The organism is Rhodoferax sp. U2-2l (assembly GCF_020594515.1).
Taxonomy (GTDB): domain Bacteria; phylum Pseudomonadota; class Gammaproteobacteria; order Burkholderiales; family Burkholderiaceae_C; genus Rhodoferax.
In genome coordinates this window covers 172,202-229,872 of record NZ_JAJCTH010000002.1, presented here as the reverse complement: position 1 = coordinate 229,872, position 57,671 = coordinate 172,202, and the positions used below count along the sequence as shown (strand labels likewise).

Genomic DNA, 57,671 nt, shown 5'->3' with positions numbered 1-57,671 from the left:
ACCAGGTCCTCATTGAGCCCGAGCGTTCGCGCCACCGAGCGTCCCAACTGCGCCACCTCCAGCGAATGTGTCAGACGGGTGCGAAACAGGTCACCCTCATGGTTCAAAAACACCTGGGTTTTGTACACCAGCCGCCTGAAAGCCGTGCTGTGCACGATGCGGTCGCGGTCACGCTGGTACTCGGTGCGGGTCGGCGCGGGCGCTTGCGCAAACCGCCGTCCACGCGACTTGGCCGGATCACACGCATAAGGAGCCAACGGCATGTTCATGGATGACATCGACCTTCAGCCGGCCTGACCAAAAACCTGGCGCTTGCTTTCACGTGACAGGCAGGGGCTGCTTGGCGGTCAGGACAGTTGACCTGACATTCATTGGCTGTCACGTCAGTTCGCGCAACAGGCATCAATCACCTGCCGCACCACCGCATCGGGTGCGCTGCGCACCACCGCCGAGCCGGGCTTGTCGATCAGCACAAACTTGATCTCGCCCGCCTCCGCCTTCTTGTCCACCCGCATCAATTCAAGGTAACGCCCGGCGTTGTCGTCACCCGACAGCACCGGCGCCTTGACCGGCAACCCTGCCTTGGCGATCAAGGTGGTGAGCCGGTGTACAAAAAAAGCATCCACCAGCCCCAGGCGCGCCGACAACTGCGCCGCCATCACCATGCCGCAGCCCACGGCTTCGCCATGCAGCCAGACGCCATACCCCAGCCCCGCCTCAATGGCGTGGCCAAAGGTGTGGCCAAAGTTCAAAATGGCGCGCAAGCCGGACTCCCGCTCGTCCTGCCCCACCACCCAGGCCTTGATCTCGCAACTGCGTTTGACGATATGCCCCAGCGCAGCCGGCTCACGCGCCAGGATGGCATCCAGATTGGCCTCGATCCAGGCCAAAAAGTCCATATCGGCTATCGGCCCGTATTTGATGACCTCGGCCAGCCCAGCACTGAGTTCGCGCGGCGGCAGTGACTGCAACGTGTCCAAATCACACACCACCTTGAGCGGCTGGTAAAACGCGCCGATCATGTTTTTGCCCAGCGGGTGGTTGATGGCGGTCTTGCCGCCCACTGATGAGTCCACCTGCGCCAGCAAGGTGGTGGGCACCTGCACAAATGGCACGCCGCGCATGTAGCTGGCTGCCGCAAACCCAGTCATGTCACCCACCACACCGCCGCCCAAGGCAAACAGGGTGGTTTTGCGGTCACACCCATGGCGCAGCAACGCGTCAAAAATCAGGTTCAGGCTCTCCCAGGTTTTGAACTCTTCCCCGTCGGGCAGCACCACCGTGTGCACCTGGCTGTATTGCGGCGCGAGGGCCTTTTGCAGCCGTTCGGCATACAGCGGCCCCACGGTGGTGTTGGTGACAATCAGCGCCGCGCCTGCCTTGGGCAACTGGGCGTAGCTCAAGGGGTTGTCAAACAGCGAGCCGCGGATCGCGATGGGGTAGCTGCGGTCGGCCAGGTCAATGGTGACGGTTTGGAGGTCTGAGGCTTTCATGCCGCAGAGTTTAGAGGCTTTCACGACGCCGCTGCCGCGCCGTCCATATCAAGCTGCATCAGGATCATGTTGACCAGACTGGCCACCGAGGGCCTCCCAGTATCCACCTGAAAGTGGGCGGTTTCCCGATACAGCGGGTCGCGCTGGGTGTGCAGATCACGCAGGCGTCCCAATGGGTCAGCCACCTGCAGCAGCGGCCGATTTTTATCGTGCCGCAAGCGGCGAAACAGATCGTCCGGAGAAGAGTTCAGGTACACCACCCTGGTGCGGCCGTGCAGATGGGCCCGGTTCTCTGGCCTGAGCACCGCGCCACCACCCGTGGACAGCACGCCCTCCTTCGATTGGGTCAGCTCATCAATGACGCTGGTTTCAATGTCACGAAAGCGCTGCTCCCCTTCCCGCTCAAAAAACTCACGGATCGAGCAGCCCAACTGCTGCTCGATGACCGTGTCCGAGTCGAGAAAAGGCACCCGCAGGCGCCGGGAGAGTTGGCGGCCGACCGTGGTTTTACCGGAGCCAGGCAGGCCGATGAGACTGATGGTCAATTTGGAACAGCGTCTTCAAGTCGGGCGCCACGGCTTAACGCGCCAATTTATCCTGCAAGACCCTGGGGGTGATGAAGACCAACATTTCTCGCTTTTCAGAAGAGCGGGCTGTGCGTTTGAACAGATTACCGACGGCTGGCAAGTCACCAAGGAATGGCACCTTGTCGACCGTATCTATGGTGTCTTCGGTAAAAATACCTCCCACAACCACCGTTCCGCCGTTTTCTACCAACACCTGCGTCTTGATGTGTTTGGTGTCAATCGCATAACCCGCATCGGTATTGATGCCACGGGTGTCCTTGTTGACATCCAGATCAAGAATGATCCCGCCTTCTGGTGTGATCTGCGGCGTCACCTCCAGTTTCAGACTCGCTTTGCGGAAGGCGATCGAGGTGGCACCGCTGGAAGAAGCCACTTGGTAGGGAAACTCGGTGCCTTGTTCAATCAGGGCTTTGATCTGGTCTGCCGTGATCACACGCGGGCTTGAAATCACCTTGCCTTTGCCATCTGCTTCGAGCGCTGAAATTTCAAGGTTCAGGAACCGCGTGGCAGTGGAATTAAAAATAGAAAACGCAACGGCAGCCCCACCCGCCACTGGAAAATTCACGAAATTACCAGGAATGGTACCGGCAGTGCCTGCGGCGTAAGACGAACCTATCGTCATGCCACCGCCTGGGTTGTTCACGGCCGCACTCCCATTAGCGATATTTCCCCCCAGCCTAACCCCCAAAGACTTGCCAAACGTGTCGGAGGCTTCAACGATCCGCGCCTCGATCATGACCTGGCGCACCGGAATGTCGATCTTCGCGATCAGGGCCTGGATCTCTTCCAGCTTGACCGGAATATCGGTCACGAACAACTGGTTGGTGCGTGTCTCGAAAATCACGCTACCACGCGGCGACAGGATGCGGGTGGACTGTGCCGTGGCACCGCCAGCACTGCTCTGTGACTGGCCGTTAAGCCCCTTGGCCACTTCTTCCGCCTTGGTGTAATTCAACTGGTACGACTGTGTGCGCAATGGCTCCAAGCTCTGCAGCGCAGCTGCAGACTCCATGTCCAGCTTTTCCTTGGCATTGATTTCGTCTTTCGGCGCAATCCACAACACATTGCCAGTCTTGCGCATGCCCAGGCCTTTGGCCTGCAGGATGATGTCCAGCGCCTGGTCCCAAGGCACATCCTGCAACCTGAGCGTGACCGCGCCGGTGACAGAGTCCGAGGTGATCACGTTGAAGTTGGTGAAGTCTGCAATCACCTGCAACAGTGAACGAACCTCGATGTTCTGGAAATTGAGCGACAGTTTCTGCCCGCTGTAACCCGGGCCTTGGGTCAATTTGGTGGGGTCGACCTTGATGGGTTTGACCTCCACCACAAATTGCGAATTGCTCTGGTAGGCACTGTGCACCCACTGGCCTTGTGGCTCGATCACCATCCGAACCCGGTCACCACTCTGGGAGGTGGTGATGGTTTTGACGGGTGTACCAAAATCAGCCACATCCAGGCGCCGACGCAGACCTTCCGGCAAGGTGGTCTTCATGAAGTCAACCACCAGCGTCTGCCCTTGCTGGCGGATGTCCACACCGACCTGGTCGTTGGGCAGCGCCACAATGATCCGACCCGAGGCTTCGTCGCCACGGCGGAAGTCCACATCGCGCAGCGGCATCGCATCACGGTTCAAATTCTCGGCAAACACTTTGGGAGCTTCAGTCGGCATGTCATTGGCCACCGGGTCCAAGGAAACATACAACGACTTGCCGTCCATCTGCGTCTTGTAGGCCGTGTATTGCTTCAGATTCAGAACCACACGCGTGCGATCACCCGCCTGAACCACGCTGACCGACCTCAGGTTGCCCTGGTTGATGTCCACAGTGGAGCGCCCCATGGCGCTGACCACGCCGGCAAAATCGAGCGCAATACGCGCTGGCGACTGGATGGAAAAGCCGGTAGGCAGCGCAGGCAGCACCTCGCTCAAATCAATCCTGACGATCTCGGAGCCGCCTTGCAACGAGCCAGTGACAGCCTGAATCGCCGGTTGCGCCTGTGCGGTTGCGGCGGCAAATATCAAACCTGCAAGCAGCCAAACCCGACGGCCAAGCGTACCTAAAAAACCATTGTGTTGGGTTGTCATTTTGACCTCTCCTGCAACTGCAATGACGCAGTGCGTTCTATCCACTCACCGGCTGCGTCCTGGACAATTTCGCGCAGGGTTATTTCCGTCTCAACGATCTTGGTTATGCGGCCATAGTTTTGTCCCAAATGATCTCCCAGACGCACCTGATACAACAATTTGCCCACGGTCACCAAAGCGACCGGTTGCCCCGCCCGGACCAGACTGCCCACCAGCGCCATCGTATCGAGCGGGAATTCCTCCAGTGGCTCCTTGCGGCGGGCCAATTCAGGCTCCAGAAGCGCGGCATTGGATGATGCTTGTGCTGCGTCATTCTTCAGTGCCAGCGTCAGCTTCTTGATGCTGAACGGCTCAAATTCGGTCACTTCAGTGTAATTTTCAGGCTTGAATTGTTTGGGCTCTGACAGGGGCGTGACCTTGGGAAAGGTCTGACTCTTTTGCTGAGCCATCCAGTCACGCAGCTCACTCTCGGACTCAGAGGTGCAGCCGACCAACAAGGTCAGCGGCAGCAAGGCGACGACCATCCAGCGAGCACACCTCATTTGTTGGCCCCTTTTGGCGCCGCTTGGCGCTGCGCGCTGATTTCCTGCGCATCCAGATAGCGGAACGTCTTGGCCACCGCATCCATGCCCAGCGCACCGTCTTTGCCCGGAAGGATGGACAGGTTGTTGAGCGTCACGATCCGGGACAAATTGGAGATATCGGCCGCAAACGCACCCATGTCGTGGTAACGCCCGGTCACGCGCACCGCGATCGGCAACTCTGCGTAATACTCCCGGACCACGACCTGGCCCGGCCTGAACAGGTCAAACTGCAAGCTTCGACCAATGCCGGCCTGGTTGATGTCGGACAACAAGGCGTCCATCTCGGCCTTGCTGGGGAGTTGTTTCTCAAGCTGCGTCACATACTGCTGCACCTGCTCGCGTTGTTTTTTCAGGGCCTCCAGGTTCACCGCTTTGGCCAGCTTGACCTTGTATTCGTCACGCAGCTTGATCTCTTGCTCCTGCTCGACGACCAGTTCATCTTTGACGTCAGTGAGCCACACAAACCACAACAACACGACCACGGCCACCGCAATCCCGGCAAACAAGGTGTAGCGTGGCAACTGCGGCCAATTGGAGGGGTCTTTGCTGTCCAGATTGCGAAACTGGGCCGAAGCCTCATCAAACCAGGACTTGACGTCGACAGAAACAGTAGGAGACTTTGCCATAGTTCGCGCCGTTACTTTGCCGCAGGCGACGTGCTGGCCACCACGGCGTTGGCAGCCGAAGCGCTGGCGGCTGCCGCGGGTGGATTGCCGCCCACCTCACCAGCCCGCAGCAGTTTGACATTGATCTTGAAATTGGCCACACGGCGCTGATCGCGGGGTGTCACATTCACGGAGCCGGCCACAATTTCAACCAATTCAGGCCGCGTGAGCCACATGGATTGGGTACTGAGGTTGCGCAGCAGCTCGGATACACGTTCGTTGGATTGCGCAACACCCTGCAACGCCACGCTCTGGCCGTCTTGACGCATGCTGTTGATGTAAACACCTTCAGGTAACTGTCGCACCAATTCAGTGAGCAAGTGAACGGGCATGTTGCGGTCGGCCTGCAAGTCTTCCACCGCTTGCTGGCGCGCCCGCAACGCGGCAATCTCTGACTCCAAACCCGCGATTTCCTTGATCTGATTGTCAAAGTTGGTAATTTCTGCCCTCAGAATCTGGTTTTTGTCCTGTTGACTCGACATCTCGTTCAGGTACCACAGATAAATCAGGCCCGCCATCACAACGCCGATCAGGGCCGACAGCCCCAAACCCACATTGAACATGTCCTTGCGGCGCTTGCGAGCGGCTTCCCGATGGGGAAGTAGATTGATCAGTATCACTGCAGAAATCTCCGCAAAGCCAGGCCGCAGGAGGTCAGGTAGGACGGCGCCTCCCGCTCCATTTTGTTGAGCCGGATATGGGGCGACATCTCCATGCCTTCAAATGGGTTGACGATGCTGCACGCAAAACCCGTCTGCTGGGTCACAGCTTCGGTGAGACCGGGCAGCGCGGCCGACCCGCCAGCCAGCATCACCATGTCCACCTTGTTGTGGGTGGTGCTGGTAAAAAAGAACTGCAGCGCCCGCCCAACCTCTTGCACCAGACTCTCAATGAACGGTTGCAGCACCACGCTGCGGTAGTCATCCGGCAACTCGCCGGTTCGCTTTTTGGTTTCCGCCTCTTCCTGCGAAAAACCATATTGGCGGATGATCATCTGGGTGAGTTGCGCACCACCAAACGCCTGGTCGCGGTCATACAACAACTCGTCGTTGCGGATGACTTGCATGCTGGTGGTCATGGCACCCACCTCAAAGAGTGCCACGATGCTGCCCACGCCTTTGCCGGGCAAGTGGGCAATCAGCCGACTGGTGGCCAGGCGGGAGGCGTAAGACTCCACATCGACGATCACGGGATTGAGGCCCGCAGCCTCGGCCAGGCCCTGGATGTCTTGCACTTTCTCGCGCCTTGATGCGGCGATCAATACCTCGACATCGCCGGATGCGTTGGCGCTGGGGCCGACAATGCAAAAGTCGAGGCTCACCTCGTCCAGCGGGAAAGGGATGTACTGGTTGGCCTCTGTCTCGACCTGGAGCTCCAACTCCTGGTCAGACAGACCACCTGGAAGAATGATTTTTTTGGTGATAACCGCTGAGGGTGGCAGCGCCATCGCCACGTTTTTGGTTTTGGTGCCACTTTTTTTGATCAGCCGACGCACCGCGTCAGCCACTTCGTCGAACTTCTCGATGTTGCCGTCGGTAATCCAGCCACGCTCCAGCGGCACGATGGCACAGTTTTCCAAAACCAATCGTCCTGCAGAGTCTTGACCCAGCTCGACCAGCTTGACGCTTGACGAACTGACATCCAGGCCCAGCATGGCGGCAGGTTGACGACTGAATAACGAGCCCAGAGAAAGCAACATGGCGCCCTAATTGGTATGAATAAAATCGCGCTTGTCTTGAGAATTCACTTCAATGCTATCAGTAAGAACATTGTTCATCAAAGATATTTCAACTTTTTTCTGTCTTCACACGTTGCCAAAATGTCGACGATTCGTCCTGCTGTAGACTCAAATGGCTACAGGGTGGGCGGGAAGATCGCCCTTACGTCTCCCGAAATTTTCCCTTTGCTTTACTGGGTTTGCGCCGAATCCCGCCTTTTAAATGTCTGATAAAACCCCGCTCGAATCCTCCGGGACGCCTCAACCGGCTGGCCGGTTGCCGCGCCCTCGCCTGCACTGGGCCATCAAATTCCCGTTGGTTCTGCTGGGCTTGCTGCTGGCCGGAATCACGGCGGTGGTGATGGTGGTTGCCATCGCCATGGCCATGGCCTACCCCAATTTGCCTGATGTTTCGGCACTCTCAGACTACCGTCCCAAATTGCCCTTGCGGGTCTTTTCAGCCGAAGGGGTTCTGATTGGTGAGTTTGGTGAAGAACGGCGCCAGTTGACGCCCATCGGTGACATCCCCCAGGTCATGAAGGATGCGGTGCTGGCCATTGAAGATGCCCGGTTTTACCAGCACAGCGGCGTGGATTACATCGGCGTGGCACGGGCGGCCCTGGCCAACTTGGGCCAGATCAAGAGCCAGGGCGCATCGACCATCACCATGCAGGTCGCCCGCAATGTGTATCTGTCCTCTGAAAAAACCTACACCCGCAAGATCTATGAGATGTTGCTGACCTTCAAGATGGAACATTTGCTCAGCAAAGACCAGATTCTTGAAATTTACATGAACCAGATTTTCCTGGGTAACCGGGCTTACGGCTTTGCCGCCGCCGCTGAGGCCTACTTCGGCAAGCCGTTGCAAAACGTGACCGTGGCAGAGGCGGCCATGCTGGCCGGGTTGCCCAAGGCACCGTCGGCCTACAACCCAATCCACAACCCCAAGCGGGCCAAATCACGCCAGCTCTACATCATTGACCGCATGTTGCAGAACGGATTCATCACACCGCAACAGGCCCAAACCGCCAAACTAGAAGAAGTCAGAATCAAACAGGGGGCGGACACGGTGCCAGTGCACGCCGAGTTCTTCACCGAGATGGTGCGCCAACTGATCTACGCGCAATATGGCGACTCGACCTACACACGGGGCCTGAACGTCTACACCACATTGCGCGCCTCCGACCAAATGGCGGCCTACCAGGCGTTGCGCCGGGGCATCATGGCCTACGAACGTCGCCAGGTCTACCGCGGCCCCGAGAAGTTCATCGACTTGCCCAATGAGTCGGCGGCTCTGGAGGATGCGATCGACGATGTGCTGCTGGAACACCCCGACAACGGGGACGTGTTGTCCGCGGTGGTGCTGGATGCCAATCCCAAGATGATCAAGGCGCTGCGCCAAAACGGCGATGTCCTCGAGATCACCGGCGAGGGCCTCACACCGGCCCGGTCGGGCCTGTCAGACAAGGCGCCGGCCAACATCAAAATCCGCCGCGGCGCCGTGATCCGCGTTGTCCAGACGCCCAAACTCACGTGGGAGATCACCCAGCTGCCAGAAGTCGAAGGTGCCTTTGTCGCGATCGATCCCCGCACGGGTGCCATCCGGGCGCTGGTGGGCGGCTTTGACTTTGAGAAAAACAAGTTCAACCACGTCACCCAGGCCTGGCGGCAACCGGGCTCCAGTTTCAAGCCTTTCATTTACTCGGCGGCGCTTGAAAACGGCGTGACGCCAGCCACCATCGTCAACGATGGCCCGCTTTTTTTCAGCGCCGGCGTGACCGGTGGCCAACCCTGGGAACCGAAAAACTACGACGGCAAGTTTGAGGGCCCGATGACGCTACGGCGGGGTTTGGCCAAGTCCAAAAACATGGTCTCCATCCGTGTGCTGCAGGTGGTGGGCGCCCAAAACGCGCAGCAATGGGTCACGCGCTTTGGTTTTGAGGCGGTCAAGCACCCGGCCTATCTGACGATGGCCTTGGGTGCGGGTTCAGTCACCCCCATGCAGATGGCCACCGGTTACTCGGTGTTTGCCAACGGCGGTTACCACATCAACCCCTGGGCGGTGTCAAAAATCACCGATCAAAAAGGCAGGGTGCTGACGCAAATGACCGCCCCCGTGCTGGATGAATCCTTGCGCGCCATTGACGCGCGCAACGCTTTTGTCATGGACAGCCTGCTGCAGGAGGTCACCCGGTCGGGCACTGCAGCCTCGGCACAAGGCAAGCTCAAGCGCCCGGACCTTTATGGCAAAACCGGCACCACCAATGATTCGATGGATGCCTGGTTTGCCGGTTTTCAGCCCACCTTGGCAGCCGTCACATGGATCGGCTACGACACACCCCGCAAGCTCGGCAGCCGCGAGACCGGTGGCGGACTAAGCCTGCCGGTGTGGATCGAGTTCATGTCCAGCGCGCTCAAGGACGTTCCGGTGACTGAGATCCCGGTGCCGGAGGGCGTCGTCAACATGGATGGCGAGTGGTTCTACAACGAATACACTCGTGCAACGGGCATCGCCACCTTGGGTGTCGACAGCAACAGCGCGTCACCCGACTCGCCGCAGGTTATCCCGATGCCTGTGGCGGACGAGAAAAAGCAAATCCTCGACTTGTTCAAAAACTAGTCGGCAGCAAACACCAGCGGGCTGCCGGATTGCTCGCTGGCAAAACGCGTCAACGAAGCAAAAAACTCGCCCTGGCCTTTGGTATCCAGCCATTGCTTGCCATCAAATTGATAGTGAAATCCGCCGCACTTGGCGGCCAGCCAGATTTCCTGCAGCGGCTTTTGCAGGTTGATGACAATCTGGCTGTGGTTGGCAAACACCAGCGTCACCATGCCCCCGGTACGCTGGTTGTCGATGTCCACGCTGGTGTCATCATTGATGCGGTCACAGCTGGTTTCCACAGCCTTGAGCACACGCTCCGCATGGTCCAAAAATTCAGTGTCGGTCATTACAATTTCACCATCATGTTGTTCAAAAAAAACCGGGCACGCCCTTTGGCCCTTGCCGCTGTGGCGGTCACCCTGGCGGCCTGCGGCCAGACCGGGCCACTCTATCTTCCCACACCCCCGGCGGGTGTGCACCGGGCGACGCTGCCCGAATCGTTGATGCCCGGGTCACTGAGGACAACAGCGCCTGGCGCCCAAGCCACGCCAGCGCCAGCCCAGGCAGCCAGTCAGCCCCCGGCCGCGCGCTGACACAGACCCGGGCCACGTTGAGTCACGTTGCACAGGGACGAAAAAAAGGCCCCAATCGGGGCCGATCTTGATGGGGGCTGGTTCTGATCAGCGCCCCAACCACACTCACTTCAGGCTGGCAACGTATTCAGCGACGGCCTTGATTTCGCGGTCGTTGAGTTTGACCGCCACGCCGGTCATCTGGAGATTGTTGTTGCGCTCACCGCTACGGAACGTGGTCAACTGGGTCACCACATAGTTGACTTGCTGGCCAATCAGACGCGGGTACTGGGCAGGGATACCGGCACCGGTCGGGCCATGGCAACCAGCGCAGGCGGGAATATTGCGCTCCATCACGCCACCGAGGTAAATGCGTTTGCCCTGGGCGATCAGGTCCTGATCAGCGGCTGTGCCTGGGGCGGATTTTTTGGTCGTCACCCAGTAAGCAATATTGCGCATATCTTCGTCGCCCAACATCGACGAGAATCCCAGCATGATGGCGTTTTGGCGCTTGCCGCTCTTGAATTCCTGCAATTGCTTGACCAGGTACTCCGGGTGTTGTTGGGCCAGTTTGGGGTAATCAGGAATCAGCGAATTGCCGTCTGGTCCATGGCATGCAGCACACACTGCTGCAAAACTTGCTTCGCCTTTGGCCAGGTCGGGTTTGGCCGCAGCAGCGTCTGCCGCAAAGCTGGCGACAGACGAAACAGTCAGCGACACAGCGATCCAAATGGTGGAGATAAGCTTCATGGTGTTTCCGGTCAAGTCAAAAGATAAAAATCCATGTGATTCTACAATGGGGCGATTCCACCAAACTGACCGCATGACCACTCCATCCAGCCCAGCCCACGTTGCGCAGGGCAGCCTCCCGCCCCCTCTTCGTCCCCCCATCACGTCGCAAGAAGCCTTGGGCTGGTTGCACACCGCCAAGTTCCTCACCACCGCGCCCCAGCTGCACTTTTTGCCGCCCCTGAGCGTGCCTGAAATCGCTTTTGTGGGCCGCTCCAACGCCGGCAAATCCACCTGCATCAACACCCTGACGCAGCAAAAGCAGCTGGCGTTTGCCTCCAAGAAACCCGGGCGCACCCAACACATCAACCTGTTTTCGCTGGGCAAACAAGGCGTGACGGATGCGGTACTGGCCGATTTGCCCGGCTACGGCTACGCGGCGGTGCCCAAACAGGACAAGATCCGCTGGCAGCAGGTGATGGCCAATTACCTGGTGACGCGCGAAAACCTCAAGGCTATCGTGCTCATGTGCGACCCGCGCCACGGCCTGACCGAACTCGATGAAATTTTGCTGGACGTGGTGCGGCCTCGGGTAGCAGAGGGGCTGAAGTTTCTGGTGGTGCTGACCAAGGCCGACAAGTTGACCCGCTCCGAGCAGACCAAGGCCCTGTCGATCATGAAACTGCAGGCCGGTGGCGGCGAAGTGCGGCTGTTCTCGGCCACAAAACGCCAGGGCATTGAGGACGTGGCCACGTTGTTGTGGCAATGGGCCCATCCTGACACGGCCAGCGGCCCGGCCACGACGTCGCCCCTGGCGCCGCCAGCATCACCTGCCTGATATCAGACACCATCGCCCTCAAGCGCGATGGGATCGAGGGCGCCGGGCTCACCGGCTACATGGACCGGTAAACGTCGGCCTCGCCCGACGGGCGATCCTTGAAACGTTTGTGCACCCAGTAGTATTGGTCCGGCATGCTGTCGATATAGGTCTGCAAGGTGGCATTCATGCGCGCGGTGTCTGCCAGCAGGTCATCTGTTGGAAAGTCTGACCAGGCAGGCATCACCTCGACCGCGTAACCTTGCGGCGTCAGCCGGGTGACCACCGACACCACCTTGGCACGCCCGAGCCGGGCAAATCGCGACAGGCTGGGCACGGTGGCGGTGCTCACACCGTAAAAGGGTACAAACACCGACTCTTGAACACCGAAGTTCATGTCGGGCAACAGGTACAACGGGTCACCCGCGCGCAGCGCCGCCACGATGGTTTTGACACCGTCGGCGCGGCCGAACAGCCGCCCGGAGCCAAAACGCTGGCGCCCCGCCAGGATCCAGGCATCCATCACCTTGTTCGCCTGGTCGGTGTAGATGGTGGTGAAGTGGCGCGGCAACTGCTGGGTCAGGGCCGTCCAGCCCGCATCCAGACCGACAAAATGCGGCGCAAAAATCACCACCGGGTCGGGCCCCTCCAACTCATGCACGGCGCCGCACAAGGCCAGACGCTGACGCACGACCTCGGGTGCGCCATGCCACAACCAACCCCGATCCAGCCAGGCCTGGGCGAAATGGACAAACACGCGGCGGGTGCGCCAGCGAATGTCAGCCTCGGACAACTGGGGGAAACACAATCGCAGATTGGTGCGCACCACCCGCCTGCGCGGCACCACCACCACATACAACAACCAGCCCAGCACAGCGCCGAACGCACGTACCCAACCTAGCGGCAAATAGGCCATGGCGCGCATCAACAGCAGGCTAAAACGACTCAGCACGGCGGTAGCTCCATGGGGATCACGTCAAACGGTGGCATGGTCAGTGTGCGCGGCATCGCGCGGATTTTTGTAACGGGCATAACCCCACAAATACTGGCCGGGGCACTGCAGGATCAGGTCTTGCATGGCCTGGTTCACGGCGGCGGCGGCAGCTGTCACGTCCGCAGGCAACGCCGCCGCCATCGGCTGCACATGCACCCGGTAACCCCGCCCCCCGCCCAGACGCTCGCCCCAGGCCAGCAGCACCGCCGCACCGGTCTGCTGCACCAGCCGCACCGACAGCGTCATGGTGTAGGCGTCACGGCCAAAAAAAGGCGCCATCACCCCCATGCCCAGCGGTGGCACCTGATCGGGCAACAGACCCACCGATTCACCACGCTTGAGCGCCTTGATCATCTGTTTGACCCCTGACAAGGTGGTGGGCGCCGTGAGCAGCCCGGAGCGTTGGCGCGCCGCCCCCACAAGCTTGCGCAGCCAGGCTTGCCGCGGCGGTCTGAACAACACGGTGATCGGCTGGGCGTCCTGGCCAAATCGTTGCGCATAAGCCTGTGCGCAAATTTCAAAGCAGCCCAGATGCGGCGTCAAAAAAACAATGCCACGGCGCTGCGCCAGCGCCTGCGCCACATGTTCGGCCCCGGTCCATTGCACGGGCACCGCCCGACCCAGCCACAGCCGAGGCAGCTCAGTGACCAGTTGGCCACTCTGCCCCACAGCCCCGAGCCAGGCCTGGGCTGGCAGCCCGGCCTGATGGGCATTGGCCAGAAACCGGCGCCGGTACACGCCAGACGCCAGCCACACCACCCAGCCCAGAACCCAGCCCAGCCCATGCAGCAGGCCCAGCGGCAACGCGGACAGAAACTTGAAAAAAACGGGCATGGCGTGGGATAAACTATCGACGTCGCTGAGTTACGGAACTACTTGCAGGGCGACACACACAAGCAGCCACCCCACTCGGGTCGCCATTGTGCCTTGTCAAAACATTGACAAATCTGCTAAAGCGTTCGCCGGAAGCTCCCAAAGCCAAAAGCAACGCGAAAGGGTTGTTAACTTTTACTTAGGAGCTTTTTTCTATGGCGAACGACTTTCTCTTCACGTCTGAATCTGTTTCTGAAGGCCACCCCGACAAGGTGGCGGACCAGATTTCCGACGCCATTCTGGATGCGATCTTCAAACAAGACCCGCGCAGCCGTGTGGCCGCTGAAACCCTGACCAACACCGGTCTGGTGGTGCTGGCCGGCGAGATCACCACCAACGCGCATGTCGACTACATCCAAGTGGCACGTGACACCATCAAACGCATTGGTTACGACAACACCGAGTACGGCATTGATTACAAAGGCTGTGCGGTGCTGGTGGCTTACGACAAACAAAGCAACGACATCGCCCAGGGTGTGGACCACGCCTCGGATGATCATCTGAACACCGGCGCGGGCGACCAGGGCCTGATGTTTGGTTACGCCTGCAACGAAACCCCTGAGCTGATGCCTGCGCCGATTTATTACGCGCACCGCCTGGTGGAGCGCCAGGCGCAGCTGCGCAAGGACGGTCGCCTGCCGTTTCTGCGTCCCGATGCCAAGAGCCAGGTGACCATGCGTTACGTGGACGGCAAGCCGCACAGCATCGACACCGTGGTGCTCTCCAGCCAGCACAGCCCTGAAATGAGTCTGGGCCACAAGATGACGGACGCTTTTTACGAAGCCATTCGCGAAGAAATCATCAAGCCGGTGTTGCCCAAGGAATGGCTGACCGCTGATACCAAGTACCTGATCAACCCCACCGGTCGGTTTGTGATCGGTGGTCCGCAAGGTGACTGCGGCCTGACCGGGCGCAAGATCATTGTGGACACCTACGGCGGCGCCTGCCCGCACGGCGGCGGCGCCTTCAGCGGCAAAGACCCCAGCAAGGTGGACCGCTCGGCCGCCTACGCGGCACGTTATGTGGCCAAAAACGTGGTGGCAGCCGGGCTGGCGCGCCAGTGCCAGGTGCAGGTGGCCTACGCCATTGGTGTGGCCAAGCCGATGAATGTGACCGTCTACACCGAAGGCACCGGCGTGATCCCGGATGAGCAGATCGCCGCGCTGGTGAACCTGCACTTTGATCTGCGCCCCAAAGGCATCGTGCAGATGCTCGATTTGCTGCGCCCGATCTACGAAAAGACCGCTTCTTACGGCCACTTCGGCCGCGAAGAGCCCGAGTTCACCTGGGAGCGCACCGACAAAGCGGATGCGCTGCGTCAGGCAGCGGGGCTCTGAGCCCAAAGGCGTCAGCCTGGGTCGCTTGGCACCGCAGGTACCAAGCCGACCTGCTGCGTGACGCCGCCGGGCTCTTATCTGAAACTGAACGCGGGGACGTGTCATCCCGGACTTGACCCGGGATCCATGGCCCAGCGGCCCTGAATGGCGGGTCGTGGCCCGCCATGACAGTCATCTTTTTTGCGTCAAGGTGGCCCTGCTGCCTTGGGAATCAACATGCAGCGCACCATCTTTACCACCCCCATCGTCAACGCGCTGTTTCGCTGGCTGTCGGTGGCCTACCTCAGGTTGGCGGGCTGGAAAGTGCTGGGCAGCCTGCCACCCGAGGCTAGTCGCAGTGTGTTCATCGCCGCACCCCACACCAGCAACTGGGATCTGCCCTACACGCTGATGGTGGCTTTTGTGCTGCGCCTGAACGTCCATTGGATGGGCAAGGCCAGCATCTTTCGCTTTCCGTTTGGCCGTCTGATGCGTTGGCTGGGCGGCATCGCCGTGGACCGCTCCAAATCCAACAACTTGGTGGCCGCTTCGGCCAGCGCCATCACGCAAGCCTCGGGTGCACTGCAACTCATCGTGCCGCCCGAGGGCACACGCAGCAAAGTCCGTTACTGGAAAACCGGCTTCTATCACATCGCCCAAACGGCTCAGGTGCCCATCGTGATGGCCTACATGGACTACACCCGCAAGATCAGCGGGCTGGGCCCGGTGTTTTACCCCACCGGTGATCTGGAAGCCGACATGCGCACCATCAAAGCGTTTTACGCGCCGTTCAAAGGCAAAAACTCGGAACAGTTCGAGGCAGGCTAAACCGTCAACCTGCGCTGCTGCCAGGCTGCAGAGGTGTGTGGGCTGGGTTCAATGAAAATCCCGGCTGGTGGTGGCCAGCTCACCCAGCAGCGGCGTCAGGTCTCGCAGAAAGCCAGCCACCACGTGACAGACCTGGCCGCCACTGGCGTCGTCGCGCTGCCAGGTGCCGTGCACGGCCAGCAGCTGGGCATGCAGCAGTTCGCTGCGCTGGCGCTCTTTCAGGGCTTTCCAGACGATCACGTTGACCGTGCCGGTTTCATCCTCCAGCGTAACAAAGGTCACGCCCCGGGCGGTGCCGGGGCTTTGCCGCAGGGTGACCAAGCCGCAGGCGCGCACCAGCCTGCCGTGGGGTTGCGCACGCAGTTGGGCCGCGTTGGATAACTTGAGTTTTGATAGCTTCTCCCGAAGCAGTGACAAAGGATGAGCGCGTAAGGTGAGCCCCAGTGCGGCGTAGTCAAAGCGCACCTCCTCGCCTTCTGCGGCCGCGGGAAACGGCAGCGCGTCTTCGTTGAATCGGGCTTCTTGCAGCAGTTCGGGCGCACGGTGCGAGGCGCTGGCGTCCCACACTTGCTGGCGGCGGTGGCCGCTCAGCCGGTGCAGGGCGTCCGCACTGGCCAGGGCTTTCAGGTCGCCCGCATCCAGTGCGGCGCGCAGGGCCAGGTCTTCGGTGCTGGTGAACGGGCGTTGCTGCCGGGCGGCAACGATGCGCTGGGCGGCGGATTCGCTCAGGCCGCTGATCAGACGCAGGCCCAGGCGCACGGCGGGGTGGCCCGGCCTGCCATGGCGGACCTGATCCGCCCTCCATGGATCCCGGATCAAGTCCGGGATGACGGCCAACTGCCCCGGACTCCCCAGGTCCGCCATGGCATCCTGAAAAGCTGGCTGTACGCCAGGCCCCATCTCCAGCGTGCAATCCCAATCGCTGTGCGCCACGTCCACCGGCAACACCGTGACCCCATGGCGCTGGGCATCCTGCACCAGTTGCGACGGGCCGTAAAAACCCATCGGCTGGCTGTTGAGCAGTGCCGCCAGAAAACAGGCGGGCTCGTGGCGCTTGAGCCAGCAGCTCACCCACACCAGCAGGGCAAAGCTGGCGGCGTGGCTCTCGGGAAAACCATATTCGCCAAACCCCTCGATCTGCTTGAACAGCTGTTCGGCAAACTCGGCCGTGTAGCCGTTTTTCAGCATGCCGCCCACCAGCCGGTCGTGGTGTTTATGTACGCCACCCTTGCGCTTCCAGGCCGCCATGGAACGGCGCAGCTCATCCGCCTCGCCCGGGCTGAAGTCGGCAGCGGCCATGGCCACCTGCATCACCTGCTCTTGGAAAATCGGCACACCCAGCGTGCGCTGCAACGCCTCTTGCAACGCCGGGCTGGCGTAACTGACCGCCTCGGGGCAAGCGCGTGCTTTCAAGTAAGGATGCACCATGCCGCCCTGGATCGGCCCGGGGCGCACGATGGCCACTTCCACCACCAGGTCGTAAAAACAGCGCGGCCTCAATCGCGGCAGCATGCTCATCTGCGCCCGGCTCTCGATCTGAAACACCCCCACGGTGTCGGCGGCGCAGATCATGTCAAAGGTGTCGGGGTCGTCTGCTGGAATGTCCTGCATCTCCAGGCGTCTACCGCGCCAGGCACTGACCAAATCCAGGCAGCGGCGGATGGCGCTGAGCATGCCCAGGGCCAGCACGTCCACCTTCAAGAGGCCCAGCGCGTCCAGATCGTCCTTGTCCCACTGGATGATGCTGCGCTCGGGCATGGCGGCGTTTTCCACCGGCACCAAGCGGGTGAGCGGCCCGCGCGTGAGCACAAAGCCGCCGGGGTGCTGGCTCAGGTGCCGGGTGAACCCCAGCAGCTGGCGGCTCAAGTCCAGCCACTGCGCCAGCAGCGTTGGGTGCGGTGGCACAAAGTCGCCCCCCAAGCGCGCCAGCGCGGCCTGCAAGCGCCCTGCCAGCAGCTCGCGGCTGTACATGCCGGGGTGCTCTTTGGCCATGGCGGTGATCAGCGCCTCGTCAATGCCCAGCGCGCGCCCCACATCCCGCAAGGCGCTGCGCGGGCGGTAGCTGATGGCCACCGCGGTGAGTGCGGCGCGGTCGCGGCCATATTTGGCGTAGATGTACTGGATGACTTCTTCTCGCCTCTGGTGCTCAAAGTCCACATCGATATCAGGCGGTTCGTCGCGCTCGCGGCTGATGAAGCGTTCAAACAACAGGCTCATGCGCGACGGGTCGACCTCGGTGATGCCCAGGCAATAACACACCGCCGAATTGGCCGCCGACCCCCTGCCCTGGCACAAAATGCCCCGGCGCCGGGCAAAAGCCACGATGTCGTACACGGTCAAGAAATACATCTCGTAAGCCAGCTCGGCGATCAGCGCCAGCTCATGGTCCAGCTGCTCACCCACGGCATCGGGCACACCCTGCGGGTAGCGCCGCGCCGCACCTTCCAGGGTGACATGGCGCAGCGTTTGCGCCGGTGTCTGACCGGGTAACACCGCCTCCTGCGGGTATTGGTAACGCAGTTCGTCCAGGCTGAAGTGGCAGCGCGACGCGACGGTGAGCGTGTTTTCCAGCAAGCCGGGCGGGTAAATTTGCGCCAGACGTGCACGGGACCGCAGGTGCGCCTCGGCATTGGGCTGCAGCGCCAGGCCGCACGCGGCCACGGGCCGCCCCAGGCGCACGGCGGTCAACACATCCTGCAGCGGTTTGCGCGACCGCACATGCATCAGCACCCCGCCCGTGGCCACCAGCGGGATGGCCGTATGCTGCGAGAGCTGGGTGAGCTTGTGCAGCGTCAACGCATCTTGCGCGTGCAGCAGCTGCGGGACGCCCAGCCAGAGATGGTTGCCAAACAAGCCGCTGGCGCTGCGGCACACAGCATGCGCAGCCTCCCAAGGCATCGCCGTTGGCAACACCAGAATCACCTCGCAGCCCTGCAAGCTGGCCCAACCCGGGTCCGGCCAGGTCACGTGGTATTGGCCCTTGGGCGCGCTGCGCCGGGCCAGTGTGATGAACTCACACAGATCACCCCAGGCGGCCAGGTCGCGTGGCAAGGCGAGGAGGCAAAAGGTCAGCGGATCAGCCCGCTGCAAGCCCCCCCAAGGCACGGCAAATTCTGCCCCTGGCAGCAGTTTTAACCCGAGTTTTTTGGCCTCGGTATGCGCCCGCACCAGCCCTGCGACCGAGCAGTCGTCGGTGATGGCCAGCGCCGCATAACCCAGCGCGTGGGCACGTTGCACCAGCTCTTCGGGCTGAGATGCGCCCACGCCAAAACTGAAGTTGCTGCGGCAATGCAGCTCGGCGTAGTCGCAGTTGGGTGGCGGGGTCAACACAAAACAGCCTCACAATACTGGTTATAAAAACAGTATTGTGAGGCTGTTTGGATCAGCCTGTTGCGCAAAACCAGTCACAACCTGGTGCGCATGGCGCACCAACCGGCACCCTGTTCACGTCTGCCACCTTTTGTGACGCCAGACGGCGCACGGGCCTTGGTCAAGCCGACTTCTTGTTGTTTTGCAGGTCGTACCAGACCGCCAGCAGCAAGACCATGGCCTTGACCACCAGCTGGTATTCGGCCCCCATGTTCATGAGCGACATGCCGTTGTTGATCACGCCCATCACCAGGCCACCAATGACCGAGCCGATGATGGTGCCCACACCGCCGGTGGCGCTGGCGCCACCAATGAACACGGAAGAGATGGCGTCCAGCTCAAACATGTTGCCCGCCTGCGGCATGGCCTGATTCATGTAGGCGGTGAAGATCATGCCGGAAATGGCGGCCATGACCCCCATGATGACAAACACATAAAACTCGACCCGCTCGGCGTTGATGCCCGAGAGTTTGGCCGACTTGGCGTTGCCCCCAATCGCATAAATGCTGCGGCCAAACACGGTGTTGTTCATCATGAAGGTGAAGGCAATCACCAGCAAACCGATGATGACGATCACATTCGGAATGCCACGGTCCAGCGAGAACTTGTAAAACAGCCAGAAGATGATGGCGCTGATGAAGACGTTCTTGACGATGAACAGCGACATCGGCAGCACCTCAAAACCCAGCCGCGAGCGGGTTCGGCGGTTCTGGATATCCATCACCACCATGATCAGCAGGAACACCACCCCCACCACCAGGGCCAGCACTTTGCCGTCCATGAAGCTTGGCTCAATGAAGCCGCTGGCCACTTTTTTGAAGTTGTCATCCATCAGACCCACCGGCTTGATGCTGGTGAGCACATAGGTCAAGCCGCGAAAGCCCAGCATGCCTGCCAGCGTGACAATGAACGCGGGAACCTTCAGGTAGGCCACCCAATACCCCTGAAAGGCGCCGATCGCTGCCCCCGCCAACATACAGGCGGCCAGCGACAGCAGCATGCTGCCGTTGGTGGCGTTGTAGACGATGGCTGCCATGGCCCCGGTGAAGGCCACCGTGGCCCCCACCGACAAATCGATCTTGCCGGTGATGATGACCAGCACCATGCCGATGGCCAGCACCAGGATGTAGCTGTTCTGGATCACCAGATTGGTGATGTTGCGCGGGGTGAAGTTGACAAAATCTGTCATGAACCCGAAGGCCGTGAAGATGAGCAGCAAAACCATGTACATCGAGAAATGTTTCTGGTTATGTTTGATGATTTTGAACATGATGGGTTTCGCTTGAATGATTTTTATGGGCGCCTGACGAGTCACCGATGGGTTTAAGCCACCGCCAGTTTCATGATGGCTTCCTGGCTGGCTTCAGAGGTTTTGAGTTCCCCCTTGATGCGGCCTTTGTCCATCACATAGACGCGGTCGGTCATGCCCAGCACTTCCGGCAACTCCGATGAAATCATGATGATGCTGTTGCCCTTGGCCACAAAGTCATTCATGATTTTGTAGATTTCGTTTTTGGCGCCCACATCAATGCCACGGGTGGGCTCGTCGATGATCAGCAGCTTGGGCTGCGCCATCAGGCACCTGGCCAGCACCACTTTTTGCTGGTTGCCGCCGCTCAGGTTACCCACAATCTGGTCGATGTTGGGGGTTTTGATGCGCAGCGCGGTGCGGTATTTTTCACTCTCTTCAATTTCTTTGTATTTGTCGATCAGGCTGAACTTGGACAAGCGCGGCAGCGACGAATAGGTGCTGTTGTTCTTGATGGTCTGGATCAGGATCAAGCCCAGATCCTTGCGGTCTTCCGAGACATAAATCATCTGGTGGGCGATGGCTTCCTTGGCGCTCTTGAACGCCACCACCTGCCCGTCAAACCAGATCTCACCTTCCACATTCGGACTCAGGGAGCGGCCAAAAACGGTCAGCATCAGCTCGGTGCGCCCCGATCCCACCAGACCCGCCAGGCCCACAATCTCGCCCCGGCGCACTTCCATCGAGGCATTGTTGATGATGACGCGGTCACTGAACACGGCGTGTTTGACCGTGAGGTTGGTCAGCTTGAGCAGGGGTTCACCAATCTGCGGCACACGGGCCGGGTACATGGAGGTCAGCTCCCGCCCGACCATACATTTCACGATGTAGTTGATGTCCACCTTGTGGGTTGCCAAATCCACCCGCTCCACCGTCTGGCCGTCGCGGATGATGGTGATTTCATCGGCAATCGCCATCACTTCGTTGAGCTTGTGGGAGATCATGATGATCGTCACACCCTGCTCTTTCAGGCTCAAGAGCAGTTTCAGCAAATTGCTGCTGTCGTCTTCGTTCAAGGAGGAGGTTGGCTCGTCCAGGATCAGCAGCTTGGCGTTTTTGGACAGCGCTTTGCCAATTTCCAGCAACTGCTGCTTGGCCACCGAGAGTTTGTTGACGGGTGTGGCCAAGTCCTCGTGCACACCCACCTTTTCCATCACCGCCTTGGCGTCGATGTAGGTTTGCTCCCAATCGATCAGAAACCCTTTTTTGCGCTCGTTGCCGAGGAACAGGTTCTCGTAAATGGACAGATAAGGTGACAGTGCCAGCTCCTGGTGGATGATGACAATGCCTTCGTTTTCACTTTCCTTGAGGGTTTTGAACTTGCATTCCTTACCCTCGTAGATGACCTGGCCCTCGTAGCTCCCGTACGGGTACACGCCGCTGAGAACCTTCATCATGGTCGATTTGCCAGCGCCGTTTTCACCCACGATGAAGTGGATCTTGGCCCGTGTCACCTGCATGTCCACACAATCCAGCGCCACCACCGGCCCGAAGGTTTTGCGCATGCCTTTGATGTCTAAGATCTTGTCCATGGTTGTCTTTGTTGGGTCAAGCCGATGACAGGCAGGTGCAACGCACGTTCACCCGTCGCTGGCCCCTGTCAAACGATCTTCTTCACAAACGCATCACCCGTTGTCATCCTGGGCCGCAGGAAGTCACCACAAAACATGAAAGAACGCCGTCATGGCGGGCCACGGCCCACCATGACACAGCCGCTCTTTCACGTTCACCGGCTCAAGGCCTATTTGGTGCCCTTGGCCACCGCGTCGGCGGTGTAGAAGCCGCTGTCAATCAGCTCTTTGGTCAGGTTGTCTTTGGTCACGGCCACGGGTTCCAGCAGGAACGAGGTCACGACTTTCTTACCCGTGTTGTAAGTGGTGGTGTCGGTACGGGCCTTCACGGTCAGCGCGGGTGCGGTTCCCTTGATGATGCTGTCCACGGCTTCGGCCGTCCCCTTGGCCAGCACACGGGTGTCCTTGAACACGGTCATGGTCTGTTTGCCTTCCATGATCCACTTGGCTGACAACAATTCGCCGTCCTGGCCGGTGATGATCGGCAGGGTCTTGTACTTGCCATCTTGTTCCAGGGCGCCAATGATCGAGCGCGCCAGCGTGTCGTTGGGTGCCAGCACGGCATCAAGCTTGACCGCTTTGCAGGCGCCTGAGAGCAGGGTTTCCATGCGTGCCTTGGCCTTGTCTGCCGCCCAGCCTTCGGTGGTGATCTTGGACCAGGTGTCGTCCGCTGAGTTGGTGGGCGCCGGCCCGCAAATCTTCAGGGCGCCGCTGGTCACATAGGGTTTGAGGACATCCATCGCGCCGTCAAAGAAGAAACGCGCATTGTTGTCAGTGGGTGAACCAGCAAACAAGGTGATGTTTTTGCCCTTGGCCGTGTCGAGCGCCAAGGCAGCCTTGATGGCCTCACCTTGCAATTGACCGACCTTGAAATTGTCGAAGGTCAGGTAGTAATCATAGGCATCGGTGCCCGTGATCAGACGGTCATAAGAGATGACCGGGACGCCAGCGGCTTTGGCGGACTCGACGGCCTGGGCGGCCGCTTCCGTCACCGAGCCGACCACAATGGCCTTGGCACCTTTGGTGACCATGTCTTCAATCTGCTTGTTTTGCTTGGACTGATCCGCATCGGCAAAGGCCACATCCACCTTGTAGCCCATGGCTTCCAGGTCTTTTTTCATGTACTCGGCGTCACCCACCCAACGCTCAACGTGCGTCTCGGGGATGGCCAAACCCACCAGGATCGCGGGCGCCGGAGCCGCCGCGGGCGCTGCCGGAGCGGCCACAGGGGCCTCTTCCTTTTTGCCGCAGGCACTCAGGCCCAAGGCAGCAGCGATCAAGGTCAAGGTGAAAACACTTCGTCTCATTTGAATCTCCTGTTAAAAAAATTTAGCCCATCCTCACATCCCGGACCAGCCAGCATTTGGCACAGTCACCGAAGAACACAGCACGCGTCAAACGAATCGGTTGACCCAGTTTTCCAGGTACTCTTGCTGGCCGGAGACCGGCAACACATCGCGGTTGTCCTGCAACACCTGGTCGGCCAAGGCATCCAGGCTGGTCTTACCCGCCAGCACGTCTTGCGCCCAGGGCTGGCTCCAACCGGCGTAACGCTTGGCCACCACCTCGGCCAACTGGCCGTCCTGAATCATTTTCTCGGCCGCCAGCAGCGCCCGGGCACACACGTCCATGCCGCCGATGTGGCCATAAAACAGGTCCGCCGGGTCCAGCGACTGACGGCGCACCTTGGCGTCGAAGTTGCAGCCGCCGGTCTTGAAGCCGCCAGCCTGCATGATGAGGTAGAGCGTTTGCGCCAGATCGGGCACGTTGTTGGGGAACTGGTCGGTGTCCCAGCCCAACTGCGGGTCACCGCGGTTCATGTCCAGGCTGCCAAAAATGCCCAGCGCCAGCGCGGTGGCCACTTCATGCTCGAAGCTGTGGCCAGCCAGCGTGGCATGGTTGGCTTCGATGTTGACCTGCACTTCTTTCTCCAGACCGGCGCGAACCAGCAGGCCATACACCGTGGCGGTGTCAAAGTCGTACTGGTGTTTGGACGGTTCACGGGGTTTGGGCTCGATCAGGATGGCGCCTTTGAAACCAATCTTGTGTTTGTGCTCGACCACCATGTTCAGAAAACGGGCCATCTGGTCAAACTCATGCGCCATATGGGTGTTGAGCAAGGTCTCGTAGCCTTCACGGCCACCCCACAACACGTAGTTTTCGCCCCCCAGCTGGAGCGTGGCGTTCATCGCGTCGCGCACCTGGGCGGCTGACATGGCAAACACTTCAGGGTTGGGGTTGGTCGCCGCGCCCGCCATGAAACGCCGGTGGCTGAACAGATTGGCCGTACCCCAGAGCAATTTCATGCCGGTGCGCTCCTGGTGCTGCGCCAGCTTGTCGACCATGTGCAGGAAGTTGTTGCGGCTTTCCCGCGGGGTGTCGCCCTCGGGCGCCACATCGCGGTCGTGGAAGCAGTAGTACGGTGCGCCCAGCTTGCTGAAAAAGTCAAACGACTCTTCGGCTTTTTTCTCGGCCAGCTGCAGCGGGGAAGCGCCTTCAAACCAAGTGCGCTCGAACGTGCTGCCACCAAACGGGTCGGAGCCGGTTGAGCAGAAGCTGTGCCAGTAACACACAGCAAAGCGCAGCTGCTCCTTCATGGTTTTGCCCAGCACCATCTGCTCGGGGTTGTAGTGGCGAAACGCCAGCGGGTTCTTGCTGTCTGCACCTTCAAAACGAATCGGTGCAATGTCTTTGAAATAGGTTGCCAAGTCAGTTCTCCAGAAATTTGACCATTGGGCCGACGCCGTGAGGTGGTGCCGGGCCATTTTTTCACCAGGGCGCCTATCTTTCAAAAATAGCCGCATCATTCGGTTTTAGTTCGAATGGTGAATTAATTCTATTTTTTTGACCCATGATAAATATAGGGGTAAACCCTGATGACCAGCTGTTGACACAAGCGCTCCCGACCCAGCACCCGCATCACCTCGGGCAAGAATTCACCCATTTTTCACACACCGCCCCACGCCAGAAACATTAAACCGATATTCAGCGTTTGACCAAGCTAAATTTTGGGATTTCAGGGTAAACCCTGCCATCTAAAATGACCGATACGAAGAAAATAGTTCATCATGACAACTAATTGGTTCAACAGGAACCCGCAAACATCTGTCGCCCCGCTCTTGCAGCCTCACGTTGCAGCAGGTGGTTCATGAAAACCACCGGCGATCAAACCCTCGTCAAACGGATCAATCGCAGCGTGCTGTTGCGACTGCTGCGCGTGCAGCCGGGCTTGTCACGGGCACAACTGGCGCAAGAAAGCGGGCTGACCAAGTCCACCGTCAGCGCACTGGTGCGTGAGCTCATTGATGAAGCCTGGCTGACCGAGAGCGACACCGTCAACGCCAAGGGCGCCGGGCGCCCCTCCACCCCGCTGCAGATCGATGGCCGCACGCGCGCCCTGGTAGGGGTTGAGGTGGCAGTGGACAAACTGCGGGTGGCCTGCGTCAGCCTGGTTGGCAAAATTCTCTGGTCAAGCGAAGAGCCGATGCTTGACCAGCAGCCAGCCCAGGTGTGCCAACAGATTGCCAGCCTGGTGGCCCGCGCGCATGACCTGTTGCTGTCATGGGGTCTGCAGCTGACCGGCCTGGGCGTGGGGCTGCCGGGTGCGTTTGATGAGACCACCGGCAAAGTGCATTTCGCCTCCAACCTGGGCTGGTGGAACGTGGACTTTCTGCCGCTCTTCACGCAAGCCATGGCCCAGGTTCACTTGCCGCCAATGCCGGTGTATGTGCAAAACGAGGCCGACACCGCCGCCTTGAGTGAATATGAATTTGTCGAAGGCCCGGTGAGTGACTCGCTGATTTTTGTCACCTGCGACATCGGGGTCGGCGCGGGCATTGTGCTCAACGACCGCTTGTTCACCGGCCAATACGGGGGGGCAGGCGAAATCGGACACGGCATCCTGCAAATCGACGGCCCCTTGTGTTCTTGCGGTCGCCGCGGCTGTGCCGAAACCTTTTTTGGCGCACGCGCCCTGGCGAGACTCGCCGACCCCGTCAGCGGCGGCAAGTACCTGGGCGTGGTGCTGGCCAACCTCTGGACCACGTTTGACCCCAGTGTGTTGATTGTGGGCGGCCCCTCGTGTGACAAATACCCGGGCCTGATCACCCGGGCCGAGGTCACCCTCAAAACCTACGCCGACAGCGCCCGCATGCCGGCGCCGCCGGTGCGGGCGGCGCGTTATGGCTTGCTGGCCTCAGCCGTGGGCGCGGCGGCGCTGGTGTTGCACCGCCAGCTGCGGCCATTGCACACACCCACGGCGTACGCCATCAACCCGGTCTCGGTCGCCTCTGACCTCAACGTCTCATCGCAACCTCCAGGAGAGTAGTCCATGTTTCTCGGTATCGATATCGGCACATCAGAAGTCAAGGCCGTGCTGCTTGACACCGCCCACCGCGTCATCGGCTCGGCAGGCTCAGTGCTCAGCGTGTCGCGCCCGCACCCGGGCCACAGTGAGCAAAACCCGCACGACTGGTGGACCGCCACCCAGGCCGCGCTGGCCGAACTGCGCCAAACCCATCCCGCTGAATACGCCGCCGTGTCGGCCATCGGCCTGTCGGGTCAGATGCATGGCGCGGTGTTGCTGGACGCGCAGGACCGTGTTTTGCGGCCCGCCATTTTGTGGAACGACACCCGGTGCGCCCAAGAGTGTGTGGAGATGATGGCCGAGTTGCCGGAGCTCGCCCAACTCGGCGGCAGCCTGGCCATGCCCGGCTTCACCGCCCCCAAATTGCGCTGGGTGGCAAACCATGAACCCGAGGTGTTCCAACAGGTCGCCAAGGTGCTGTTGCCCAAGGATTACGTGCGCCTGATGCTGACCGGCGACTACGTCACCGACATGTCCGACGCCAGCGGCACCCTCTGGCTGGATGTGCAACAACGTGCCTGGTCTGACAAACTGCTGGCCCTCACCGGCTTCACGCAGTCACATATGCCGCGCCTGGTGGAAGGCAGCCAGGCCAGCGGCACCCTCACAAACGAGGTCGCCCAGCTGCTGGGTCTGTCCAAAAACGTGTTAGTGGCCGGTGGCGCGGGCGACAACGCCGCCAGCGCGGTCGGCATGGGGGCCGTCCAGGCCGGGCAAGGCTTTTTGTCATTGGGCACCAGCGGCGTGTTGTTTGTGGTGACCCCGTCTTACCAGCCCAACGCAGCCAGCGCCACCCATGCGTTCTGCCACGCGATGCCGGGGCAATGGCACCAGATGAGTGTGATGTTGTCGGCCGCGAGCGCCCTGCAGTGGGTCACCCACTTGCTGGGCGTGGCCAACGAAGGCGCGCTGGCCCACCAGGCCGCCGCGCTGACGCTGGCCGAGCGCGCCGCCTCACCGCTGTTTTTGCCCTACCTGGCCGGTGAACGCACACCGCACAACGACGCCCATGTGCGTGGCAGTTTCCATGGCCTGAACTTCGAGACCGACGCTGCCCGGCTGGGGTATTCGGTGATCGAAGGGGTGAGCTTCGGCCTGAACGACGGCCTGGCCGCCCTCAAGGCCGCTGGCAGCACGGTGCAACGCCTGTCGCTGGTGGGCGGCGGCTCGCGCAGCGCCATGTGGGCGCAACAACTGGCGTCCCTCCTCAACATCGAGATCGTCACCCACGCCAGCTCCACCGTGGGCGGCGCCCTGGGTGCCGCGCGCCTGGGCTGGCTGGCCACCGGTGCCGACCCACAGGCCGTGTGCCTGACACCCGCTGTGGAAACGCTCTACATTCCTGACCCCGCTGAACAAGCGGTGTTGATGCCGCGTTATGCGCAGTTCAGGGCCTTGTACGCCAGGTGACCGTCAAGACCCCAAACTTGGTGGCCAGAGAAGCCAGCCCTCGCGCAGCAAAGGCTGGCTTGCTACCCTGAATTCAGGCAGAACGCGTCCCGGGGAAAGCATGACAGTTGACATGCGAGCATTGTTTGGTAAGAGCGATGCCGCTTGCCGGCTCAGGCCAGCTCTCAAGCAAACACCCCCTGCAGATACCACGCAGCTGACGCCTGCACCGGATCGGCACCCGCCAGCCGTTCACGGTAAATCCACAGCAGCACCGCGCCAGGGGTGCGCGCCACAAAGTAGTCGCGCAAGGCAGCGGGGCTGCGGGTTGGCCGGGCCGGGCCAGCGCCATCAGCCAGCCCCTTGCCGACGCGTTGCACGCTGGCCGCGTTAACAAGCAGCGCACTGCCCGCCTGCCCGGCAGACCACCACCCCGCCTCCAGCCGCTGCGGCCCGGCCAGCAAGGTCAGTGGGCCTTGGTAGTGCGGCTGCGCCTGGTGCACGGCCAGTGGCAGCGGTTCAGCCAGCAGCCAGGTGGGGTACAGGGCGCTGGCCCAGCCGGTGAACGGCTGATGCAGGGCGTCCGCGGTCTTGCTGCTTTTTTGACCACCAGCCTTGAAAGGCAAGGCGCTCACAGCGCTAGGTTCAGCAGCCCCTTTCTGAACCCGCCTGGGGCCTGCCACAGCCGCCCGCCAGACCTGCATCTGCTCGGGCCGGTGGTCTGCCTGCGGCTGCAGGCGCAGCACGTTGCTGGCACCCAGCCGGGCGCTCAGGCGCTCCAGCAGATGCGCCAGACTATCACCCTGAGGCTGGTCGTTCAGCAACAGACTGGCGCTAGCGCCTTGGCGTGGCTGGGTTTCCAGCGACCGCAAACGCAGCGACAGGGCTGGCGCCGCCAACGTCACTTGGCCCAGCCGCTCGGCCAACAGGCGCTGCAGGTGGTTGATGTCCGCACTGGCCTGGGCCGTGCGCAACACCAGTTCACCCTGTGTGGCGGTGTGGCGGCGGGCATCCATCACCCAACCCAGCGCCACCGCCAGCACCCCCAACTGGCGCAATTGCAGCCACACCTGCAATTGCGCCAGCAGGCGGCGCGCGCCAAACAGCAGGGCGGCGGCACTTTCCACCGGGCTGGGCAGCTCAAGCGCAGCCTCAAACACCGCAGGCAGGGTCAGCCAGGGGTAGACATCCGGGCGACTGCCGTAGGCCTGATCCAGCGCATCCACCAGCGCTGCACCAAAACGCCGCGCCACCCCCGCACGCGGCAACGCCCGCAGCTGCCCCCAGCGGGTGCAGCCCAGCCGCGCCAGCGTGTCCAGATGCGGCTGCGCCGCCAGCAAGCTGCTCAAGGGCAAATCATCGGGCGGGGTGGGCGGTTGAGACGCTGTGAGGGCTCGCGCCATCGCTATCAAAGAGGTACGCCCATGCCCATAGCGGATCGACATCAAAGGCTTGTTGGCGCTGTCAATATGGCGCAAAAGGGCGTCCTGACCACCCCACAGCCGGGCGCTGGCAGACACCTCCAGCAGCACCGCGCTTTGCTGCAGTGACACCTTGGGTGTGAACTGCAACGCCCACCAACCCAGGGCCGTGAGCGGGTCGGTGAGGCCGGCCTCATCGGCCGTGGCGGGCCCGTGTTGGCTGGATGGCGCAGCGCCACCGACCGCACCACCACCCAACGCATCGGCGAACGGGTGCAGAGGGCCGCCACCGCGCCGCTGCAGCACCCCTGCCTCAGGCTGCGGCAGCAAGGCGATCCAGTGCATGGCTCAACTCCATAGTTTGGAAAACCAGCATGTTGGTACCAGACGACGGCAAGCGGTCATCTGCCAGCGCCTTTCCGGTTTGATCGGGTGCGACGCTGGCCGACTGTGGCGCACTCACCGCCAGCAGGACGCTCAGTGCCGCAGGGCGGGCGTTCAGCGTGAACGGGCTGGCCAGTGGCGGGCCGCGGCGTTTCAGGATGTGCAGCGTCAAGCCGTCGTCAACACCGGCAGCGGGCGCCGTGCTGACAGAGCGCTCCGTTTGGCGCGGCGCAACGCCCTCCCCGGCGCCCGTGCTCACCAGCAAACGCAACACTGCGGGTGAGGACTCGTGCTGCGCGCTGGCTGGCCGCAGGGCAAACAGCAACTTGCCGTGGGCAAGCGCTGCCAGATGCAGCCGCCGCAAATGGTCAGTGCGCACCTGCGGCAGCCAAACCAGCAACGCCGCCACCCCGGCACAGCGCAAAGCCTGCTCTGCCGCCCACAGCCGCTGGGCCAGTGCGTCGGCTTTGACCCACAGCAGCTGCGGCAGGGCCAGCCCCTGGGCCGCCAACCCGGGGCCAAACGGTGCATGGGGTGGCGCCACCAGCACCACGGTCTGGGTCAGTGTGCGCAGCGCGGGCAGCAGCAGACGCCACTCGTGGTGCTGGCCGGGGGGCTGCAAAATGTCACACAAGGCACCCACCGGCCAGCCACCACCGGGCAGGTGCTGGTCCAGCGCAGCGTGGCCGCTGGGCAGTGCCGCGCCTTCGGCACTGGCAGCCGTGGCCAGCGCATCGGCACACCAGATGGCGTCGCCGAAGGTCTCCAGCAGGTGGGTGGCAGAGCGGGAAGCCATGGTGGACAAATCGTTAAATACTGTATGAATAACCAGTATTTTAACGAGATACCAACGCCACGCAAGTCGGCCGGGCGCACGTACATCTCAACCCGGCGCGGACTCAGGCGCCTTGGCGCGGGAGGCATGGATGGCGGGTCAAGCCCGCCATGACAGCCGATTCAGCTGGCCATGACAGCGAAGTCATCGGGCCGGGGCCGCCAATCGCTCGAAATTTTCCCGAAATTCGCTCAAAAATAGCTCTGGAAATCAACCGATCGACTTGAGAGCCGCCTGCAGCCCGCAACGACTGCGGCATGCTGCCTGAAGGGACAGCCGTCTTTGATCGTTCCGGGCGCTGTGGCTCGCGGGCTCAAATGCCTTGGCGCAGGTAGAAAAACACAACAGCTGCCACCGCCAGCATCAGCAGCACATAGGGCCAGGTGGCGGGTTTGTCGGCATACGGGTCGCGCAGCGTGCGCTGGGCGTTGGCGGGCAACTGCGCCACTTGCGTGAGCGAGGTGCCAAACGGGATGTTGATGCGCGCCCGCGCGTTGATGGCCCAACCATTGGCATCCAGGATCGGGCCCAGGTTGCGGCTGCGCAGCTTGAACCAGGCCAGCACCACCGCAGGCAGCGAGATGATCAGCATCAGCCCCACCACCACCAGCGGAATCTGCCACCAGGCCAGTGCCAACAACCCGCTCATGACCGACACCACCATGGTGCCAATGGCCCCCAGCGCCAGGCCGATGGCGGCAAAAATACCGGCGAACTTGCCCACGTCAAACGGTGGCGGCGGCGCAGGTGGCGCCCCCGCCACGGCACTTTGTGTGGCCCCGGTGGCTGACTGGGCGAGTTTGTCACCCGAGGCGGCGGCCTTGCTGGCCGCCATCTTTTGCAACTGGGCACCCACCAGCTTGGACACCTGCTTGTAGGGTGACCAAAACGCCTGGCGCAGGCTGATCGGCTGGTCGATGATTTTGGTGATGGTGGCGTCCCAGTCGCGGCCCTGGCGGTCGTAAAACACGCCGTTGCGCCCGACCATGAGCTGGTCCGAATCACCCGCGGTGAAGGCTGCGGCGATGCTGAGCTTGTCGGCCCCACAGACGCAGTCGCAATACACCAGGCAAACGCGTGACAGGCCTGCCAATGCGGCGTGTTTGGCGGCGTCGTTCACCGCCACCACCAACTCACACGAGCGGCCGTCCAGGTACAGCGTGCCGATCTGGAAGGTGCCCTTGCCCTGGCGGGTGTAAAAGTCGCGGAAAGCCACAAAGTTGTTGGCCAGCGGCTGCAGGTCGCGCACGTAGCGGGCGAGTTTTTCCAGGTCACGCACACCGTCGCCCTCGGTCGAGGGGTCGGGCTTGGCCGCCAGCCAGGTGGTGTAAGTGGCCAGTTTGTCCTTGATGGTTTGCCAATCTGCGGCGGTGAGCACGTCTTGCGCACCCAGCAACGGGGTGAGCACGGTGTCACGCAGGATGGCCATGCGGGGTGCCCAGGCCGGGTTGAGGCCGCTTGAGAGCGTCAGCGTGGCGTCTGCCGTCACATGCGACAAAGGCAAATCGCTGATGGCCTGGCTGGCTGGCTGCAAGGTGGTGGGGGCCAGTGCCTTCAGGGCGTCTTCCGAGGCGTTGAGCACACCCCCAGCGCGCTCGTCAAAGGCGGCCAGCTGGCAGCGGGTGAAAAAGTCTTGCACCTTGGCGTCCAGCTCATTCACCAGCACGTGGGCGGCGGCGGTGGCCTCCGCCAGCGGCAGCGCGTCCACACCGGCGGCCTCCCAGGCGGCCAGGGCGCGGGCGGCGTGGCTGACCTGCGCGGCGCTGGCCTCGGCCACCGTCAGGGTGTCGGCTTCGGTCTTGCCCAGTTCTTTGGCCAGCGCCAGGGCGGCGGTTTTGATCAGTTGGCCCGTTTCGTCATCGTCACGGATCAGGGCGATGGGCACGCCGTCGCACTTTTGCACCAGCACATCGGGGCTGGTCAGGCGGCTGTTGGCCCAGGCGATGGCCCCCAGCAGCTCAGGCGCGCGCACATGGCCGTCGTTGTCGCTGTCGATGAACTGCAGGCTGCGCGCATCAAACTCGATGCCCTTGACCGGGCACGACAGGGCCACCCAGAGTTTTTGGTCCAACTCACCCAGCGCCAGCAGATCGGCAGCGGTGTCCAGCTGCACCTGGTCAAACCCACCGGCACGGAAAAACCGCCATTGATGTGCTGTGTCAGCCATGTTTGCTCCTTGTTGATGTGTACAAGACTATAAACGGCGTTCATGGCGGGCTGGTCAAGTCCGGGATGCCCTGCCTGTCACATGAAGGCCCAGGCCAAAAACATCACAAAACCCAGCGTACCGAAAACGGTGTGGGTAGCCAGCACCATGCCCCCGCTCTGACGCGACCAGCGCCTGGCCACCACCGATGTCGCAAACCCGGTGATCACCGCCAGCGCCAGCACCAGGGCAGCGGCTTTGCCGGACGGCCCGGCGCTGTCAGCCACAGCATCCGGGGTGATGCGCATCAGCATCACCACCGCCTCCAACCCGGCCACACCCAGCAGCAGATGAAACCCGATATGGATCGGGTTGCTGCTGACCCGGCGCAGAAACTGCCGCCCCATCCACAAGCCCAAACCCATCGACGCCGTCAGCAGACATATCACCGGGATCATGGGGTTCACAGCCAGCTCCTTATTCCGTTTCCAAACCCCTCGAGTCTAGGCGCGAAGCCGCAGGCCGTGCATCAGCCCGACCAGGCCAAGCAAAAATCACGCGGGAGATCTTGAACGGGCATCAGCTTTCCGCTGTGCGGCCAATCGCCGGCCAGCGCCGGTGCAGAAGCATCCAGGCGACCACGCCCACCGACAACATGGCCAGTGACGCAGCGGCCAGCGCCACGGTGGAATGCATCACCAACGGCGCAATCAGCCCGGCCACCAGCCCGTTGGCGGTGGAGCCGACGAACGCCTGCAGGCTGGAAGCCATGCCGCGGCGCTCCGGGTGCAGGTCCAGCACCAGCAGCGTCACCACCGGGACCATCATGGCCCAGCCAAAAGAAAAAATCGCGATCGGGAACATCGCCCACGAGGCCTGCGCCGTGAACAGCGCGTTGAAGACCAGGTTGAGGACGGCCACACCGAGCATGATCAAAAACCCGTACTTGATCTGCCGCTTGGGCGCTAGGCGCCCGGCCATGCGCCCGCTGACCCAGGCGCCGCTCATGATGCCGCTGATGGTCAGCACAAAAAACCAGAAGAATTGCGTGGGCGCCAGCGCCAGATGATCCCCCAGAAACACCGGCGCCGACAGCACATACAAAAACATGCCGTTGAACGGAATGCCGCTGGCCAGCGCCAGCAAAAAGAAGCGCGGATCGCGCCCGAGCTGCCAGTACCCCTGCATCAGGTTGCTGACCTTGAGCGGCTGGCGGTGACTCAGGTGCAGGGTTTCAGGCAGCAGCCGGTAGTTGGCCACCCACAAGACCACCCCCACCCCGGTCAAGAACCAGAACACGCTGTGCCAGCCCAGGTGCTGGTACAACACCCCACCAATCATCGGCGCCACCGCAGGCGCCACACCAAAATAAATGGTGATCTGGCTCATGACCTTTTGCGCCTGCGCCGGGGGAAACATGTCACGCACCACCGCGCGCGAGACCACGATGCCCGCGCCCGTGGTCAGCCCCTGCACCGCGCGGAAAAACACCAGCTGCCCGATGCTTTGCGACAGCGCACAACCGATGGATGCCACGGTGAATGCCGCCAGCCCCCACAACACCACCGGCCTGCGCCCCACACTGTCAGACAACGCGCCGTGAAACAGGCTCATGAAGGCAAAGCCAAACAGGTAGGCTGAGAGCGTCTGCTGCATCTGCACCGGCGTGGCGTTGAGCGAGGTGGCGATGCCGGAAAACGCCGGAATGTAGGTGTCAATGGAGAACGGCCCCAGCATGCCGAGCATGGCCAGCAGCACCGCCAGCGCCCAGCGCGGGGCTTGCCAGATGTGGTGTGCGTCTGGGTTCATCCTGGCGTACGCGTGGCAGGAAAAAGCATCAACAGCGAGGATAGGTCAACAAACATGAACGGGTTATCAGCAGGTCGGCAGGCCAAGTTGGTTATGAGCTGCCCCACAGGGCCGAACTCTCCATTCGGCCCATTATGCAGATTTACAGCCATCAGGTGCATGGCACCTGCCGTGCTCACTTGATCAAGAGCACGGGCACCGTCGAGAGTTGCACCACTTTGACCGTGACCGAACCCATGAAAAGTCCGACCACATGGCCGAATCCATGCGCGCCCATGACGATCATGCTGCAGCCTTTTTCGTTGGCGAAATTCACGATGGCAGGCGCGGCATCACCGATCAGCAAGTGCGAGGTGAAAGCCATGCCGGCCTGTGTCAGTTTTTGCCGGGCGCCAGCCAGGGCAGCATCCCCCGACTCGCGGTGGAAGGCTTCTACCGTCTGATTGTCAATAAACCGTGTCACATCGTTGGGCAACGGGGGTTGGACATTGACGAGGTAAATCTGCGCGGTGGTGCGGCGGTTGGCTGCATCCTGAACCACGTGGTCAACGGCCCTCAGCGCCGGATCAGAACCATCTACAGCAATCAAATAGGAAGTGCTCATGGTCAGTCTCTGGGTTAATGATCAGGGTTAGACACAGGCAGCTCAATGGCCGGACGGGGCGTTTTGCGGCTGCCCAGCCATTTGCCAACCACCACCACCAGCACCGCGCCGGCAGCAGCAAACAGGTAGTGCGCGTACGGGATACCTTTGGACAGGACCTCTGGCGTGGCCTTGTCAGACAGCAGCATGCCCCCGGCAATCCAGCCCAGCAGCGCCGCACCCAGCGTGATCACCACGGGGAAACGGTCCATGAGCGTGAGCACCAGCTTGCTGCCCCAGACCACGATCGGGATCGACACCAGAATGCCAAAGGTCACCAGCACCATCGAGCCGTGCGAGGCACCGGCCACCGCAATCACGTTGTCCAGGCTCATCACCGCGTCGGCCACCACAATGGTCTTGATGGCCGCCATCAGGGTGGTGCCACCGTCGATGCTGTCGTGCTCGTCTTCGTGCTCGGGCAGCATCAGCTTGATGCCAATCCACAGCAGCAACAAGCCGCCCACAATCTTCAGGTAGGGCACGGCCAGCAGTTGCAAGGCGAAGAAAATCATCACCACGCGCAGGCCGATGGCGCCCACGACACCCCAGAAGATGCCTTTTTTGCGCTGCTCGGGCGGCAGTTTGCGGCAGGCCAGGGCGATCACCACCGCGTTGTCACCACCGAGCATGATGTCGATGATGATGATCTGCAGGACGGCGATCCAGAAGAGGGAAGAGGTCAATTCAGGCATGATGAAGGATCGGATTCAGTGGAGAAAGAGGATGGGATTGGGCCGCAGCAGGCCTGGGTCCGGTACGTTTTGACAGGTCTGCTCGGGTGGGTGGCAGTCAGTGCTCAGAGCATCACCCTGCCACCGCACCGAGGTTCATCCAGCAAACATCAGCGCCAACCCCACTGAAGGAAAGGGTTGGCAACTACCCAATGCAAGACCCTGGACAGCGGCAAGCAGCAGCCGTCTCATCCGTCACGGATCACACCTTGGCAGGTGCGTACTTGCTGACCGCTTCCCACAGGCCATTGAGGTACACCGCACCCAGCGCGCGGTCATACAGGCCGTAACCGGGTTTGCCGGTTTCGCCCCAGATCATGCGGCCGTGGTCGGGGCGCACATAACCTTCAAAGCCAATCTCATGGTAGGCCTTGACGATTTCTGCCATGTCCAGCGAGCCGTCGCAAGAGCGGTGGGTCGACTCGTAAAACGTGCCGTCCTCTTCCACCTTGACATTGCGCAGGTGACCAAAATGGATGCGTCCCTGGCCGCCGAATTCGCGCACCAGCGAGGGGATGTTGTTGCACAGGTCGGCGCCCAAAGAGCCGGAACACAGGGTCAGGCCATTGGCAGTGGAGTCCACGATCTTGACCAGGCGAGCCAGGTCGTCGTGGTTCTTGACGATGCGTGGCAAACCAAAGATCGGGCGCGGTGGATCGTCCGGGTGCATGGCCATCTTGATGCCCACTTCTTCGGCCACCGGGATGATGGCTTTGAGGAAGTATTCCAGATTGGCCCACAGGGTCTCTTCGTCCACGGACTTGTACTCGGCCAGCAGGGCCTTGAGCTGTTCGGGCTTGTAGCTGGCGTCCCAGCCCGGCAGGGAAATGCCTTTTTCCGGGTCGATCTTGGCCACCGCTTCGGCATCAAAGGCCAGCGTGAAGGAGCCGTCCGGCAGTTCCTTGGCCATTTCAGTGCGGGTCCAGTCAAACACCGGCATGAAGTTGTAGCAGATCACTTTCACGCCCACCGCTGCGCAGTTGCGGATGTTTTGCTGGAAGTTGGCGATCAGCCGGTCGCGCGTGGGTTTGCCGAGTTTGATGTCTTCATGGGTAGGCACACTTTCGACCACCTCGAATTTCAGGCCCGCGCCTTCGATGCGATCGCGCAGGGCCTGCAGCTTCTCCAGCGGCCAGACCTCGCCCACCGGCACGTCGTAAATGGCGGACACAATGCCGTACATGCCGGGAATCTGCCGGATGTATTCCAGTTTGACCGGGTCGGATTCGCCATACCAGCGGAATGTCATTTTCATGTTGAGTCTCCTTTATATGGGCGGTCAGGCCCGTTAAAACACAATGTGAGTGGCGGTGGCCACGTCCGGGTGGCGGGCCAGGCGTTCGAACCCGGCCAGCAACTCGGCTTTGAAACCGGCATGAACGCGCAGGTCGGTACCAAAGATCTTCTCGATGGACAGCAACTGGTCCACCAGCACAGCAGGTTCGGTGCTGGAACGAGCCTTCGCCAGAATGTCGGCAGAGAGCGGGTCGTTGAGCACCGCGTCCGGGGTGTAAGCGGTCTTCACCACGAAGTGCATCCAGGCGGCAATGGCGGTGGCGATCGTCGGCGAGGCCAGGCCCTTGGCCTGACGATCCCGCAGCGGGGCCAGCAGGCGTTGCGGCAGTTTTTGCGAACCATCGGAGGCAATTTGGGCGGTACGGTGTTTGAGCGCCGGGTTGCGGAAACGCTGCTTCAGGCTCTCCACGTATTCAGCCGGGTTGACGCCTTTGGGCGCGTGCAACACCTCGCGGATTTCAACCCACAGCGGGTCGAGGATGTCGGTGATCAGCGGCATCTGCATGGCATCGGCCACCGTTTCACGGCCGGTCAGTTGGCCCAGGTAGGCCAGCGTGGAGTGCGAACCGTTGAGGCAGCGCAGCTTCATGTTCTCCCAGCACTCAATCTCGTCCGAGAAGATGGCGCCACCGATGGTCCAGTCCGGGCGGCCCATGGTGAACTGGTCTTCGATGACCCATTGCACAAACTGCTCGGTGACCACCGGCCAGGCGTCGTCCATGCCAATGACATCGGTGACGTGGGCGCGGTCGGCGTCGGTGGTGGCGGGGGTGATGCGGTCCACCATGGTGCACGGGAAGGTCACGTTGGCCTCAATCCAGGTGGCCAGACCCGCATCCACTTCACGCGCAAAGGCCAGCACGGCGGCCTTGGCCAAAATGCCGTTGTTGGGCAGGTTGTCGCAGCTGAGCACGGTGAACGGCGTGATGCCCGTCGCGCGGCGCACCTTGAGCGCCTGCACGATCAGGCCAAGCACGGTTTTCGGGGTAGCCGGTGCAGCCAGGTCGGCGGCGATGGCGGGCGCCTGCAGTTGCAGCTTGCCGGTGGCCGGGTCCAGGTAGTAGCCCTTCTCAGTCACGGTGATGCTGACGATGCGGGTGCTGACGTCACTCATCTTGGCCAGCAGCTTGCCGGCATCTTCAGCACCGCCCAGCACGTCGATGATCGAACCGATGACTTTGACCTTCTCGGAGTCGGCACCCATCTCGGCCAGCGTGTAAAGAAAGTCTTGAGGCGCCAGCGCATTTTTCATGTCGGCCGAAATCACCCCGGCACCCACAATGCCCCAGGCCAGATCACCCGAGGCCAACACAGCGTCGGTGAACATGGCTTGGTGTGCGCGGTGGAAGGCGCCAATGCCCAGATGCACGATCGATCCCACAACCTGGCTGCGGTCATAGGCAGGCTTGACCACTGTGGTCGGCAAATGGGCAAGGTTCTCTTGGTTAAGACGCATAGTGTTTGTTTCCATGGTTTCGGTTGCAGGAGGCACTTATTCGGTCACGCCGGGAATGGCAAAGTACTGTTGGGCGTTACGGTAGCTGATGTCTTGCACCATGTTGCCAAAGGTGTCAAAGTCAGGCGGGATCTCGCCGTTTTCCATCCAGCCACCGACCAGCGCGCACAACACGCGGCGGAAATACTCATGCCGCGGAAAGGACAAAAAGCTGCGCGAATCGGTCAACATGCCGACAAAACGCGACAACAGGCCGAGGTTGCCCAAGCTCACCATCTGGCTGCGCATGCCCTCAATGTGGTCGTTGAACCACCAGGCCGAACCCATCTGGATCTTGCCGGGGCTGGATCCGTCCTGGAAGCAGCCCATCACCGTGCCCAGCACGGCCAGGTCGTTCGGGTTGAGCGAATAGAGGATGGTTTTGGGCAGCAAGCCTTCGCTTTGCAGCGCGTTCATGAAGGCGCCGAGCTTGCTGGCAATCTGCTCGTCATTCACCGCGTCGTACCCGGTGTCGGGGCCAAGCTGGTTGAACATCTGCGTGTTGAGGTTGCGCACCGCGGCCAGATGCAACTGCATCGCCCAGCCACGCTTGGCATTCATGCGGCCCACGTCCAGCAGCACGGCGGTCTTGTAGGCATCCGCCTCAGCGGTCGTCAAGGGGGTGCCGCCCAACAACTTGGCAAAGATGGCTTCGAGCGCCTGCGGCGTGCTAAACGTGGCAAAAGGTGCAGCCAGACCGTGATCGGAAGCACGGCAACCCAGGCTGTGAAACACGGCGTGGCGGGCATCCAGCGCGACAATCAGCGACTGGTAAGAGCCAATTGCCACGTCAGCACGGGCGCTCAGCTTGTTGATATAGGCTTGCCAAGTGGGCAAATCATCCGTAGCCAAGGCGCGGTCAGGCCGGAAGCTGGGCACCATCACCGGCTCACCCGGTTGACGCACGGCGGCGTAGCTTATATGGTGTTCCAGCGAGTCAGCCGGGTCATCGGTGGTGCCCACAGCGCGCACATTCATGCGCATCAGCAGGGAGCGGGCGCCAAATTCGGGCAGCACGATCTGGGCGTTGCAGGCTTCCCAGATGGCCGGTGCGGTTTTTTCAGACAGGGCTTCATGGATGCCGAAATAGCGCTGCAACTCCAGGTGCGTCCAGTGGTACAGCGGGTTGCCCACCAGCCGTGGCACGGTTTGCGCCCAGGCCAGAAAGGTGCGGTAGTCGGCTTCATGGCCGGTGATGTCGGCCTCAGGCACGCCGTTGGAGCGCATGGCGCGCCATTTGTAATGATCACCACCCAACCAGGCGTGCGCCAGGTTGCGGAAGTTGGTGTTGCCGGCAATGTCGGCCGGTGGCAGGTGGCAGTGGTAGTCAAGAATCGGCATCTGCGCTGCGTAGTCATGAAACAGACGCCTGGCGCAGTCGTCGGGCAGGAGAAAGTCGGCATTCATAAAAGGTTTCATGGATTCGCTCTGGTTTGGCGCGGCTTGACGAAACATCAAACTGCATTCGGTGTCTTTGACGAGATGCAACTCTACATCAAACAGAAACCGATTTCAATAAAAATTAAAACAATGTTTTGATTAAATGGAACCCGGGATTCAGAATGAAAACACCCCACCGCCAGCGAGGCTGACAGAAGGCTGGCATGTCATGCCGGATGGGCATGAGGACACCGGATCAACGGCGCCTGTCACGCAGAAAAAATTCTAGGGGCCGGTGTGCCGTGCAGTCCAATGTTGTTAGGACATGCCGTGATACCCGCAAGGTATTGGGTGCTGTTGCTTGAAGTCCTGGATGCACCCCAGCAACGCAGCCAACAGCGGTGACTGTTCATCTTTGCGGTAGACCCCATGCAGGTCAATCGTTGACTGGATGTCCGGTGCCAGCGGCCGAAACACCACGTCGGGCAAATTGAGGTTGAGCACCGACGCCGGCACCAGGGCGCTGCCAAACCCCCCGGACACCATGACCACGGCGGCAATCATGTCGGCGGCCTTGTGAACGATCAACGGGTTGAAACTTTGCAACCTGAACAACTTTTGACTGGCAAAAAAGACGCTGGGGTCTTGCTCACCAATCAGGGGTTCACCCTGGAGATCGTCCAGGGTGATGCAAGGCTTGAAGGCCAGCGGATTGCGTTGGTTGACGGCCATCCACAGCGGCTCCTGGCTGATCAGCTCGTGATGCAGGTCGGGCGACTCCGGGAAATAGCGGTCAAACGCGATCAGGATGCGCCCTTGCTGCAGGGCCTCCATTTGACGATGTTTGGGCGCGTTGTGCAGCACGACATTGACGTGCGGGCGGGCCTGTGAGAACGCACTCAGGATGCGCGGAATGATGTCGAGCATGGCCGAGCCAAACACGCCGATGTCCATGCGGCCTTCCATGCCATGAGCCACGCGCCGGATCTGTTCGGTCGCCAGTTCGACGTGCGCGCTGATGTTGTACGCGTGCGCCAGCAGCGCCGTGCCAGCCTGCGTCAGCTCCACGCCGGCGCTGGTGCGCTTGAACAACTGCACGCCCAGCGCCTCTTCGAGCGACTGGATATGCCGCGTCAAGGGAGGCTGTGTGATGTGCAGGCGCTCTGCCGCCCGACCGATATTGCGCTCCTCGGCGGTGACGATGAAATATTTAAGCCGACGGATGTCCAAGTTGAACCCTTCTATGAAATGGCTTGCAACGGGGCATGCTACGCAATCTGATGGCAAGCCACCGACCTCACGTCGATGTCCTCAGGGTATCAACGCATACCCGAACAGCATTGGACCGCATGGATGGGTCGACTCTAGAATTTTCTGAGCATCAAATCGCTCAAAGCGGCCGCCATTAAAAAATGGAAATATGTTTCAAAAATTATTGAGCGCCGTTTAAATTAAGCGTATATTCGCCCTACTTGCTGCGGAAGCTAGGGCCCCCTGGTAAGTGTGTTCAGTGGCGTATTCTTGTTTATTCCTATCAAAGAGGCAATTATGAAAAGCAATATGAAAAAGGTTTTGGCGGTGGCTATGGCTTGCGCTCTCGCAGTCGGCAGCGCTGTGGCACGTGACTTCCGTTCAGCAGATGTGCATCCGCAGGACTACCCCACAGTGATGACTGTCAAGAAAATCGGCGAGATCATCAGCCAGAAGACCGGTGGCAAGTACAACGTCAAGGTGTTTGGCAACAGCTCGTTGGGCTCTGAGAAAGACACGGTTGAACAAGTCAAGATTGGCGCGCTGGACATGGTTCGCGTCAGCACGGCAGCTTTCCACGGCATCGTGCCTGAGACGATGGTGCCTTCTTTCCCCTTCATTTTCCGTGACATCAAACACTTCCGCGCCTCGATGAACGGCCCTGCCGGTGACGACATTCTGGCCGCTTTGGACAAGGCTGGTTTCGTTGGTTTGGCGCTGTGGGAATCTGGTGCCCGTTCGATTTACGCCAAAAAGCCGGTGCGCAACCTGGCCGATGTCAAAGGCATGAAGATCCGTGTGCAGCAGTCCGACCTGTGGGTCAGCCTGGCCCAAGCCATGGGCGCCAACCCCACACCGATCCCGATGGCCGAGGTCTACACCGCGCTGAAAACCGGCCTGGTGGATGCCGCTGAAAACAACTACCCGTCGTACGAGACCGCCAAGCACTACGAAGCCGCCCCGGTGTACAGCGAAACCCAGCACGTGATGTCACCTGAAGTGCTGATTTTCTCGAAGAAGGTCTGGGACACCCTGACCCCAGAAGAGCACAAAATCATCCGCGACGCCGTCAAGGAGACCATTCCTTACTACATTGACCTGTGGACCAAAAAGGAACAGCTCTCCAAAGACGCTGCCAAGAAAGCTGGCGCCACGTTTGTGGACAACGTCAACAAAGCCGAATTCGTGACCGTGATGAAGCCTGTCTGGGACAAGTTCTCTCCGACTCCTGAGTTGAAGGCTTTGGTTCAGAAGATCGTCAACACCAAGTAAGTTAAACGCAACGGTTTGACGGTATCGCCCGAAGGTGTGCTAACGCTTTCGGGCTTTTTTTGGAGCGAAACAATGAAATGGCTGACTTGGCTGAATTCGCGGTTGTCACGATGGGCGTTATATGTCTCCGTGGCGTGTCTGATCGGAATCGTCGGCGTGGTATTCGGTTCGGTGATCTGGCGCTATGCGCTCAACGACGCGCCTGCGTGGTCTGAGCAAGTGGCGCTGATATTGGTGATCAATGTGGCCATGTTTGGCGCGGCCGCTGGCGTGCGTGATGAAGGGCATATTGGCATGGAATCCCTGATGGGCTTGCTGCCACCTAAATTTCAGTTCTGGGGAGGCAATCTGGTGGGGCTGATCACGATTGTGTTTGGTGCCTTTCTGACTTGGGGGACTTGGACCATGGCCATGTCGGTCTGGACGAATGTGATCCCCACCCTGGGCATCTCGGAGGCCTTTCGCTACTTGCCATGCGTGGTGGCGGGTGTACTGATCATTCTGTTTTCCATTGAGCATCTGATTGCGATGTCTACCGACAAGAAAGTGATTCCATCATGGCACTGACCGTTCTTTGCATCAGTTTTCTGGTGTTTCTGCTGCTGGGGGTGCCGGTGGCTTTCTCGATCGCGTTGAGTTGCATCGCGACCTATTGGGCCGAAGGGTTTCCGCTGGAGCTGGCTTTTCAGAACATGATTTCAGGGATGAACGTGTTTTCGTTCCTGGCCATTCCGTTCTTCATTTTTTCGGGCGAACTGATGTTGCATGGCGGCATTGCTGACAAGATCGTCAACTTTGCCCGCAACATGATCGGCCACCGTCGCGGCGGCCTGGGCATGGCCAATGTGGTCGCCTGCACGCTGTTTGGCGGCGTCTCAGGTTCACCTGTTGCCGACGTATCGGCGATGGGCGGCGTGATGATCCCGATGATGAAAAAAGAAGGTTACAGCGCTGACTATGCCGTCAACGTGACGACCCACGCCTCCCTGTGCGGCGCCTTGATGCCCACCTCACACAACCTGATCATTTACGCCTTTGCCGCATCAAGCAGCAGCGGCTTGCTGGCGGGTCACAACGTGATGGTGAAAGGTGTCTCCATTGGCGAACTGATGTTTGCCGGCTTGTTGCCGGTGCTGGTGCTGATGGTCTGCATGCTGTTTGCCGCTTACTGGGTGGCCAAAAAAGAAGGCTACCCGATTCGCCCTGACGGCAGCAGCACACTGGACAAGTTTGCAGGCTGGAACGCGGTGATTACCTCGGGTGTGGCCGCGTTGCCGGGCATGTTTGTGGTGGTGATCATCCTGGGGTGCATCATCATGGGCATCACCACCGCCACCGAAGCGGCTGGTATTGCGGTGGTGTACTCCCTGCTCCTGACCTTTGTGGGCTACCGCACCATGAGCTGGGCCAAACTCATGAAAGCCGGCGCCAAGGCAGCCAAAACCACGGGCGTGGTGCTGCTGCTGATTGGCGTGTCGACCATGTTCCAGTACATCATGACGATTCTGGAGATTCCCGACAAAACGGCTCAGTTGCTGCTTAGCGCCACCACCGACCCGCTGGTGATGTTCTTGCTCATCAACCTGATCCTGTTCCTGCTGGGCACCTTCATGGACATGGCCTCGACCATCCTGATCTGCACACCGCTGTTTTTGCCGCTGGCCATCCAGATGGGCATGGGGCCGGTGCAGTTTGGCATCGTGATGCTGCTGAACTGTGCCCTGGGGCTCAACACACCGCCGGTTGGCACCACCCAGTTTGTGGGGTGTGCCATTGGCGATGTCTCGGTCGAACAGGTCATGAAAAGTATCTTGCCGTTTTATGGTGCCCTGTTCGTCGTGATGGTGGTCGTGACCTATTTCCCTGCGTTTTCGACCTGGATTCCCAGCCTGATCAAAGGTTCACCCGTTTACTAAGCGGGTACACGAGCCCGACCTGATCCGGGTTGGGCTCTCTTTCACGATTTAGAACCCGCTGCAACACATCGCAGCGGGACTTGATGGAGTCATCCATGACGCAATCTTCCGTTATCCGTTTGCACGCCAACGACGATGTGCTGATCGCCACGCAGCAAATGCTGCCTGGCAGCTCGCTGCTGTCAGACCACCTGGTGGTGCGCGACCTGATCCCCCCCGGCCACAAGCTGGCTGCCCGCGACATCGCAGCGGGCGCTGCGGTCCGGCGCTACGACCAGATCATCGGCTTTGCCAAGGTCAACATCGCGGCCGGTCAGCATGTGCACTCCCACAACCTGGGCATGGGCGAGTTCGAGCGGGATTACGGCATTGGCCAGGGCGTGCGTGAGCTGCCCAAGGCCGAGCACCCTGCCACCTTCATGGGCTACAAACGCCCCAACGGCAAGGTCGGCACGCGCAACTACATCGCCATCATTGCCTCGGTGAATTGTTCGGCCACGGTGGTACGCGCCATCGCCAGCCACTTCAGCCAAGAGCGGCTGGCCGCCTACCCTCATATTGACGGCGTGATCGCGCTGCCGCACCCGCTGGGCTGCGGCATGGGCGTGGTCAGTGAAGGCATGGACATCCTGCGCCGCACCATGGTGGGGTATGCCCGCCACCCCAACTTTGCCGGGGTGCTGTTTGTGGGCTTGGGTTGCGAGCAGAACCAGATTGCCCCCCTGATCGACATGATTGGCGCCCACGAGGAAGGCATGCTGCAAAAGCTGGTGATGCAGGCCGAGGGCGGCACCACCGCAGCTATCAAGAAAGGCATCAGCCTGGTGACCGACATGCTCGAGCGCGCCAACACCTACCAGCGTGAGCCGGTATCGGTCAGCCACCTGATTGTGGGTTTGAACTGCGGCGGCTCCGATGGTTATTCCGGCATCACCGCCAACCCGGCGCTGGGCGGCGCCTCGGACCTGCTGGTGGCGCACGGTGGCACCACCATCCTGTCGGAAACGCCTGAGATTTACGGTGCCGAACACCTGCTGACACGCCGCGCCGCCAGCCCCGAAATCGCCCAGAAGCTGATCGACCGCATCAGCTGGTGGAAAGACTACACCACCCGCAACGGCAACCAGATGGACAACAACCCGTCGGTGGGCAACAAGGCCGGCGGCTTAACCACCATCCTGGAAAAGTCTCTGGGCGCGGTGGCCAAAGGTGGCACCAGCACCCTCAACGGCGTCTACAACTATGCCGAGCCGATCGAGGCCAAGGGCTTTGTGTATATGGACACCCCCGGTTACGACCCGGTGTCGGCCACCGGCCAGGCGGCAGGTGGTGCGCAGGTGATCTGCTTCACCACGGGGCGCGGTTCGGCGTTTGGCTGCGCGGGGGTGCCCACCATCAAGCTGGCCACCAACAACGCCCTGTTCGAGCGCATGGGTGATGACATGGATGTCAACTGCGGCGACCTGATCACCGGCACACCGATGCCCGAGATCAGCCAACGCATCTTCGACGCCATCATTCGCCACGCCTCGGGCGAGAAGGTGCGCAGTGAAGAACTGGGCTACGGCAATGACGAATTTTTGCCGTGGCAAGTGGGCGCGGTGATGTAGTCCGTGAATCGATGACGCCGGTCTCGCCTCTGTGAAGGTGGCCGGTTTTTTTTGACAAACCGTTTTTTTAGGAGCGTGAACATGGCAGCAAAAGATCGTATGGCAGTCCTTTCGGCAATGATGGATCAAAGCATCATTCCGGTTTTTTATCACCCTGACGTGGAGCTCTGCATCAACGTCATCCAGGCCTGCGCCAACGCCGGCGCCAAGTGTGTCGAGTTCACCAACCGTGGTGACTTCGCGGCCCAGGTGTTCCTGGATGTGACGCGTCACTTTGCCAAGGCCGACCCGTCGGTGATCATGGGCGTGGGCTCGATCGTGGATGCACCCACGGCTGGCCTGTTCATCGCCAACGGCGCCAAGTTTGTGGTGGGCCCGCTGCTCAACGCCGACGTAGCCAAGGTCTGCAACCGCCGCGGCATTCCCTACAGCCCCGGCTGCGGCTCGGCCACCGAGATTGGTGACGCGCAAGAGCTGGGCGTGGAAATCGTCAAGGTGTTCCCCGGCTCCAGCGTGGGCGGCCCCGACTTTGTCAAGAGCGTGATGGGCCCGATGCCCTGGACCCGCATCATGCCCACTGGCGGTGTCGAGCCGACCGAAGAGTCACTGCGCAAATGGTTTGGCGCCGGCATCGTGGCTTGCGGCATTGGCTCCAACATGATCACCAAAAAGCTGCTCGATGCCAAGGATTACAAAGGCATTGAAGAGAACGTGCGCAAGACGGTCCAACTGGCCGCCACCATCAAGGCCGAGCTGGCCGCCAAATAACCTGCTGAGAAGGAGTTACACACATGTCTGCACTCATCATCAAATCCGCGGCTGAAACCAAATGGGACTGCGCTTCGTTCGGCGAAGTCATGCTGCGCTTCGACCCCGGCTTTGGCCGTGTGCGCAATGCCCGCAGCTTCCAGGTCTGGGAAGGCGGCGGTGAATACAACGTGGCCCGCGCCATGCGCAAATGCTGGGGCAAACGCTCTGCCGTGGTCACGGCTTTGCCGAAGAACGACCTAGGCTGGCTGGTGGAAGACCTGATCATGCAAGGCGGCGTGGACATGAGCCACCTGATCTGGCGTGATTTTGACGGTCTGGGCAAAAACACCCGCGTCGGCCTGAACTTCACTGAAAAAGGTTTTGGCATCCGCCCGGCGCTGGGTTGCTCGGACCGCGGTCACACCGCCGCCTCGCAAATCCGCCCCGGTGAAGTCAACTGGGAAAAGCTGTTTGGCGAAGAAGGTGTGCGCTGGTTCCATACCGGTGGCATTTTTGCCGCGCTGGCCAGCAACACCGCTGAAGCCGTGATCGAAGCCGTGGAAGTGGCCAAGAAGTACGGCACCGTGGTGGCGTATGACCTGAACTACCGCGCCTCGTTGTGGAAGAGCCAGGGCGGCAAGGAAGGCGCACAACGCGTCAACCGCGAAATCGCCAAGTATGTGGACGTGATGATCGGCAACGAAGAAGACTTCACCGCCTGCTTAGGGTTTGAAGTGGAAGGCGCTGACGAACACCTGACCCACATCGAAACCGACAGCTTCAAGAAGATGATCCAGGCCGCTGTGGCTGCCTTCCCCAACTTCAAGGTGGCTGCCACCACCCTGCGCAAGGCCACCACCGCCACGCTGAACGACTGGTCTGCCCTGCTGTATTACGAAGGCCAGTTGTACCAGTCGATGAAACGCGACAACCTGGAAATTTACGACCGCGTCGGCGGTGGCGACGGTTTTGCCTCCGGTTTGGCCTATGGCTTCATGGAAGGCAAAGGCCCGCAAGCTGCCGTGGAATACGGCGCAGCCCACGGCGCGTTGGCCATGACCACGCCGGGCGACACCTCGATGGTGCGGGTGGAAGAAGTGGAAGCCGCCATGAAGGGCAAAGGCGCCCGCGTGATCCGCTGATCGACATGACCGCCAGGGCAAGATGCCATGGCGGTCGGCGCCACTGGCGCTGAAAAAAACCAAAGGCAGCCTCGGCTGCCTTTGGTTTGGGCTGGCAGGGCGCCAGGCCTCGCCCGGGTTGACCTGTCGCCAGACCGGGTTGGCCTGGCGGCTGGCGCCTTAAGGTTTGGCTGCAGGCATGACGGATTTCAGAAACTCGGCCACCCGCGCCTCGGTGGGCAGCGGTGCCACGGCGCCATAACCCTGGGTGGACAAAGCTGCCGAAGCAACCGCCCAGCGGGCGCTGGTGAACACATCCTCACCACGGGCACGGCGGGCCAGGTAGGCGCCGTTGAAGCAGTCGCCTGCGCCGGTGGCATCCACGGCCTTGACCGGGAACGCGGCGATTTTCTGGATCTGCTGGCCATCTGACACCAGCACACCTTCGATGCCCATCTTCATGACCACCACCTTGGTGCCCTGTTGGTGCGCCCAGGCGATCAGGTCTTCCGCCTTGTGCAGGCCGGAGAGTTTGGACAGCTCTTCAAAGCCCGGCAAAAATTCGTCTGCTGAGGCGATGGTTTCAATCACCACCGACCGGGCGTCCTCCAGGGACCACAAGGCAGAGCGCAAGTTGGGGTCATACGACACACGGGCACCGGCTGAGCGCGCCATGGCGATGGCGGCAGCCACCGTGCGGCTGGCATTAACGCTGATGGCCTGGCTGATGCCTGTGACGTGCAGGTACTTGGTGTTGCCAATCAGGGCGGGTGACAGGTCTTCAGGCCGCATGCCACTGGCGGCCGACCCTTTGCGCAAATAAGAAAAATGGTGGCCATCGGCGTCATGGCGCACAAAATACACGCCGGTCGGGGCATCTTTGTGCACATGCACCGCGCTGACATCCACCCCCTCGGATTTCCAGAGCGCCAGGCACATGTCACCCAGCGCATCGCTGCCCACCAGCGACACATAGGCGCAACGCGCGCCTTGGCGGGCCGCCGCGATGGTGGTGTTGGAGGTGTCGCCACCAAACCCCTGCAGGTACATGCGGCCATCACCTTGCGGGATCTGGTTGAACTCCACCATGGCCTCGCCCAGTGCCACCACGTCATATTGCTGCTTCATGTCAGGTCTCCTGTTGGTTTGTACTTGCGCGGCCAGCCTTGACGCGTTGGCGTCTTCAGTCAGCGTGACCACCCATCTCTTGCTTCACTGTCATGGCACCCGGACCACCCCGAACCATGACCTCAGGCTGTCACGTTAAAGGAAATCATCGCGACGCGGTGAAAACTGGTCCAGCAGGATGCTGCCCGGCTCCAGCGCCACCACACCATGCCACACCTGGCGCGGCGCCACAAAGGCATCGCCCGCTTTCACAATGCGCTTGTCACCCGCCACATCCACCTCGAACGACCCCGCCACACAGAACGCAATCTGATCATGCGCATCGTGCGCGTGTGCGGTACCGATGGCGCCTTTGTCGAATTGCACCATCACCGACATCAGATCGGCCGTGTGACCCACGATTTTTCGGCGAATGCCATCGCCCAGCTCGGTCCAAGGGGTATGGGTGTTGTCAAAGTAGTGTTCCATGGCAGTGCTCAGAGTGGTTGAAAAGGCAACGATACAAAGAAAAAACGATCACGTCGGGACAAGACGTTCACGATAATGTATCATTCCTCAAACATTTTGAAACGCTGGTTCAAAAATTAGTAACCATATTTCAAAAAATGTTGTAAATTGCGACTTGTCAGTGACACGCCCTGTCGCCAACCCGAACAACCCCGTGCCAAAAAGGCCACAACCCGAGAGATACACCATGGAAATTCGCCAACCCATCCACAGCGATCACGTCCGCACTCTTGACACCGAAGGCCTGCGTCGGCACTTTTTGGTCGACGGCTTGTTCAAGGCCGACGAAGCCACCCTGACCTACAGCCAGATCGACCGCATCATCGTTGGCGGCATCATGCCGGTGACAAAAGCCGTGAGCTTTTCACCCGAGCTGGGTCGCTTCACCGGCACCGACTTTTTCCTGCAACGCCGCGAACTCGGCCTGATCAATATCGGCGGGGCCGCCCGTGTGGTGGTGGACGACCAGACCTTTGAGGTTGGCCCGCGTGAGGCGCTGTATGTCGGCCAGGGCACGCAAAAGCTGGAGTTCACCAGCGTCGATGCTGCGCAACCTGCCAAGCTGTATTTCAACTGCGCACCGGCCCACACCAGCTACCCAACCCGCAAGGTCACCCAGGCCCAAGCCTCCCCCGAAACGCTGGGCGCACCGGAAACCAGCAACCGCCGCACCATCTACAAATACTTGGTGCCCGATGTGTTGCCCACCTGCCAACTCTCGATGGGCCTGACCCAACTGGAGCCGGGCAACATGTGGAACACCATGCCGACCCACACCCATGACCGCCGCATGGAGGTGTATTTCTACTTTGACATGAACGAAAACGCCGCCGTGTTCCACATGATGGGCGAACCCACCCAGACGCGCCACATCGTGATGCGCAACGAGCAGGCCGTCATCAGCCCGAGCTGGTCCATCCACTCCGGCGTGGGCACCCAGGCTTACACCTTCATCTGGGGCATGGTTGGCGAAAACCAGGTCTTCAAGGACATGGACCACGTGCCCATGGCCGCGCTGCGTTAAACACTCCCACTCAACACCCAGAGGTACCCCATGATTTTGGACAACTTCAAACTCGATGGCCGCGTTGCCATCGTCACCGGCTGCAACACCGGCCTCGGTCAAGGCATGGCCCTGGCACTGGCTCAGGCCGGCGCCGACATCGTTGGCGTCAATGTGGCCGCACCGGACGACACCCGGGCGCTGATCGAAGCCACCGGCCGCCGTTTTCTGGACCTGCGTGCCAACCTGTCGGATGTCAGCAGCATTGAAGGCCTGGTGACCCAGGCGCTGGGCTTGAGCGGCAGCGTCGACATTCTGGTGAACAACGCCGGCATCATCCGCCGTGAAGACGCCATCAACTTCACCGAGAAAGACTGGGACGACGTGGTCGACCTGAACCTCAAGTCGGTGTTTTTCTTCTCGCAAGCCGTGGCGCGCCAGTTCATTGCCCAGGGCAAAGGCGGCAAGATCATCAACGTGGCGTCGATGCTGTCTTACCAAGGCGGTGTGCGGGTGCCGTCTTACACCGCTTCCAAGAGCGGTGTGATGGGCATCACCCGGGCGCTGGCCAATGAATGGGCCAAACACGGCATCAATGTCAACGCCATCGCCCCCGGCTACATGGCCACCGACAACACCACCGCCCTGCGCGCCGATGAAGCCCGCAACGCCGCCATTCTGGAGCGCATCCCGGCAGGCCGCTGGGGTGTTCCGGCCGACATGGCCGGCCCGGTGGTGTTTTTGGCGTCCGACGCGGCCAACTACGTCAACGGTTACACCGTGGCGGTGGATGGAGGCTGGCTGGCACGTTAAGTGCATCGTCTGCCCCAAACCGTCCACAGGGACATCGCCATTCCATCAGCTGATCTTCCAACGAGGTGACATCGAACGCTTGGTCCGCCTGACCCCCGTGTCAGGCAGTTTCATCAGCCAATGGGAATATAATTTGAAACACACTTCCAGGGAAATCAAAACAAATGGCTGATGAATCTTATGATGTCAAGCAACCGGAATCGGTTGCTGCGGTGCTGAAGGTTTTTGCATTGTTGCAAGCCCTGGCAGAAAACAACGAAACCGGTATCTCCGACCTGTCGGTACGCCTGGCGATGCCCAAGGCCACGGTCTACCGGTTTTTGCAGACGATGATGACGGTGGGTTACGTCCGCCAGGAAAAAGACAGCGAACGTTACGGCCTGACCATGAAAATGTTCGAGCTGGGCACCAAGGCGCTGCAGTTCCCCGACCTGGTTGACCTGGCCAAGAACCACATGCAGATGATGGCCGACCTGACCGGCGAAACCGTGCACCTGGGCACGCTGATCGACAGCGAAATCATCTACCTGCACAAAGTCGATTCCCGCCACACGCTGGGCATGTACTCACGCGTCGGTCGCCGCGCGCCCCTGCATTGCACCGCCATCGGCAAGGTGTTGATGGCCTGGGAAGACCCCGAGCGGCGCGACCGCGTGTTGAAGGGTTGCGACTTCAAACGTTACCGCGACAAAACCATCGTCAACGCCGAAGCGTTCGTGACTGAACTGGCACAGGTCAAAGCCCAAGCTTACGGCGAAGACCGCGAAGAATTCGACGACCACATCCGTTGCCTGGGTGTGCCGATTTTTGACCGCCTGAACCGGCCCATTGCCGGATTCAGCATCTCGTTCCCAACCTTCCGCTACGACGATGCCAAACGGCCCGAAGTAGTCGCCATGCTGCAGGCGGCCTCCAAAGACATCTCCGCGCAACTGGGCTGCACCAGCTTCCCGCTGGACCAATAGACTGCGCCTGGGCGCCATCACCGCACGGTGATGGCCAGGTTTTTCATCTTTCGCCAAAGTGTCACGCGGCTGATACCCAGCCGCTCACACACCACCTCAGCCGGATGCTGGGCCAGCAGTTGGCGGATGACTTCCGACTCCATCTGCTTCAGGGACGCGCCCTCGGGGATGGTGATGAAACGGGTCTCGGTGGACGCCCGCGCCTGCTCACCCAGCACCTCGCTGATGTGGTGGGCGTCGACCAGTTCATCCTGCCCGTACGCCACCACTTCAGCCACATTGCGCAGCTGGCGAATGTTTCCCGGCCAGGCATGCGCCTTCAGCAAGTGGCTCGCCGCCGCGGTGAGTCGGGCATCGCGCCCGGCCCGGCCAGCAAACTGGCGCAGGTAGTGCTCAAAAATCAGCGGGATGTCCTCGGCACGGTCACGTAGCGGCGGGATGCGCAGGCCAACCACATGGATGCGGTAGTACAAATCCTGCCGGAACGTGCCCGCTTGCGTCTGCTGGAACAGATCGCGGTTGGTCGCCGAGATGATGCGCACATCGATCGGAATGATCTTGTCGTCACCAATGCGCATGATCTCGCGCTCCTGCAGCACGCGCAGCAACCGACTCTGGATGTCCAGCGCCAGCTCGCCAATTTCATCCAGAAACAGCGTGCCCTGGTGCGCCAACTCAAACAAGCCGGGTTTGCCGCCCTTGCGCGCGCCGGTAAAAGCGCCATCGACGTAACCAAACAGCTCGCTCTCGAGCAGGCTCGGCGGGATCGAGGCAATGTTGACCGAGACGAACGGACCCTGGTTGCGCCGACTGTGGTTGTGGATGCTCTGGGCAAAAATCTCTTTGCCCGTGCCGGTTTCACCATAAACCAGCAGGTTCGAATCGTGCCCCGCATACGTTTTGGCACGCACCTGAAGCTGCCCGATGGCCTCTGAGGTGCCAATCACGTCTTTGAAGTGGTAGCGCGCATACAGCCCCTTCTTGTGGAGCGAGGTGCGGATCGTCGACTCAGACGCCTGCACACGCGCCACTTCCAGCAAGGTGATGACCTTGCCGCGCACCGCACTGTCGAATTCGAGCGGAATGCTGCGGGCAATCACCTTGGTGCCGTTGATCGAGGTGACCTGCTCCTTCTGACCGGTGTCGAGCACCGATAACGCGTGCTCAAAGTCCGGGCTGCTGGTCGGACTGATGGCACACAAACGTCTGGCGTGGCGGTTGAAAAAATTGACCTGATGGTCCGGGGTGAACGCAATCACCGCCTCATCGATGTTGTCGATGATGGCAGCGAGCTGGGCCGCCTGCAGTTTCTCCTGCGCCTTGGCGGTGATGATGCGCATCGCCTGCAGCAGCGCTTCGCGGATCGAGGTTCGGCCACTGTCCAGAAAAACCGCCTCCACGCCCAGATCGCGCGCGGTGGAGTAGGCCACCCGGCAGCCGATGATGGCCTGAAAACCCTCGTCCACCATGCGACGCACCATCGCCCTGATGGCCGCTTCATCCACCTGCGGGCGGATGCTGACTCGCGCGTCGAGGATGTTGAACTCACCCGCCGCACCGCTGAACAGATTGGCGCGGCTGACGATGCCGATACGGCGGCAGCCTTTGCTGGTCAAGGTGCTGAGGTTGCTGAGCAACTCGTTGAGTGACATGGCAATTTCGACCACGCTGATACCTGGCACCTGCCGCGCCAGCTCAGCCAAGCCGCCCCGGGTCACGACCACCTCCACGCCAGGGTGTTGGCGGATCAGCCGCTCGGCGCTGGCGTCGTCCGAGACCTCCACGTGGATGGCCAGGCCCAGTTCACTGGCGACGTCTGGCGCGATGTCGGCAATGCTTTGCATCGGACTCAGGAGCAGGATGGGTTGCATAAAAACCTTGTGGTGGGATGAGCCAATCGACATGAACCCGCGAGTATTTCACAACTGCAATTTCATAGATTTCATTTTTGAAATGAAATGAAATTTGATCCATATAAATCAATGGTTTACGTTTGGCACACCGCTTGCTGTAAGCCCTGTGTGCCAACCACGGTGGCACATCCACTTACCCTTCAACCAATGAGGAGAACTCATGAACGTGATTCAAACAAACAAGAAACTGCTGGGCATGCTGATCGGAGCCGCGCTGTGCTTCGGTGCCAGCGCAACGTTGGCCGCGGACTACACCATCAAAGTGGCGTATGAAAACAACCCGGGCGAACCGATCGACAAAGCAGTCAATGAGTGGGCCAGGCTCTTCGCCCAGAAGACCAATGGCAAGGGTGAGCTGCGCCTGTACCCCAGCTCGCAGCTGGGCTCCAAGAAAGACGTGATGGAGCAGATGAAGCTGGGCAGTGCCATCATCACCATCGCCGACGGCGGTTTCTTCGCGGATTACGTGCCGGACTTCGGCATCCTGATGGGGCCGTACCTGGGCACGGACTACAAGGACATCTTCAAGCTGGCCAAAACACCGTGGTTTGCCGAGATGAACACCAAGCTCGAAGCCAAGGGCTTTCACATCCTGACCTCCAACTGGCTCTACGGCGTGCGCCACATGGTCACCAAGAAACCGGTTCGTACCCCCGCTGACCTGAAGGGCCTGAAGATCCGCGTGCCGAACAACCGCATCCAGATCGATGCCATGAAAACCATGGGCGCCACCCCCACCCCGATGGCCCTGGCCGAGGTGTACCCGTCCCTGACCACCGGCGTGATCGACGGTGCCGAAAACCCGATTCCGGTGCTGTACGGCCAGAAGCACCACGAACCCGCCAAGTACCTGATCCTGACCGGCCACCTGGACAACGTCAGCCAATGGGTGACCAGCCAGGCTTACTTTGCCAAGCTGCCAGCCGACATCAAGAAAGCCCTCAGTGAATCAGCCGATGAAGCCGGCAACTTCATGACCAGCACCGTCCAGGCCGCTGAGAAGGAAACCATCGAGAAGATGAAGAAGGAAGGCGTCACGGTGATCGAGGTCGACAAGAAGGCCTTCCGCGACGCGGCCAAACCCACCTACACCCATTTCCCGGAATGGACACCCGGCCTGTACGACAAGGTGCAGTCTTACCTGAAGTAATCAAAAAAATGTCTGCTGGCGAGGCAGTTCGTTGGATCTCCAGCAGCGATCGCTTCCCATCCCGCTTGCGGCCTACCCGCACGCTTGTCAAAAAAAAGGTGTCTCTATGGGGTTTTTGAAAAATCTGGATGACTGGCTGGCCAAGCTGTTCACGCTGGCCATTGTGCTGATCACCATTCTTGCGGTCTTCATGCGCTACATCCTCAACGACCCCTTGCAGTGGGTTGAGGAAGTACTGATTGCGCTCTATTTGTGGGCCATCATGTTTGGCGCGGCCTCGTCCATGAAGGTGCGGGGGCACGTCAGCATCGATGCGCTGGTGGTGTTTCTGCCCAAAAAGGTCCAGCGTTATGTCCAGCACCTCAACGATGTGCTCGGCATCGTGGTGCTGGTGACGTTTGGCTGGCTTGGCCTGCAGTTGGCCATGGCCGCTGACGACAAGATCACGCCCATCCTGGGCATCAAATACACCTATGTCGATCTGGCGGTGCCGGTGGGCGCGTTCTGGATGGCGCTTTATCTGCTCTTGCATCTGGTGGCCGACATCAGGGCATCTTCCAAGGGAGGCAACTGAAATGGCTGTCGGACTCTCGTGTTTGCTTCTTCTGATCGGCTTCGCCATCAACCTGCCCGTGTTCATTTCCGTCATCGGGGCGGTGCTGGGCTATTTCTTCATCGCCGCGGATGCGTCACCGATCATTGCCGCGCAGCGCATCATTGGTGCCAGCGAAAACGTGACGCTGCTGGCCATCCCGTTTTTCATCTTTCTGGGCAACCTGCTGAACTACACCGGCATCACGCGGCGTCTGCTGGTGCTGGCCGAAGTCCTGACCGGGCACTTCAAGGGTGGGCTGGCGCAATCCAACGTGTTGCTGAGCACCTTGATGGGCGGCATGTCGGCCTCCAACCTGGCCGACTGCGCCATGCTGTGCAAGATGCTGGTGCCGGAAATGGTCAAGCTGGGCTACAACAAGGCCTTCTCAACCGCGGTCACCGCCGCGGGCTCCTTGATCACGCCGATCATTCCGCCGGGCATTGCGCTGATCATCTACGGCTACGTGGCCGATGTGTCGATTGGCAAGATGTTCATGGCCGGGGTCATCCCGGGCATTCTGTGCTGTGTGTTGCTGATGATTGCGATCCGCATCGTCTCGGGCGTGCGCGGCTACAAACCAGCGCGTGACCATGGGCCCACCTGGGCCGAGTTCTGGCCGGCTCTCAAGGGCTCATCGGCCGCGCTGATCCTGGTGCTGGTGATCATCGGCGGTATCCGCGCCGGGGTGTTCACACCCACCGAGGCCGGGGCCGTTGCGGTGCTTTACGTGATCGTGATCGGCACCGTCGTCTACAAGGAAATGACTTTCGAGCACATGAAGCTGGCGCTGATCGAAACCGCGCGGGCCACCGGCGGGGTGATGCTGATCATCATGGCCTGCTCGGCGTTTGCCTGGATTCTGACCTGGGAGCAGGTGGCGCAGGATGTGGCCCGCTTCATCACCACCTTCGCCAGTGACCCGGTCACTTTCCTGCTGATCCTCAACGTGTTCCTGCTGATTCTGGGCATGTTCATCGAAGGCAACGCGGCCATCATCGTGCTGGTGCCGCTCTTGATGCCCACCGTCAAGCTGCTCGGCATTGACCCGATCCAGTTCGGCCTGATCATGATCCTGAACCTGGCCATCGGCTGCCTGACGCCGCCCATGGGCACGGTGATGTTCATCGCCAACTCCATCACCGGCACCAAAACCGGCGAGTTCGTGCGCGAAAGCCTGCCCCTGTTTGCCGCGCTGCTGCTGGCCCTGGGCCTGGTGACCTTTGTGCCGGCGATCACCACTTGGCTGCCCAATCTGTAACCCATTCACCTATTTTTTGGAGAACCTCCTCATGAAAACCGTTTTGCTCAAAAGCCCCGGCGACATCCTGATCAGCGAGATTGAAACCACCCAGCGCCAGGACGGCCACGTGCTGCTGCGGGTGCGCAGTGCCGGCATTTGCGGCTCGGATATTGGCGCCTACAAGGGGGTCAACCCGCTGGTGTCGTATCCGCGGGTCATCGGCCACGAGATTGCCGGTGAAATCGTCGAAGTGGCGGACGACGAAACCGAATACAAAGTCGGCGACCGCGTCATCATTGAACCGTATGTGTATTGCGGCACCTGCTACCCGTGTTCGATCGGTCACACCAACTGCTGTGAAAACCTCACCGTGCGTGGCGTGCACATCGAGGGCGGCATGGCCGAATACGTGTCGCATCCGCGCCATTTG

General features: G+C 60.7%; 51 protein-coding genes (2 of these 51 running past the window's edge). 20 read left to right on the top strand and 31 right to left on the bottom strand.

Going from position 1 to position 57,671, the window contains the following annotated elements:
• From LHU53_RS02665 to LHU53_RS02630, 8 genes are all read right to left on the bottom strand, one after another.
• Positions 1 to 263, bottom strand: the 5' portion of a protein-coding gene (locus LHU53_RS02665; RefSeq protein ID WP_227330645.1) for a deoxyguanosinetriphosphate triphosphohydrolase. Its footprint begins 928 nt before the window's first position; the window shows 263 of its 1,191 coding nt (coding positions 1-263); it begins with the start codon at positions 261 to 263; the stop codon falls past the left edge of the window.
• 120 nt (positions 264 to 383) lie between these two features.
• Entirely contained in the window at positions 384 to 1,493 is a 1,110-nt protein-coding gene (gene aroB, locus LHU53_RS02660; RefSeq protein WP_227330531.1) for a 3-dehydroquinate synthase, read from the bottom strand.
• Between the two features lie 20 nt (positions 1,494 to 1,513).
• Positions 1,514 to 2,038 (bottom strand): shikimate kinase, encoded by a 525-nt coding sequence (locus tag LHU53_RS02655; protein ID WP_227330530.1) that lies wholly within the window; start codon positions 2,036 to 2,038, stop codon positions 1,514 to 1,516.
• Between the two features lie 34 nt (positions 2,039 to 2,072).
• Positions 2,073 to 4,163, bottom strand: coding sequence for a type IV pilus secretin PilQ (gene pilQ, locus LHU53_RS02650; RefSeq protein ID WP_227330529.1), 2,091 nt, complete (start codon positions 4,161 to 4,163; stop codon positions 2,073 to 2,075).
• Positions 4,160 to 4,687 (bottom strand): pilus assembly protein PilP, encoded by a 528-nt coding sequence (locus tag LHU53_RS02645; RefSeq protein WP_227330528.1) that lies wholly within the window; start codon positions 4,685 to 4,687, stop codon positions 4,160 to 4,162. Before LHU53_RS02645 ends, pilQ begins: the two co-directional genes overlap by 4 nt.
• Positions 4,688 to 4,701: 14 nt before the next feature.
• Positions 4,702 to 5,373, bottom strand: a complete 672-nt coding sequence (locus LHU53_RS02640) for a type 4a pilus biogenesis protein PilO (RefSeq protein WP_227330527.1) — start codon at positions 5,371 to 5,373, stop codon at positions 4,702 to 4,704.
• Positions 5,374 to 5,384: 11 nt separating this feature from the next.
• On the bottom strand, positions 5,385 to 6,032 hold the full coding sequence (locus LHU53_RS02635) for a PilN domain-containing protein (RefSeq protein WP_227330526.1): 648 nt from the start codon (positions 6,030 to 6,032) through the stop codon (positions 5,385 to 5,387).
• The gene (locus LHU53_RS02630; RefSeq protein ID WP_227330644.1) at positions 6,029 to 7,108 is read right to left on the bottom strand and encodes a pilus assembly protein PilM; all 1,080 of its coding nucleotides are present in this window, start codon (positions 7,106 to 7,108) and stop codon (positions 6,029 to 6,031) included. Before LHU53_RS02630 ends, LHU53_RS02635 begins: the two co-directional genes overlap by 4 nt.
• Positions 7,109 to 7,352: 244 nt before the next feature.
• Here LHU53_RS02630 and LHU53_RS02625 point away from each other — a divergent pair, with 244 nt between their 5' ends.
• A complete protein-coding gene (locus LHU53_RS02625; RefSeq protein ID WP_370632204.1) occupies positions 7,353 to 9,749 on the top strand; it encodes a penicillin-binding protein 1A in 2,397 nt (798 codons plus the stop codon).
• On the opposite strand, the gene cyaY is transcribed toward LHU53_RS02625, so the two are convergent.
• The gene (gene cyaY / locus LHU53_RS02620; protein ID WP_227330525.1) at positions 9,746 to 10,078 is read right to left on the bottom strand and encodes an iron donor protein CyaY; all 333 of its coding nucleotides are present in this window, start codon (positions 10,076 to 10,078) and stop codon (positions 9,746 to 9,748) included. The genes LHU53_RS02625 and cyaY overlap by 4 nt on opposite strands.
• Positions 10,079 to 10,093: 15 nt before the next feature.
• Here cyaY and LHU53_RS02615 point away from each other — a divergent pair, with 15 nt between their 5' ends.
• Positions 10,094 to 10,324, top strand: coding sequence for a lipoprotein (locus LHU53_RS02615; protein WP_227330524.1), 231 nt, complete (start codon positions 10,094 to 10,096; stop codon positions 10,322 to 10,324).
• A 105-nt stretch (positions 10,325 to 10,429) separates the two neighbouring features.
• On the opposite strand, the gene LHU53_RS02610 is transcribed toward LHU53_RS02615, so the two are convergent.
• Complete coding sequence (locus tag LHU53_RS02610; RefSeq protein ID WP_227330523.1) at positions 10,430 to 11,053, bottom strand: c-type cytochrome; 624 nt, start codon at positions 11,051 to 11,053, stop codon at positions 10,430 to 10,432.
• A 73-nt stretch (positions 11,054 to 11,126) separates the two neighbouring features.
• Between LHU53_RS02610 and yihA the strand changes: the two genes are divergently transcribed.
• Positions 11,127 to 11,870: a ribosome biogenesis GTP-binding protein YihA/YsxC gene (gene yihA / locus LHU53_RS02605; RefSeq protein WP_227330522.1), complete on the top strand. Its 744-nt coding sequence runs from the start codon at positions 11,127 to 11,129 to the stop codon at positions 11,868 to 11,870.
• A gap of 55 nt (positions 11,871 to 11,925) precedes the next feature.
• On the opposite strand, the gene LHU53_RS02600 is transcribed toward yihA, so the two are convergent.
• Positions 11,926 to 12,801, bottom strand: coding sequence for a lipid A biosynthesis acyltransferase (locus LHU53_RS02600; protein ID WP_370632203.1), 876 nt, complete (start codon positions 12,799 to 12,801; stop codon positions 11,926 to 11,928).
• Between the two features lie 24 nt (positions 12,802 to 12,825).
• The gene (locus tag LHU53_RS02595) at positions 12,826 to 13,677 is read right to left on the bottom strand and encodes a lysophospholipid acyltransferase family protein (protein ID WP_227330521.1); all 852 of its coding nucleotides are present in this window, start codon (positions 13,675 to 13,677) and stop codon (positions 12,826 to 12,828) included.
• Between the two features lie 194 nt (positions 13,678 to 13,871).
• Here LHU53_RS02595 and metK point away from each other — a divergent pair, with 194 nt between their 5' ends.
• Together metK and LHU53_RS02585 are read left to right on the top strand one after the other, a co-directional pair.
• Positions 13,872 to 15,053 (top strand): methionine adenosyltransferase, encoded by a 1,182-nt coding sequence (metK, locus tag LHU53_RS02590; protein ID WP_227330520.1) that lies wholly within the window; start codon positions 13,872 to 13,874, stop codon positions 15,051 to 15,053.
• A 216-nt stretch (positions 15,054 to 15,269) separates the two neighbouring features.
• The gene (locus LHU53_RS02585) at positions 15,270 to 15,860 is read left to right on the top strand and encodes a lysophospholipid acyltransferase family protein (protein ID WP_227330519.1); all 591 of its coding nucleotides are present in this window, start codon (positions 15,270 to 15,272) and stop codon (positions 15,858 to 15,860) included.
• 48 nt (positions 15,861 to 15,908) lie between these two features.
• On the opposite strand, the gene LHU53_RS02580 is transcribed toward LHU53_RS02585, so the two are convergent.
• The 5 genes from LHU53_RS02580 to xylA all read right to left on the bottom strand — a co-directional run bounded on the left by LHU53_RS02580 (position 15,909) and on the right by xylA (position 24,817).
• Positions 15,909 to 19,190 (bottom strand): error-prone DNA polymerase, encoded by a 3,282-nt coding sequence (locus LHU53_RS02580; protein WP_227330518.1) that lies wholly within the window; start codon positions 19,188 to 19,190, stop codon positions 15,909 to 15,911.
• A gap of 160 nt (positions 19,191 to 19,350) precedes the next feature.
• On the bottom strand, positions 19,351 to 20,499 hold the full coding sequence (gene mmsB / locus LHU53_RS02575; RefSeq protein ID WP_227330517.1) for a multiple monosaccharide ABC transporter permease: 1,149 nt from the start codon (positions 20,497 to 20,499) through the stop codon (positions 19,351 to 19,353).
• A 53-nt stretch (positions 20,500 to 20,552) separates the two neighbouring features.
• Entirely contained in the window at positions 20,553 to 22,070 is a 1,518-nt protein-coding gene (locus tag LHU53_RS02570) for a sugar ABC transporter ATP-binding protein (RefSeq protein ID WP_227330516.1), read from the bottom strand.
• 209 nt (positions 22,071 to 22,279) lie between these two features.
• Positions 22,280 to 23,416: a sugar-binding protein gene (locus LHU53_RS02565; protein WP_227330515.1), complete on the bottom strand. Its 1,137-nt coding sequence runs from the start codon at positions 23,414 to 23,416 to the stop codon at positions 22,280 to 22,282.
• Positions 23,417 to 23,503: 87 nt separating this feature from the next.
• Entirely contained in the window at positions 23,504 to 24,817 is a 1,314-nt protein-coding gene (gene xylA, locus LHU53_RS02560; RefSeq protein WP_227330514.1) for a xylose isomerase, read from the bottom strand.
• Between the two features lie 440 nt (positions 24,818 to 25,257).
• Here xylA and LHU53_RS02555 point away from each other — a divergent pair, with 440 nt between their 5' ends.
• Together LHU53_RS02555 and xylB are read left to right on the top strand one after the other, a co-directional pair.
• The gene (locus LHU53_RS02555) at positions 25,258 to 26,436 is read left to right on the top strand and encodes an ROK family transcriptional regulator (RefSeq protein WP_227330513.1); all 1,179 of its coding nucleotides are present in this window, start codon (positions 25,258 to 25,260) and stop codon (positions 26,434 to 26,436) included.
• A 3-nt stretch (positions 26,437 to 26,439) separates the two neighbouring features.
• Positions 26,440 to 27,885 carry a xylulokinase gene (xylB, locus tag LHU53_RS02550; RefSeq protein WP_227330512.1) on the top strand — a complete coding sequence of 482 codons (1,446 nt, stop codon included), beginning with the start codon at positions 26,440 to 26,442 and terminating at the stop codon, positions 27,883 to 27,885.
• Between the two features lie 164 nt (positions 27,886 to 28,049).
• Here the strand turns inward: xylB and LHU53_RS02545 are convergent, their stop codons facing one another.
• From LHU53_RS02545 to LHU53_RS02495, 11 genes are all read right to left on the bottom strand, one after another.
• Positions 28,050 to 29,630 carry a DNA polymerase Y family protein gene (locus tag LHU53_RS02545; protein ID WP_227330511.1) on the bottom strand — a complete coding sequence of 527 codons (1,581 nt, stop codon included), beginning with the start codon at positions 29,628 to 29,630 and terminating at the stop codon, positions 28,050 to 28,052.
• Positions 29,599 to 30,465 (bottom strand): translesion DNA synthesis-associated protein ImuA, encoded by an 867-nt coding sequence (gene imuA, locus LHU53_RS02540; RefSeq protein WP_227330510.1) that lies wholly within the window; start codon positions 30,463 to 30,465, stop codon positions 29,599 to 29,601. The genes LHU53_RS02545 and imuA overlap by 32 nt, the downstream gene beginning before the upstream one ends.
• Positions 30,466 to 30,817: 352 nt before the next feature.
• Positions 30,818 to 32,671, bottom strand: coding sequence for a hypothetical protein (locus LHU53_RS02535; RefSeq protein WP_227330509.1), 1,854 nt, complete (start codon positions 32,669 to 32,671; stop codon positions 30,818 to 30,820).
• Positions 32,672 to 32,748: 77 nt separating this feature from the next.
• Complete coding sequence (locus LHU53_RS02530) at positions 32,749 to 33,117, bottom strand: hypothetical protein (protein WP_227330508.1); 369 nt, start codon at positions 33,115 to 33,117, stop codon at positions 32,749 to 32,751.
• Between the two features lie 112 nt (positions 33,118 to 33,229).
• Entirely contained in the window at positions 33,230 to 34,459 is a 1,230-nt protein-coding gene (locus LHU53_RS02525) for a multidrug effflux MFS transporter (RefSeq protein ID WP_227330507.1), read from the bottom strand.
• 175 nt (positions 34,460 to 34,634) lie between these two features.
• Entirely contained in the window at positions 34,635 to 35,063 is a 429-nt protein-coding gene (locus tag LHU53_RS02520) for a universal stress protein (protein WP_227330506.1), read from the bottom strand.
• A gap of 14 nt (positions 35,064 to 35,077) precedes the next feature.
• Entirely contained in the window at positions 35,078 to 35,797 is a 720-nt protein-coding gene (locus LHU53_RS02515; RefSeq protein WP_227330505.1) for a TerC family protein, read from the bottom strand.
• A gap of 241 nt (positions 35,798 to 36,038) precedes the next feature.
• Complete coding sequence (uxuA, locus tag LHU53_RS02510; RefSeq protein WP_227330504.1) at positions 36,039 to 37,091, bottom strand: mannonate dehydratase; 1,053 nt, start codon at positions 37,089 to 37,091, stop codon at positions 36,039 to 36,041.
• 33 nt (positions 37,092 to 37,124) lie between these two features.
• A complete protein-coding gene (locus tag LHU53_RS02505; RefSeq protein WP_227330503.1) occupies positions 37,125 to 38,588 on the bottom strand; it encodes a mannitol dehydrogenase family protein in 1,464 nt (487 codons plus the stop codon).
• A 36-nt stretch (positions 38,589 to 38,624) separates the two neighbouring features.
• Complete coding sequence (gene uxaC / locus LHU53_RS02500) at positions 38,625 to 40,046, bottom strand: glucuronate isomerase (protein ID WP_227330502.1); 1,422 nt, start codon at positions 40,044 to 40,046, stop codon at positions 38,625 to 38,627.
• A gap of 279 nt (positions 40,047 to 40,325) precedes the next feature.
• Complete coding sequence (locus LHU53_RS02495; protein ID WP_227330501.1) at positions 40,326 to 41,237, bottom strand: LysR family transcriptional regulator; 912 nt, start codon at positions 41,235 to 41,237, stop codon at positions 40,326 to 40,328.
• A 330-nt stretch (positions 41,238 to 41,567) separates the two neighbouring features.
• Here LHU53_RS02495 and LHU53_RS02490 point away from each other — a divergent pair, with 330 nt between their 5' ends.
• The 6 genes from LHU53_RS02490 to LHU53_RS02465 all read left to right on the top strand — a co-directional run bounded on the left by LHU53_RS02490 (position 41,568) and on the right by LHU53_RS02465 (position 47,948).
• Positions 41,568 to 42,530 (top strand): TRAP transporter substrate-binding protein, encoded by a 963-nt coding sequence (locus LHU53_RS02490; RefSeq protein ID WP_370632201.1) that lies wholly within the window; start codon positions 41,568 to 41,570, stop codon positions 42,528 to 42,530.
• Positions 42,531 to 42,602: 72 nt separating this feature from the next.
• Entirely contained in the window at positions 42,603 to 43,097 is a 495-nt protein-coding gene (locus LHU53_RS02485; protein WP_227330499.1) for a TRAP transporter small permease, read from the top strand.
• A complete protein-coding gene (locus tag LHU53_RS02480; RefSeq protein ID WP_227330498.1) occupies positions 43,088 to 44,446 on the top strand; it encodes a TRAP transporter large permease in 1,359 nt (452 codons plus the stop codon). Before LHU53_RS02485 ends, LHU53_RS02480 begins: the two co-directional genes overlap by 10 nt.
• Positions 44,447 to 44,541: 95 nt before the next feature.
• Positions 44,542 to 46,056, top strand: a complete 1,515-nt coding sequence (locus tag LHU53_RS02475; RefSeq protein ID WP_227330497.1) for a UxaA family hydrolase — start codon at positions 44,542 to 44,544, stop codon at positions 46,054 to 46,056.
• An 81-nt stretch (positions 46,057 to 46,137) separates the two neighbouring features.
• Positions 46,138 to 46,824, top strand: coding sequence for a bifunctional 4-hydroxy-2-oxoglutarate aldolase/2-dehydro-3-deoxy-phosphogluconate aldolase (locus LHU53_RS02470; protein ID WP_227330496.1), 687 nt, complete (start codon positions 46,138 to 46,140; stop codon positions 46,822 to 46,824).
• A 23-nt stretch (positions 46,825 to 46,847) separates the two neighbouring features.
• Positions 46,848 to 47,948, top strand: coding sequence for a sugar kinase (locus tag LHU53_RS02465; protein ID WP_227330495.1), 1,101 nt, complete (start codon positions 46,848 to 46,850; stop codon positions 47,946 to 47,948).
• A gap of 159 nt (positions 47,949 to 48,107) precedes the next feature.
• On the opposite strand, the gene LHU53_RS02460 is transcribed toward LHU53_RS02465, so the two are convergent.
• Positions 48,108 to 49,055, bottom strand: a complete 948-nt coding sequence (locus LHU53_RS02460) for a sugar kinase (RefSeq protein WP_227330494.1) — start codon at positions 49,053 to 49,055, stop codon at positions 48,108 to 48,110.
• Between the two features lie 135 nt (positions 49,056 to 49,190).
• Positions 49,191 to 49,523 carry a cupin domain-containing protein gene (locus tag LHU53_RS02455; RefSeq protein WP_227330493.1) on the bottom strand — a complete coding sequence of 111 codons (333 nt, stop codon included), beginning with the start codon at positions 49,521 to 49,523 and terminating at the stop codon, positions 49,191 to 49,193.
• A gap of 226 nt (positions 49,524 to 49,749) precedes the next feature.
• Between LHU53_RS02455 and kduI the strand changes: the two genes are divergently transcribed.
• The 3 genes from kduI to kdgR all read left to right on the top strand — a co-directional run bounded on the left by kduI (position 49,750) and on the right by kdgR (position 52,343).
• A complete protein-coding gene (gene kduI / locus LHU53_RS02450) occupies positions 49,750 to 50,586 on the top strand; it encodes a 5-dehydro-4-deoxy-D-glucuronate isomerase (RefSeq protein WP_227330492.1) in 837 nt (278 codons plus the stop codon).
• 30 nt (positions 50,587 to 50,616) lie between these two features.
• Entirely contained in the window at positions 50,617 to 51,378 is a 762-nt protein-coding gene (gene kduD / locus LHU53_RS02445; RefSeq protein WP_227330491.1) for a 2-dehydro-3-deoxy-D-gluconate 5-dehydrogenase KduD, read from the top strand.
• Positions 51,379 to 51,542: 164 nt separating this feature from the next.
• Entirely contained in the window at positions 51,543 to 52,343 is an 801-nt protein-coding gene (gene kdgR / locus LHU53_RS02440) for a DNA-binding transcriptional regulator KdgR (protein WP_227330490.1), read from the top strand.
• Between the two features lie 17 nt (positions 52,344 to 52,360).
• On the opposite strand, the gene LHU53_RS02435 is transcribed toward kdgR, so the two are convergent.
• Positions 52,361 to 54,214, bottom strand: a complete 1,854-nt coding sequence (locus LHU53_RS02435; RefSeq protein WP_227330489.1) for a sigma 54-interacting transcriptional regulator — start codon at positions 54,212 to 54,214, stop codon at positions 52,361 to 52,363.
• A 202-nt stretch (positions 54,215 to 54,416) separates the two neighbouring features.
• On the opposite strand from LHU53_RS02435, the gene LHU53_RS02430 reads away from it, so the two are divergent.
• From LHU53_RS02430 to LHU53_RS02415, 4 genes are all read left to right on the top strand, one after another.
• Positions 54,417 to 55,406: a C4-dicarboxylate TRAP transporter substrate-binding protein gene (locus LHU53_RS02430; protein ID WP_227330488.1), complete on the top strand. Its 990-nt coding sequence runs from the start codon at positions 54,417 to 54,419 to the stop codon at positions 55,404 to 55,406.
• Between the two features lie 106 nt (positions 55,407 to 55,512).
• Entirely contained in the window at positions 55,513 to 55,980 is a 468-nt protein-coding gene (locus LHU53_RS02425; protein WP_227330487.1) for a TRAP transporter small permease, read from the top strand.
• A 1-nt stretch (position 55,981) separates the two neighbouring features.
• Positions 55,982 to 57,259, top strand: a complete 1,278-nt coding sequence (locus tag LHU53_RS02420) for a TRAP transporter large permease (protein ID WP_227330486.1) — start codon at positions 55,982 to 55,984, stop codon at positions 57,257 to 57,259.
• Between the two features lie 31 nt (positions 57,260 to 57,290).
• A protein-coding gene (locus LHU53_RS02415) for an alcohol dehydrogenase catalytic domain-containing protein (protein WP_227330485.1) crosses the window boundary here: on the top strand, positions 57,291 to 57,671 show its 5' portion. The gene runs 633 nt beyond the window's last position; the window shows 381 of its 1,014 coding nt (coding positions 1-381); the start codon lies at positions 57,291 to 57,293; the stop codon falls past the right edge of the window.

What these genes read in the sequence shown, in the direction of transcription:
- cyaY (WP_227330525.1), bottom strand. Translation starts at nt 10,078, where the DNA reads ATGACCGACACTGAATTTTTGGACCATGCGGAGCGTGTGCTCAAGGCT.
- metK (WP_227330520.1), top strand. Translation starts at nt 13,872, where the DNA reads ATGGCGAACGACTTTCTCTTCACGTCTGAATCTGTTTCTGAAGGCCAC.
- kdgR (WP_227330490.1), top strand. Translation starts at nt 51,543, where the DNA reads ATGGCTGATGAATCTTATGATGTCAAGCAACCGGAATCGGTTGCTGCG.
- LHU53_RS02485 (WP_227330499.1), top strand. Translation starts at nt 42,603, where the DNA reads ATGAAATGGCTGACTTGGCTGAATTCGCGGTTGTCACGATGGGCGTTA.
- LHU53_RS02470 (WP_227330496.1), top strand. Translation starts at nt 46,138, where the DNA reads ATGGCAGCAAAAGATCGTATGGCAGTCCTTTCGGCAATGATGGATCAA.
- LHU53_RS02520 (WP_227330506.1), bottom strand. Translation starts at nt 35,063, where the DNA reads ATGAGCACTTCCTATTTGATTGCTGTAGATGGTTCTGATCCGGCGCTG.
- LHU53_RS02515 (WP_227330505.1), bottom strand. Translation starts at nt 35,797, where the DNA reads ATGCCTGAATTGACCTCTTCCCTCTTCTGGATCGCCGTCCTGCAGATC.
- uxaC (WP_227330502.1), bottom strand. Translation starts at nt 40,046, where the DNA reads ATGAAACCTTTTATGAATGCCGACTTTCTCCTGCCCGACGACTGCGCC.
- LHU53_RS02555 (WP_227330513.1), top strand. Translation starts at nt 25,258, where the DNA reads ATGAAAACCACCGGCGATCAAACCCTCGTCAAACGGATCAATCGCAGC.
- LHU53_RS02570 (WP_227330516.1), bottom strand. Translation starts at nt 22,070, where the DNA reads ATGGACAAGATCTTAGACATCAAAGGCATGCGCAAAACCTTCGGGCCG.
- LHU53_RS02615 (WP_227330524.1), top strand. Translation starts at nt 10,094, where the DNA reads ATGTTGTTCAAAAAAAACCGGGCACGCCCTTTGGCCCTTGCCGCTGTG.
- LHU53_RS02480 (WP_227330498.1), top strand. Translation starts at nt 43,088, where the DNA reads ATGGCACTGACCGTTCTTTGCATCAGTTTTCTGGTGTTTCTGCTGCTG.
- LHU53_RS02435 (WP_227330489.1), bottom strand. Translation starts at nt 54,214, where the DNA reads ATGCAACCCATCCTGCTCCTGAGTCCGATGCAAAGCATTGCCGACATC.
- LHU53_RS02565 (WP_227330515.1), bottom strand. Translation starts at nt 23,416, where the DNA reads ATGAGACGAAGTGTTTTCACCTTGACCTTGATCGCTGCTGCCTTGGGC.
- imuA (WP_227330510.1), bottom strand. Translation starts at nt 30,465, where the DNA reads ATGGCTTCCCGCTCTGCCACCCACCTGCTGGAGACCTTCGGCGACGCC.
- LHU53_RS02430 (WP_227330488.1), top strand. Translation starts at nt 54,417, where the DNA reads ATGAACGTGATTCAAACAAACAAGAAACTGCTGGGCATGCTGATCGGA.
- LHU53_RS02525 (WP_227330507.1), bottom strand. Translation starts at nt 34,459, where the DNA reads ATGAACCCAGACGCACACCACATCTGGCAAGCCCCGCGCTGGGCGCTG.
- LHU53_RS02475 (WP_227330497.1), top strand. Translation starts at nt 44,542, where the DNA reads ATGACGCAATCTTCCGTTATCCGTTTGCACGCCAACGACGATGTGCTG.
- yihA (WP_227330522.1), top strand. Translation starts at nt 11,127, where the DNA reads ATGACCACTCCATCCAGCCCAGCCCACGTTGCGCAGGGCAGCCTCCCG.
- LHU53_RS02610 (WP_227330523.1), bottom strand. Translation starts at nt 11,053, where the DNA reads ATGAAGCTTATCTCCACCATTTGGATCGCTGTGTCGCTGACTGTTTCG.
- uxuA (WP_227330504.1), bottom strand. Translation starts at nt 37,091, where the DNA reads ATGAAAATGACATTCCGCTGGTATGGCGAATCCGACCCGGTCAAACTG.
- LHU53_RS02490 (WP_370632201.1), top strand. Translation starts at nt 41,568, where the DNA reads ATGAAAAAGGTTTTGGCGGTGGCTATGGCTTGCGCTCTCGCAGTCGGC.
- LHU53_RS02425 (WP_227330487.1), top strand. Translation starts at nt 55,513, where the DNA reads ATGGGGTTTTTGAAAAATCTGGATGACTGGCTGGCCAAGCTGTTCACG.
- LHU53_RS02595 (WP_227330521.1), bottom strand. Translation starts at nt 13,677, where the DNA reads ATGCCCGTTTTTTTCAAGTTTCTGTCCGCGTTGCCGCTGGGCCTGCTG.
- LHU53_RS02460 (WP_227330494.1), bottom strand. Translation starts at nt 49,055, where the DNA reads ATGAAGCAGCAATATGACGTGGTGGCACTGGGCGAGGCCATGGTGGAG.
- pilQ (WP_227330529.1), bottom strand. Translation starts at nt 4,163, where the DNA reads ATGACAACCCAACACAATGGTTTTTTAGGTACGCTTGGCCGTCGGGTT.
- LHU53_RS02640 (WP_227330527.1), bottom strand. Translation starts at nt 5,373, where the DNA reads ATGGCAAAGTCTCCTACTGTTTCTGTCGACGTCAAGTCCTGGTTTGAT.
- LHU53_RS02535 (WP_227330509.1), bottom strand. Translation starts at nt 32,671, where the DNA reads ATGGCTGACACAGCACATCAATGGCGGTTTTTCCGTGCCGGTGGGTTT.
- aroB (WP_227330531.1), bottom strand. Translation starts at nt 1,493, where the DNA reads ATGAAAGCCTCAGACCTCCAAACCGTCACCATTGACCTGGCCGACCGC.
- LHU53_RS02465 (WP_227330495.1), top strand. Translation starts at nt 46,848, where the DNA reads ATGTCTGCACTCATCATCAAATCCGCGGCTGAAACCAAATGGGACTGC.
- xylB (WP_227330512.1), top strand. Translation starts at nt 26,440, where the DNA reads ATGTTTCTCGGTATCGATATCGGCACATCAGAAGTCAAGGCCGTGCTG.
- LHU53_RS02420 (WP_227330486.1), top strand. Translation starts at nt 55,982, where the DNA reads ATGGCTGTCGGACTCTCGTGTTTGCTTCTTCTGATCGGCTTCGCCATC.
- LHU53_RS02455 (WP_227330493.1), bottom strand. Translation starts at nt 49,523, where the DNA reads ATGGAACACTACTTTGACAACACCCATACCCCTTGGACCGAGCTGGGC.
- LHU53_RS02585 (WP_227330519.1), top strand. Translation starts at nt 15,270, where the DNA reads ATGCAGCGCACCATCTTTACCACCCCCATCGTCAACGCGCTGTTTCGC.
- LHU53_RS02625 (WP_370632204.1), top strand. Translation starts at nt 7,353, where the DNA reads ATGTCTGATAAAACCCCGCTCGAATCCTCCGGGACGCCTCAACCGGCT.
- LHU53_RS02545 (WP_227330511.1), bottom strand. Translation starts at nt 29,630, where the DNA reads ATGCACTGGATCGCCTTGCTGCCGCAGCCTGAGGCAGGGGTGCTGCAG.
- kduD (WP_227330491.1), top strand. Translation starts at nt 50,617, where the DNA reads ATGATTTTGGACAACTTCAAACTCGATGGCCGCGTTGCCATCGTCACC.
- kduI (WP_227330492.1), top strand. Translation starts at nt 49,750, where the DNA reads ATGGAAATTCGCCAACCCATCCACAGCGATCACGTCCGCACTCTTGAC.
- LHU53_RS02645 (WP_227330528.1), bottom strand. Translation starts at nt 4,687, where the DNA reads ATGGTCGTCGCCTTGCTGCCGCTGACCTTGTTGGTCGGCTGCACCTCT.
- mmsB (WP_227330517.1), bottom strand. Translation starts at nt 20,499, where the DNA reads ATGTTCAAAATCATCAAACATAACCAGAAACATTTCTCGATGTACATG.
- LHU53_RS02505 (WP_227330503.1), bottom strand. Translation starts at nt 38,588, where the DNA reads ATGCGTCTTAACCAAGAGAACCTTGCCCATTTGCCGACCACAGTGGTC.